The sequence below is a fragment of the Muricoccus vinaceus genome (genome assembly GCF_042433125.1).
Taxonomy (GTDB): Bacteria; Pseudomonadota; Alphaproteobacteria; order Acetobacterales; family Acetobacteraceae; genus Roseomonas; species Roseomonas vinacea.
Genome location: NZ_JBHLVZ010000069.1, coordinates 171,623 through 223,381 on the forward strand (window position 1 = coordinate 171,623; position 51,759 = coordinate 223,381).

Below are 51,759 nucleotides of genomic sequence, written 5' to 3' on the forward strand. Positions count from 1 at the left end.
TCGCTCTCGGTGGTGCAGAGCATGATGCGCGGTTCGTCAGGGCCGAACTCCTCCCGCGCGTGGCGGAGGAAGGTGATGCCGTCCATGACCGGCATGTTCCAGTCCAGCAGCACAAGCGTGGGCAGCGCGGCGCGGCAGGCCTCCAGCGCCTGCTGACCATCCTCGGCCTCGCGCACGGCGAAGCCCAATGCCTCCAGCATCCGCCGCGCGGCACGCCGCACCGTGCGGCTGTCATCCACCACCAGACAGTCCGGCATCTCCCGTCCTCCTCAGCCGATATCCAGGACGCGCTCGACGTCCAGCATGATCAGCAGGCGCCCTGGGGCCTCCCCGCCGTCCGGAACATTCTGGTGCACGCCGGCGCAGACACCCTGCCACAGCGGATCCAGGGTCGGCGGATTGGGGGCCAGGCCGGATTCGGGCAGAGCCAGCACGTCACCGACCGAATCGGCCAGCAGTGCGTAGAGCTCGCCGCCGCCTTCCACCACCACGCTCATCGGGGGCGGGCCGGCCGGATTGCGCGGCGGCAGGCCCAGCCGGCGCCGCAGGTCCACCGCGGTCACGATGCGCCCGCGCAGGTTCAGCCCGCCCGCGACCTCGGGTGGCGCCAGCGGGATAGGCGTGATGGCCTGCGGCCCGAGGATGTCCCGCACCCCCAGGACCGGCACGCCGCAGAGTTGCCCTGCGACGGTGAGGGTGAGAATGGCGGCGTCGGCTGCGGCGGGCACTGGGGCGCGGCGGTGGGCCAGGGCGGCTTCCATGTTCAGCTCCTGCTGGATGGGATGGTGCGGTTCAGCGCCGGCCGGCCGGCATCTCGGCCAGACAGCCGCGCAGCGCCCCGAGCAGGGCGTCGCGGTCGAACTTCGGCACGTGGTCCGCGAAGCCCGCCTCGCGGCTGCGGGCCACCGCCGCCGCATCGGTGTGCGAGGTCAGCGCGATCATCGGCGTGTCGTGCCAGGCGCCGCCGTCGCGCACGGCCCGTGCCAGGCCCAGCCCGTCCAGCTCCGGCATCTCGATGTCCGAGACGATGGCGTCGAAGCTTTCCCCGGCCTCGCGCAGCTTCAGCGCCTGCGTGCCGCTCGCCGCCGCCGTCACCTCGAAGCCGGCGGCGCCGAGGGCGGGGACCAGCATGTTGCGGAAGAAGGCGCTGTCCTCCACCACCAGGATGCGCGGGCGGCTGGTCGAGGCGGGGCGCTGAGGCCCGAACCAGTCCTCACCGGCCTGCCGCAGCCACCAGGCGCAGTCCACCACCTCCGTCGCGCGGCCCGCGATCACGGCGGTGCCGAGGAAGCCGGGCCGCTCCTGTCCATTCTCGATCTTCAGCGTTTCCTCGACCACGTCGAGGATCTCGTCCACGGCCAGGCCCATCGCGCGGCCGCTGTCGTTGAACACCAGCACGGCCTGCCGCCCGCCGGGCTCGGGCGGCACCCAGCCTTCGGTCATCGGCACCAGCGGCATCAGCGCGCCGCGGTACTGCACCACGGGCAGGCCGTGCGACATCTCGATCCGCTCCGCCGGCAGGTCCTCCAGCCGGGCGATGAGGCCCAGCGGCACCGCGCGCGGCGCGCCACCACCCGCGCGGAACAGCAGCAGCGACAGGCGCTCGGCCGAGGTCGCGGCGGCGACGGAAGCGCCGCGCCGGTCCTCCTGCATCGCCTCCGCACCCACGCCCGTGGCGCGGGCGATGCCGTTCGGGTCCAGGATCATGATCACCGACCCGTCGCCGAGGATGGTGTTGCCGCTGAACATCGTGACGTGGCGAAGGATCGGCGCCACCGGCTTCACCACGATCTCCTCCGTGTCGAAGACGCGGTCCACGATGATGCCGAACAGGTTCTGCCCGACCTGTGTCACCACCACGAAGCCGCCGCGCTCCGCCGAGGCCTTGGTCTCCTCGGCCGGACGATCGTCCAGGCGCAGCAGGCGCGACAGCGAAACCAGCGGCAGCAACCGGTCGCGCAGCCGCAGCACGGGCGCGTCCTTGATGTGCATCACCCCGTCGCCGGCCCGCACCAGCTCCACCACGCCGATCTGCGGGATGGCGAAGCGTTCGCCGCCCGCCTCGACGATCAGGGCGGAGACGATGGCGAGCGTCAGCGGGATCTTGATGAGGAAGGTGGTGCCGCGCCCCTCGCGGGAGCGGAGGTCGATGGTGCCGCCGATCTTCTCCACGTTGGTCTTCACCACGTCCATGCCGACGCCGCGGCCGGATACGGAGGTGACGCTGGCGGCGGTGGAGAAGCCGGCGCGGAAGATGAAGCGCTGGATGTCGCGCTCCCCCATTCCCGCCAGCTCCTGCTCGGTGGCCAACCCTTGTGCCAGCACCTTGGCGCGGATCTTCTCCACGGGCAGGCCGCGGCCGTCGTCGCCCACCTCGATGATGATGTGCCCGCCCTCGTGATAGGCGTCGAGCATGATGCGGCCGGCCTCGGGCTTGCCGGCCTCGCGCCGCTCGGCCGGGCCCTCGAGCCCGTGGTCGCCGGAGTTGCGGACCATGTGGGTCAGCGGGTCGCGGATCATCTCCAGCACCTGCCGGTCGAGCTCCGTGTCGGCGCCGCGCATCTCCAGCTCGATCCGCTTGCCCAGCTCGCGCGACAGGTCGCGCACGAGGCGGGGCAGGCCCTTCCAGGCATTGCCGATCGGCTGCATGCGGGTCTTCATCACCCCTTCCTGCAGCTCGGAGGTGATGTGCGACAGGCGCTGCAAGGGGCCGGTCAGCGCCGTGTCGTTGCGCGCGCGGGAGAGCTGGAGGAGCTGGTTGCGCGTCAGCACGAGCTCGCTCACCAGGGTCATCAGGCTTTCCAGCACGTCCACGTTCACGCGCAGCGTCTGGGCCACGCCGATGCCCTCGGCGGCCGGGGCGGGGGGCTCGGCGGCACCCGGCCTGGCTTCGGCGGCCTTCGTCCCCTCCCCCTTCGTGCCGGCCGGCCTCAGTTCAACCGCCCTCGCTTCCTGCTCGGCTTCGGGCGGACTGTCCGGCCCTGGCTCCGGCTCGCCCGGGACAGCCTCCTCCGCGGCACCGGCGCCGCTGGGCCGGCGCTCGGCGGCGGGGGGGCCTTCGGGGATCGCAGGCGCGTCCTCGGCCGCCGCCTGGCCGGCGAACACCGCGTCCAGCTCGGCGATGATGGCACTGTCGTCACCCGGCGGCTCGGTGCCGGATGCCTCCAGCCCCGCCATGATCTCACGCACGCGGTCCACCACCCGCAGGATCAGCGATACCCCGCCCGAGGTGACGGGCAGCGAGCCGTCCCGGTAGCGGCCCAGCACGTTTTCCCCGGCATGGGCCACCCGCTCCAACCGGCCGAGGCCGAGAAAGCCGCAGGTTCCCTTGATGGTGTGGATGAGGCGAAAGATCTCCCCGATCGTGCGGGGGTCGTCCGGGTGCCGTTCCAGGCGCAGCAGCGCTGTGTCGAGCCCGGCCAGCCCCTCGCCCGTCTCGGTCAGGAAATCGGCGATCAAATCGTCCATGGGAATCCCGCAAGCCATCTGCGGGGAACAGGATGCGGGGCGGGGCCAAAGATTCGGTAAAGCCCCGCCGCTTCTCATGGCTGGTGCGGGGATGCGCCGGCGCGCCTGGACATGCTGCCGTGAGGGGTGAGCGTCAGGGGCGCCGCCGCGCCGTCCCGGCCCATGGCCAGGGCCACCTCCATGCCCGCCGTTTCCGCCAGGTGCATCAGGAACGGCGCCATCACGTCGCGCGGGCCGCTCACCGCCTGCCCGGCCAGGGCGGCGGTCAGGGCGACGGGCCAGGCGGCGTTGCGCCCTTCCGGCCAAAGCGCCAGCCCTGAGCCGTCGCCCGCCAGATGCACCGCGCCGCCGCGCGGCAGGGCCTCGCTGCCCAGCATCACCGCGGCCAGCGCGAGCTGCGCCACCGGCGCGGGCAGCGGTTCCTCGGGCAGGCCCGACAGGTCCGCCGACACCCGCCCGCTCGAAAGGCTGCCGTCGAGAAGCTCCGCAAGCCCGCTCCGCCCCAGCGGCCCCGCCCCCGCCCCCGCCACAGCGCGCCAGAGCCGCAGCCGGAGCCGCATGGCGGCCGCTCCGTCCCGCGCGACGGACAGCGCCTCCACAGGCTCCACCTCCGCGAGGTCGAGGGCGCCGGACAGGGCACCCAGCGGGCCGCCGACATCGTGGCAAATGCGCGCGCAAAGATCCTGCGCGATGGACAGCACGTTCATCCGTGCGCTCCTGAAGGGAAGGCCCTTTTTGCCACCTGCGGCCTTGATGGCTAGTAAAGCGGGCGGAGGGGAAGGTCGGATTCCATCCTCGGCGAGGGCGATGGGTGGCATGGTCTCATGAACAGCATCTTCGAGCCCGGCCAGTATGTGCGCCACCCCGGCCGCCCCGAATGGGGCATGGGGCAGGTGCAGTCCGTGGTGGGCGACCGCGTGACGGTGAACTTCGAGAATGCGGGGAAGCTGCTGATCAACACCGCCCAGGTCGTGCTCGACATCATCGACGGCTCTGCGCCTTGACGCGCCCTGGCCAGCGGCCAGCCCCGGGCTGCCCGCGGTGCTGAGCGGGCCCGGCGGCATCCTCGCCGCGGCGGTGCTCACCCCCTCCTTCCTGCTCGCGGCCTTCGCCGTGGCGGTGGCGGGGGTGATGCGGGGCTATTCCGGCTTCGGCACGGCGATCCTGCTGGCGCCAATCCTTTCAACCCTCTGGGGACCCCGGGCCGGCGTGCCGGTGCTGCTGCTGATCGAACTGATCGTCTCGATCCAGCTCCTGCCGCGCTCCCTGCACGAAGCGGACCGGCGCATGGTGCTGCCGATCGGGCTTGCCGCGGTTCTGGCCACGCCGCTGGGCGCCTCGGTGCTGCTCTATGCCGATGGGCTCGTGCTGCGCCGGGCGATCGGGGCGCTGGTGCTGGTGTTCGGGCTCCTTCTCCTGTCCCCCTGGCGCTACCGGGGGCCGCGGCCCCTGCCGCTGAACCTCGCGGTCGGGGCGCTGGGCGGGCTGCTCAAGGGGGCCACGGGCATGTCGGGGCCACCCATCATCCTCTACTTCCTTTCCGGTCCGGAGGAGGCGCGGCGCCACCGGGCCAACCTCATCCTGTTCTTCGGGCTGATCGCGATCGTGGCCGTGGTCCCGCCCCTGCTGGCCGGGCTGATCGATGCGACGGCGATGATCCGCACGGCCGTGCTGCTGCCGCTGATGGTGATGTGCGTCCGGCTGGGGGCGCGACTGTTCCACGTGATTCCCACCGCCTGGTACCGCCGCTGCGCCTTCGGCGCGCTGGTGCTGGCCGGCGGCATCGCGCTGGCCGCATAGGCCCCGCCCTTGCGGAGGGTGGGGGTGGGGAGCCAAGTTCCCCTTTCCACTCCTCTCCTTTCCCCCTGGGAGCGCCCCCCTCCATGCTCGATCCGTTCGGCCGGCGGATCTCCTATCTCCGCGTCTCGGTGACGGACCGCTGCGACCTTCGCTGCGTCTATTGCATGGCCGAGGACATGACCTTCCTGCCGAAGAAGGAGCTTCTCACCCTGGAGGAGCTGGAGCGGCTCTGTGGCGCCTTCATCGACCTGGGTGTCGAGCGCATCCGCCTGACGGGCGGGGAGCCGCTGGTGCGGCGCGGGGTGATGCAGCTGTTCCAGGGGCTGGGGCGGCGCATCGGCGGCGGCGGCGGCCTCCAGGAGCTGACGGTCACCACCAACGGCACGCAGCTGACCAAGATGGCGGACGACCTGTTCCGCGCGGGCGTGCGGCGGATCAACGTGTCCATGGACACGCTGGACCCCGCCGCCTTCGCCGCCGTGACGCGCTGGGGCAAGCTGGACCAGACGCTGGACGGCATCTTCGCCGCCAAGGCCGCCGGGCTGGACGTGAAGATCAACGCCGTGGCGCTCCGCGGCGTGAACGAGCACGAATACGACCGCATGATCGCCTGGTGCGGCGAGCACGGCTTCGACCTGACGCTGATCGAGACCATGCCCATGGGCGACATCTCCGGCGACCGCACGGACCAGTACCTGCCGCTTTCCGCCGTGCGGCGCCGCATCGCCGAGCGCTGGACCCTGCTGCCGAGCGAGCACCGCACGGGCGGCCCCGCCCGCTACGACACGGTGGCCGAAACCGGGCGGCGGCTCGGCTTCATCACGCCCATGACCCACAACTTCTGCGAATCCTGCAACCGCGTGCGCCTGACCTGCACGGGCACCCTGTACATGTGCCTGGGCCAGGAGGACGCGGCGGACCTGCGCGCGCCGCTGCGCGACCCCTCGGTGGGCGATGCGGGCTTGCGGGATGCGATCCTCTCGGCCATTGCCCGCAAGCCGAAGGGGCATGACTTCGTCATCGGGCGCGATGCCCGCCCCTCGGTCGGCCGGCACATGAGCGTGACGGGCGGTTAGCGCGACAGGAGTGATGCGGCGTGCTGAATTCGGAACTCGTCGCCCGGCTGGCGATCCCCGGTCTGCCGGAATGGAGCGGGCTCGTCATCCTGCTGCTGGCGCTGCTCTTCGTGCTGGCCTTCGTGATGATGCCGTTCAGCGTCTTCGGCACCAAGTCGCGGCTGGACGCGATCGAGGCGCAGCTGGACGAGGTGCAGCAGGAGATCCGAAGCCTGGCGCTGCGCCTGCCCGAGCCCGGGGGAATGCGCCGCCGGCCCATCGCCGCCGAGGACGCCTATGACGACTCGCCCCTCGCCCGCTCCGAGGCCTCCCTGCGGGGTGCGCAGGCGCGCGAGGCCCATCTGCGGGAGGAGCGCGCCCCGCGGATGACCCCGCCCATCCCGCCCCCGCCCGCCTGGCCCGAGCCGGGCCGCGAGGGCGGCCGGGAGGCCGGGCGCCGGGCCGAGCCGCGGCTGGGCCCGCCGCGCCGGTAAGCGGCTCAGTTGCCGGCCGCGTCCAGCAGCCGGTCCGCGGTCTCGATCAGCCTGTCCCGCCAGGCCAGTGGCTCCAGCCATCGCGGCGGGATCCCTTCCAGTCCGTAGAGCGCGCCGGCCAGCTGCCCGGTGACGGCGCCCACCGAATCGGCGTCCTCGCCCAGGTTGACGGCGCGCACGAGCGCCGCCTCGAAGCTGGTTGTGCCCTCGATCGCCCAGAGCGCGGCCTCCATCGTGTGCACCACGTAGCCGGAGGACCGGATGGCGGCCCTTGGCCGGCCGCGCCAGGTGCCGGCGGCGATGGCCGCGACCGCGGGCTCCCCCTGCCATGGGCGTGGGGCGAGCACGGCCTCCCTCCCCTTCCCCGCCAGCGCGTCCCGCAGCAGGTCCGCGAGCAGGGCGCAGCCTTCCAGGGCCTCGGGCGCGGCATGGGTGGTGCGGCCCTGTTCCACCGCGATCCGCCGCGCCTCCGCGCCGTCCCGCGCCGCCAGCACCGCCGGGGCGAGGCGCATGACCGAGCCGTTGCCGGCGGAGCGGGGATCGGTGGAGCCGGCGAAGGGGTTCCCGTCGAGGCGGAAGCGCGACAGGGCATCGCGCGTGGCGATGCCGATGTCGAAGCAGGTGCCGGTGCAGGACAGCGCGCCCTCCCGCCACCAGGCGACGAAGCGCTCCATGAGGTCGCGGGGATCGAGGGCGGGATGGGCGATCAGGCTCTCGGCGAGGGCGAGGGCCATGCTGGTGTCGTCGGTCCACTGGCCGGGCTCCAGGCCGAAGGGGCCGCCGCCGGTCATCTCGCCGTGGTGGGGATGCTGGTCGCGCCGGGAGAATTCCAGCGTGGTGCCCAGGGCATCGCCCACGGCGAGGCCGAGGAGCGCGCCGCGGGCGCGGTCCCGGCGGGCGGGGGCGGCCATCAGCCCGCCTCGATCCCCGCGCTGCGCACGATCTGCTCCATGGCCGCGCGCTGGGCGGCGACATAGGCGGTGAAGGCCTCGGGATCGGTGCCCAGGGGAATGGCGCCGAGCGCGTCCAGGCGCTGCTTCACCGTCTCGTCCGCCAGCGCCGCGCGGGCGGCCTCGAACAGGCGCTGCACCACGGGGCGCGGCGTGCGGGCGGGAGCGTAGAGGCCGTTCCACTCGTTCAGCTCGTAGCCGGGGAAGCCCTGCTCGGCGATGGTCGGGACGTCCGGCAGCGGCGGGATGCGGGTGCTGGTGGTGACGCCCAGCGCGCGCAGCCGGCCGTCCCGCACGAGCTGGAGGGAGGAGGAGACGGTGCCGAACACAAAGGCGGTGCTGCCGCTCATCATGTCCTGCAGCGCCGCGGTGCCGCCGCGGTAGGGAACGTGCTGGATGTCGAGCCCGGCGCGCTGGAGGAAGAGGGCGGCCGCCAGATGCGCCGCCGTGGCATTGCCCGAGGAGCCGTAGGACAGGTTGGGCTGGCCCTTCGCCCAGGCGACGAACTCGGCGACCGTGCGGGCCGGAACCTTGGCGGGGTCCACCACCAGGAGCTGGGGCAGCACCACGACCTGGCTGATGGGCGCGAAGGCGGTGGCGTAGTCGAAGGGCATGCCGCGGAGAACGAAGGGGTTCACCACATGGGCGAGGGCATCGACCATGATGGTGTGGCCGTCCGGCGCGGAGCGGGCGAGTTCGCCGGCGCCGAGGCTGCCGCCCGCGCCGGGGCGGTTCTCCACCACGACCGGCTGGCCCAGCGCGGCGCCCATGGGCACCGCGAGAAGGCGGGCCGTGGTGTCCACGCCACCGCCGGGGGTGTAGGGCGCGAGCAGGCGGATCGGGCGGCTGGGCCAGGGCGCCTGGGCCTGGGCGGGGCCGGCGTGCAGCGCCGGCAGGGCGAGCGAGGCGCCGCCGAGGGCGAGCGAGGCGCCGCCGAGGCTCAGGGCAGCGCGGCGCGTGGTGTTCGGCATGGTGGTTCCTCCGTTTTCCCCTTCTAGCGGGAATCGGCGGGCCGCGCGCGGGGGCCGCCCATCGAAGCCGGCGGCGGCATGGCCTATCCTGCGCCCATGCCGCCCCGCCGCCCCTCCGCCCCCGATGACCTGTTCGGCGCCGCCGACCCGCCGCCGGAGGCGCGGGCCGAGGGGCCTCGGCCGCTGGCGGACCGGCTGCGGCCGCGGACGCTGGCGGATGTCGTCGGGCAGGAGCAGCTGCTGGGGCCGCAGGGATCGCTCAGCCGGATGCTCGGGCGGGGGGCGCTGGCCTCCCTGATCCTGTGGGGGCCGCCGGGGGTGGGGAAGACCACCATCGCCCGGCTGCTGGCGGAGGCGGCGGGGCTGCGCTTCGCCTCGCTGTCCGCGGTGTTCTCCGGGGTGGCCGACCTCAAGCGGGCCTTCGACGAGGCGCGGATGCGGCGGGCGAGCGGGCAGGTGACGCTGTTGTTCGTGGACGAGATCCATCGCTTCAACCGGGCCCAGCAGGACGGCTTCCTGCCGGTGGTGGAGGACGGGACCGTGGTGCTGGTGGGGGCGACCACCGAGAATCCCTCCTTCGCGCTGAACGGGGCGCTGCTGTCGCGCTGCCAGGTGATGGTGCTCAAGCGGCTGGACGACGCGGCGCTGGAGCTGCTGCTGGAGCGGGCCGAGGCGGAGGGCGGGCGCCCGCTGCCGCTGGACGAGGCCGCACGGGCCACGCTGCGCGCCATGGCGGATGGCGACGGGCGGTATCTGCTGAACATGGCGGAGCAGTTGCAGGCGCTGCCGGCGGGGACGCGGGCGCTGGACGTGGCGGGGCTGTCCTCGCTGCTGGCGCGCCGCGCCGCGCTCTACGACAAGGACCGGGAGGAGCACTACAACCTCATCTCGGCCCTGCATAAGTCGCTGCGGGGATCCGACCCCGACGCGGCGCTGTATTGGTTCGCGCGGATGATCAAGGGCGGCGAGGACGCGCGCTACATCGCGCGGCGGCTGCTGCGCTTCGCCTCCGAGGATGTGGGCGCGGCGGACCCGGCCTCGCTGACCCTGGCGCTGGCGGCCTGGGAAACCTATGAGCGGCTGGGCAGCCCGGAGGGGGAGCTGGCGCTGGCGCAGCTGGTGCTGCACCTGGCGGCGGCGCCCAAGTCCAACGCAGCCTATGTGGCCTGGAAGGCGGCACAGGCGGCGGCGGGGGAGACGGGGAGCCTGATGCCGCCCGCCAACATCCTGAACGCGCCGACGACGCTGATGAAGAGCCTCGGCTACGGGCGCGACTATGCCTATGACCACGACACGGAGGAGGGTTTCTCCGGCGCCAACTACTTCCCCGACGGGATGGAGCGGCTGCGGCTTTACCGGCCGACGGAGCGGGGGGCGGAGGCGCGGGTGGCGCGGCACCTGGAGCGGCTGGCGGCCCTCAGGGAGGAGAAGCGGTGAACCCGCTCTCGGCGGTGCCACTGCTCTGCGTGGCGGCGGGGGGCGCGGTGGGCTCTGTTCTGCGCCACCTCGTGGGGGTCTTGGCGCTGCGGCACCTCGGCGCGGATTTTCCCTGGGGGACGCTGGCGGTGAACGTGGCGGGGAGCCTGGTGATCGGGATCGTGGGCGGCGCGGTGGCGGCGGGCGCGGCGCTGGCGCCGGAGATGCGGCTGTTCCTGGTGACGGGCGTCCTGGGCGGGTTCACGACCTTTTCGGCCTTCTCGCTGGACACGGGGGCGCTGTTCGGGCGCTCGCCGGCGCTGGCGGCGGCCTATCTCGGCGTGACGATCGCGGGGGGGCTGGGGGCTTTCGCGGTGGGCTGGTTCACGGGGCAGAGGGTGGCATGAGCGGGACGGTGCGGCGGCAGGCGCCGGCGGCGGCGCGGAACCGGGGACCGATCCTGGCGGTGCTGCGGGACTGGCTGCCGGCGGAGGGGCTGGTGCTGGAGGTGGCGAGCGGCTCGGGCGAGCACGCCGTGCATTTCGCGGAGGCGTTGCCCGGGCTGGTGTTCCAGCCGAGCGATCCGGATGCGGGGGCGCTGGCGAGCATCGACGCCTGGGCGGAGGAGGCGGCGAACATCCGCGGGGCCGTGCGGCTGGACGCGGCCTCCGCCGACTGGCCGGTGGGGGCGGTGGATGCGGTGGTCTGCATCAACATGATCCACATCGCGCCCTGGGCGGCGGCCGAGGGGCTGGTGCGCGGCGCGGCGGCGCGGCTGCCATCGGGCGGGCCGCTGGTGCTTTACGGGCCTTACCGGGTGGGCGGCGCGCACACGGCGCCGAGCAACGCGGCCTTTGACGCCGACCTGCGGGCGCGCGACCCGGCCTGGGGCGTGCGGGACCTGGAGGCGGTGGCGGCGCTGGCCGGGGATGCGGGCTTCGGGGCGCCGGAGGTGCGGGCGATGCCGGCGAACAACCTGATGCTGCGGTTCCGCCGGGCGTAGGTCAGCTTCGCGAGGGCTTCTTGCCGTGCGAGGCGTCGGGGGTGCCGCGGAAGAGGGACATGTGGGTGTGGGTGGCGACCCAGGGCTCGCCGGTGGCGCCGCGCGCGAAGGTGACGGTGGCGCGGCCCAGGCGGTCGAAGGGGGTGCCGTCCTCGCGGTAGCCGGTGGAGTCCCAGACGGCCATGCCGGTGGCGTGCAGGCGGTCGGGCGAGACCACGGCCTGCACGCCGTCGAGCCGCCAGGTGAAGCCGTCGATGGTGGGCCAGACGCGGCGCCACTGGTTGGCCTCGGCCTGGTCGCGGCCGTGGAGGAAGTCGCTGTGGGTGCCGAAGGCGATGAAGTCCTCGGCGAAGAGGCGGCGGGCGGGGGCGAAGTCCACGGCGCGGACGTGGTCGGCCAGCTCGCGGAACCAGTCGCGGATCAGGGCGATGTCCTGGGGATCGACGGGGGTGGCGGCCTTCACGGGCATGCGGGCGGTTCTCTCCTGGGGCCCACCGTTTGAGGACGGGGACGGGGCGTCGCGCAAGGGGCGGGTTCAGGGCGCATGGACCTCGTGGAGGAGGACGCGCTCCCGGCGGTTGCGGGCGGGTGCGTGGTCCAGGCGCTCGCCGGCGGGGTGCATGCCGAGGGCGCGCATGACCGCGAGGGAGGCGTGGTTGTCGGGCTGGGCGGCGGCCTCCACCGTGGCGACGCCCAGGCGGGCGAAGGCGACAGGAAGGAGGGCGGTGGCGGCCTCGCGGATGAAGCCTTGGCCCTGGTGGGGCTCGGCGCACCACCAGCCCATGGTGGCGCGGGCGGGGTCGGCGCGCTTGCGGAGGGCGTGGACCCATCCGACCAGGGTGGCGTCCGCGCTGCGGAGGACGGTGCAGGCGAGGCCGAGGGAGCGCCATTCGGCGATGCGGGCCTCCATGCGGGCCGCGGTCCAGGGAAGGGGCCAGGCGGCGAGGCGCGCGGAGATGGCGGGGGTCATCAGGGCGGCGAGCGGGGCGGCGTCGTCGCGGGTGGCGGGGCGCAGGGTGAGGCGCGGGGTCTGGATGGGCGGGAAGCGATGGGCCGACACAGGGGTTTATTTTCCTTTGCTTCGGCGTGAATTCCTTACTATCTTACCATCTTACCCCGGGTGGAGGGCGTTCGATGCTGCCGAGAACCGCGAAGCTGACGAGCAAGAACCAGTTGACCCTGCCCAGGCGCGTGGTGGAGGCGCTGGGCTGGCCGACGCATTTCCGGGTGCAGGTGGTGCAGGGGGCGCTGGTGCTCTGGCCGGGGCGGGTGGTGACGGCGGACCAGGTGCCGGCGAGCGGCGATGCGGGGGAGCGTGGCATGGGGAGCCGGGCAAAGTAAAGGTATATTTGCCTAAAGAGGCTGTGCGGCCTTGACGCACTGGGATCGATCACGGCGGGCGTGACGCGCGGGCACGCCCCGGCGCACCATCGGCGAGGCCTGGACGGAGCCCGCGCGAGGGCGCCCCGCGGCCGGGCCGCGTGCCCACCGTTTTTGGGCGCGGCGCGTTTCTTGGTATGGGCTGAGCCGATGACCATCGCACTGCGCACCGTTTCCCCCGACGAGGCCGACCTCCGGCTAGACCGCTGGTTCCGCCGGCACCATCCCAACCTGACGCAGGGGGCGCTGCAGAAGATGCTGCGGACCGGGCAGGTGCGGGTGGACGGAAAGCGGGCGGAAACGGGGACGCGGCTGCAGCCCGGGCAGGAGATCCGGGTGCCGCCGATGCCGGAGGCGCCCTCCCCCGAGCCGGCGCGGCCCGCCGTTTTCGAGCGGGACGCGGGGATGCTGGAGCGGGCGGTGATCTATCGCGACGATTCGGTGATCGCGATCGACAAGCCGCACGGGCTGCCCGTGCAGGGCGGGCCCAGCATCGCGCGGCACCTGGACGGGATGCTGGACGCGCTGCGCTTCGGGCACGAGGAGCGGCCGCGGCTGGTGCACCGGCTGGACAAGGATACCTCGGGGGTCCTGCTGCTGGCGCGGAGCGGGCTGGCGGCCGCGAAGCTGGCGGCGGCCTTCCGCGGGCGGGACGCGCACAAGACCTACTGGGCGCTGGTGGTGGGGCGGCCGCACCCGCTGGCCGGGCGGATCAACATGGCGCTGGCGCGGCAGGGCGGGCCGCGGGGGGAGCGGACGGGACCCGCGGAGGAGGGCGAGGACGGGGCGGTGGCGATCACCGACTTCCGGGTGGTGGACAATGCGCGCAAGCATGTGTCCTGGCTGGAGATGAACCCGCTGACGGGGCGGACGCACCAGTTGCGCGTGCATGCCGCGGCGGCGCTGAAGTGCCCGATCCTGGGGGACGGGAAGTACGGGGGCGCGGCGGCGCATCTGGAGGGGATGTCGGGGCTGCTGCACCTGCACGCGCGGACGATCGAGCTGCCGCACCCGGAGGGGGGGACGCTGTCGGTTTCGGCGCCCTTGCCGCCGCATATGAACGAGAGCTTCGCGTTTCTCGGCTTCGACCGGCCCAAGACGCCGCAGGCGAAGCGGGTTCGCTGACGTTCTCAGCGCGGTTGCTTCTGCTGGAGAGTGATGCATGACCCTGCCCGCGCGCGCCCGAGGTTCCCGGCGGTGGCGGCCCTGGCTGATCGGGCTCGGCGTGCTCGCGGTCGGGGTGCCCGTGGCGGGCTATGCGGGGCTGCTGCTGCTGGTGCGGTCGGACGCGATCCGGCCGCGGGTGGAGGCGGCGGTGCGGGCGGCCACGGGGCGGGCGTTCAGCCTGACCGGCCCGGTGGGGGTGAAGCTTTCCCTGGTGCCGACGATCACGCTGGACGGGCCGGTTCTGGCCAATGCGCCCGGCGGTTCCAGGCCGGAGATGCTGCGGGCGCGGCGGGTGGAGGCGGAGGTGGCGCTGATGCCGCTCCTGTCCCGCCGGGTGGAGCTGCGGCGCCTGGTGCTGGTGGAGCCCGACCTTCTGCTGGAGGTGGATGCGGCCGGGCGCGGGAACTGGCAGTTCGACCGCGCGCCGCGGCCGGACGCGGCGCCCGGGCCGGCGGCGGCGCCGTCGCGGCCCTTCGGGCTGGATGTGGAGGCGGTGGCGGTCGAGGGCGGGCGGGTCACCTGGCGTTCCGGGGGACGCGAGGAGGTCGTGGGGGTGCCGCGGCTGGTGCTGCGGGGCTCCGGGCAGGGGATTTTGGCCGAGGGGCGGGTGGCCGCGCGCGGGGTGGAGGCCACGGTGAACGGCTCCACCGGGCCGCTGGCGGCGCTGCTGGGCGAGGCCCCTTCGGGGGAATGGCCCTTCCGGCTGGGAATATCGGCGCCGGGCGTGAACGCGGAGGCGAACGGGGGGCTGGCCCTGCCCTTCCGCGCCGGAGGATGGCGGGCGCGGGTGGCGGTGACGGCGGACCAGGCCGCGCGGCTGGCGCCGGCCCTGCCGGGGGTGGCGCTGCCGGAGGCGCGGGGGCTGTCGCTGGTGGCGGAGGCCGAGGGGCCGGCGGGGCTGCGGTCGCTGCACGCCTCGGTGGCGGAGGCGGCGGTGCCGCTGGCGGGGCGGGTTCTGGCGCTGGGTGCGGTGCAGGTTTCGGCGGATTCGCCGGAGGCGCCGGTGACGCTGTCGGGCACGGCGCGGATCGGGGACCTGCCGCTGGCGGTGAGCGGGCGGGGCGGGGCCCTGGGAGCGGCCATGGCGGGGCAGGCGCTGCCCCTGGCGGTGACGCTGGAGGGAGAGGGCGTCCAGGCGGCCTTGCAGGGCGGGCTCGCGGCCGGCTGGGCGCTCGCGGGGACGGACTGGGCGGCATCGCTGCGGGTGCCCGACGTGGCGGCGCTGGGCGCGCGCGCCGGGCTGGCGGGGTTGCCGGGGCTGCACGATGCCTCGCTGGAGGGGCGGGCGCGGGTGCTGGCGGAGGGGGTGGATGTGACGGAGGCGGTGCTGGCCTCCCGCGAGGCGGCGGGACGGGGGACGGTGGCGTGGCGCGGCGGGGCGCCGCCGCAGGCGGTGGTCCGGGTGGCGATGGAGCGGGTGGACGCGGATGCGCTGCGGGCGGGGCGCGGGGCGGCGGCGCCCTCCCCTGCCCCGGCGGCGGCTGCGCCGGCTCCCGATGCGCCGGCCGCGCCTGCCCCGGCGGCTCCGGCCGCCGCGCCCGCCCCGGCCGGGGCGGCGCGGGCGAACGGGCGGGTGATCCCGGACGTGCCCCTGGATGTTTCGGCGGTCCGCGATGCGGCCCTGGCGCTGGACGTGGAGGCGACGGTGGCGGCGCTTCGCTCGGGCGGGGCGGACTGGCGGGACGTATCGACGCGCACGGTGTTGGGCGGGCGGAAGCTGGTGGTGGAGCGCTTCGCGGCGGTGACTCCCGGCGGGGTGGTTTCCGGCAAGGGGTCGGTGGAGGCGGACGGGACGGTGCCGCGGCTTTCGCTGGATCTGCGCAGCGGCGAGGGCGGGGTTGATCCGGGGCCGCTGCTGCGGGCGCTCGGCGGGCATTCGCCGGTGGAGGGGCCGGGGGCGCTGGACGTATCGCTTCGCGGCGAGGGGGCGGGGACGCGCGCCGTGGCGGCGAGCCTTTCGGGGCATCTGGGGCTGGCCATGACGGGTGGGCGGATCGAGCCGGGGCTGCTGGCGGGCGCGGCCTCGGCGCTGCGGGGCGTGGTGCCGGCGGATGCGGTGGGCGGGGCGGCGGAGATCCGCTGCCTGGCGCTGCGCTTCGATGTGGCGGGCGGGGTGGCGCAATCGCGGGCGCTGCTGCTGGACACGCGGGTGGCGAGCACCACCGGGGCGGGGGCGGCCAATCTGGGGGACGAGACGCTGGCCTTCCGGCTGCGGCCGGTGGTGCGGGTGGGCGATGTTTCGCTGACCACGCCGCTGGGGGTGACAGGGCGGTTCGGGGCGCCGCGCTTCTCCGTGGACCCGAACGCGGCGGCGGCCGCGGCGGCGGGGGTGCTGGGGGGCCTGGCCCGGCGGTCCGACGATGCGGACACGGCGGCGCTGGGGGCCCTGGCGGAGGGGTTGCTGGGCGGGCGCGGCGGGCAGCCCGCGGGGGCGGATTGCGCGGCGCAGCTGGCGGTGGCGCGGGGGGAGGCCCCGGCGGCGGGGCAGGCGCCCGCGGCGCCGGCCCCGGCGGCACGGCCGCGGGAGCCCCGGGTGCAGGATCTGCTGCGGGGGCTGCTGGGGCGGTAGGGGATGGGCCGGGCAGGAATCGAACCCGCAACCAAGCCGTTATGAGCGGCCAGCTCTAACCGTTGAGCTACCGGCCCGTCCGTTGCGCTCTCTAGATCAGGTGCGGGTTCCGAGGAAGGTGCGGATCGCGGCTTCGGCCTTGTTCATGGAGGCGACGCCTTCCAGGTGGCCGAGGCCGCCCTCCAGCTCGAACACCGTGACGGGGCGGCCCGCCTTGCGCAGCGATTCGCCGAGGTCGCGGCCGTAGGAGATGGGGAAGATGTGGTCGCCGGGCGCGGGGAGGACGAGCCAGGAGGCCTTGCTGCGGGCGAGCGCGGCCTCGGTGCCCGGGTATTCGTTGAGGAAGAGCTGGTTGGCGCGGGTGAGATACAGGAAGGCGTTGGCGTCGGCGGTCTTGGCGCGGGCGGTGGCGGTTTCGTCGAGGAACTTCTCCACCGCGAAGCTGTCGCCGATGCGGCGGGCGGGGTCCTGGCCCTCGGCGGGGCGGCGGGCGAACTGGGCGAGGGAGCCGCGGTCGCGCGCCTGGAGGGAGACGATCTTCAGGGCCTCGGCGAGGCCGCGGAGGGGCGGCTCGCGGCCGGCGCCGTAGTAGTCGCCGTTGCGCCAGTTGGGGTCGGTGCGGATGGGGACCTCCCAGATCTCCATCCAGCCGAGCAGAAAGGCGTCGAAGTCGCCGGTGGCGACGGCGGGCATGACGCGGTCGATCATCTCCGGATAGGCGCAGGCCCATTCGATGGCCTGGAGCGCGCCCATGGAGGGGCCGGCGACGAGGGCCAGGCGCTTCACGCCGAGGCTGTCGAGCAGCCTCTTCTGGACCTCGATGAAGTCGCGCATGGAGACCACCGGAAAGGTCATGCCGAAGGGGCGGCCGGTGGAGGGGTCGATGGTGGCGGGGCCGGTGCTGGTGGTGGTGGCGTCGTTGAGGTTGAGGTTCACCAGCGTGTCGCTGGACACCACGAAGAAGCGGTTGGTGTCGATCGCCTTGCCGGGGCCGACGATGTTGTCCCAGTAGCCGGCGGGGCCGTTGGGCGCGAAGCGGCCGAAGGCGTGGGAGTTGGCGGAGAAGAAGTGGGTGATGAGCACGGCGTTGTCGCCGGCGGCGTTCAGCGTGCCCGCGGTCTGGTAGCCGATGCGGGCGTTGGGGACGGTGCCGCCGCCGCGGGTGCGGTACTCGCCGGCCTCGAAGACCTGCTTGCGGACGATCAGGGGCTCGGCGGCGGGGCTCGGGGCGGCGCCTTGGGCCTGGGCGGCGCGGGGGGCGAGCAGCGCGGGGGTGGCGAGGGAGGCCGCCAGCACGGAGGATGCCAGGAGGGCGCGGCGGGCGATCTGCGGCTCGGACATCGTTTCGGCTTTCCCCGTTTCGTTGGCGCCATGCTGGCCGGGCTTGGCGGGGCCGGCAAGCCGGTGAATTGCCGGTTTGGGGCTTCGCTGCTAGGAGCGCCGCGACACTTCGCCGCATTCCGCGGCGATGCGCGCCCGCCGGGCCGGCGGCGATGCGCCCGCCGCGCGAGTGGCGACGCGCCCGCCGCCGGGCCGGCGGGGCGCGCCATGAAAGCCAGGACCGCAGCCCCATGAACCCCAGCCTGATCCCGACCGGCAAGGCGCCGCCGATGGACATCAACGTGGTCATCGAGATCCCCGAGGGGTCCTCGGTGAAGTACGAGCTGGACAAGGAGAGCGGGGCGGTGGTGGTGGACCGCTTCCTGTTCACGCCCATGGCCTATCCGGCGGCCTATGGCTTCATTCCCGGCACCATCGCCGATGACGGCGACCCGACGGACGCGCTGGTGCTGATCCCGGCGCCGGTGGTGCCGGGCTGCGTGATCCGCTGCCGGCCGATCGGCGTGCTGCTGATGGAGGACGAGGCGGGGCAGGACGAGAAGCTCGTCTGCGTGCCGCACGACAAGATCCATCCGTTCTTCTCGGACATCCAGTCCTGCGACGACCTGCCCAAGATCACGCGCCAGCAGATCGAGCACTTCTTTGCCCGCTACAAGGACCTGGAGCCGGGCAAGTGGGTGAAGATCACCGGCTGGGGCTCGGCGGAGAAGGCGGCGGAGCTGATCCAGCAGGGCATGGCGGCCGCAGCCGCGGCCAAGTAGGGCCTTCGTGGGGGCGCCCGGTCCGGTCCGGCTTCCCCCGGGGATCGGGCCGGGGCGGCCGTTCCGCTGGGGATGGGCGGGGCGCCTCGCGCTGCTGGCGGTGACGCTGGCGGCCTGGGCGCCTTTTCTTTCCGTGCTGGCGACGGCGGTGGTGGCGGATGCGCTGGGGTGCCGGGTGGACGAGGGATCGGTGCATCCCTGCGCCGGGCCCTTCGGGACCGAGCTGGGCTCGCTGCTTTACTCCATGGGGGTGATGGGGTGGCTGATGCTGGCCACCGCGCCCTTCATGCTGCTCACGGGCCTGGCCTGGACGGTGATCCTGGTGCGCTGGGGCTGGCGGCGGATGCGGGGATGACGCGGCGGGCCGCGAGGATGGCGGAGACCACCACCGTGGCGCCGAGCAGGCCGGCGGCGGCAAAGCCGAAGCGGTTGCGGGCGAGGCCCCCGGCGGCGGCGCCGGCGCCCTGGCCGAGGGAGACGAGGGAGCCGTTGAGGGCGAGCGCCAGGGCGGTGGCCGGGCCGGCCAGGGCGGCGAGGCGGGATTGCAGGATCGGCACCACGGCGAAGAGGGCGGCGGCGCTCAGCAGGATGGTGCCGGCCAGGAGCCAGGCGGAGCGGGTTCCGCCCCAGCCCGCGAGAAGCCCGGCATAGGCGAGCTGGCAGAGCAGGAGAAGGACGAGGGCGGCGGCCAGGGCGGCGCGGCCGCCGGGCGAGTCGGCGGCGCGGCCCCCGAAGGCGAGGCCGAGCAGGGAGCCCGCGCCGATGCAGGCCTGGAAGGGCCCGACGGCGGCGCCCGAAAGGCCCGTGACCTGGTTCACCAGCGGGCCGGTGAAGGCGACCACGCAGAAGGCGCCGGCGAAGGCCAGGAAGTTGGTGGCGAAGGCGGCCTGGACGGGCGGGATGCGGAGGAGCGCCCTGGCGCTGGGGGCCGGGCCGGGGACCGGCGGCACCTTCGGCATGACGGCGGCCAGGGCGGCGAGGGCCAGGGCGGTGACGGCGGCGCTGAGGGCGAAGCAGGCGCGCCAGCCATAGGCGCCCCCGGCGAGGGAGCCGAGGGGAAGGCCGAGCATGAAGGCCAGCGTCAGGCCCCCCAGCACCAGCGCCAGGGCACGGCCGCGCTTCTCCGGGGACACGAGCTGCGCGGCGGTGGCCCCGCCCACCGCGCCGACCAGCGCGGCGCCGGTGCCGGTGACGACCCGGAGCGCGACCAGGGTGCCAAAGTCCGGGGCCAGCATGCAGGCGAGGTTGCCGAGCAGCAGGACCGCGAGGCCGGTGGCGAGGACGCCGCGTCGCTCCCGCCCCGCGAGCAGGACGGCGAAGACCGGGGAGCCGAGGGCGAAGGTGACGGCGGAGGCCGTGATGGCCAGCCCCGCCGTGCCCACGGCGATGCCGAGGTCGGCGGCCATCTCGGCGAGCAGGCCGCCGAACACGAAGCCCTGGGTGCCGACCGCGAAGTTGACCAGAAGAAGGGCGTAGATCGCGGGCGGCATCAGGGCACGCGCCGGGCGGGGGCACGGGCCGGGGTCGGGCGCGGTTTTCGGCGGGGCTGCATGGGGGCATGCGCGCCGATGCCGGGGCCGGCGTCAACCATCGGGCCGGGGCGGCGAGGCCCCTGCCCCGCCGCCCCGGCCCTTCAGCCGATCCCGGCGAGGAGTTCGACGACCCGGTTGGGGTCGGGAATCTCCACGTCGTGCGGCACGGGGAGTTCGACGTAGCGCCAGCCCTGCTTGGCTTTCGCGCGCTGGCGGCTGGGCTCGATCGAGGCGAGCGCGGGGCTGGTGTAGGCGACATAGGTGACGGGGAGGCCGGCGCCGGCCGGCTTCGCGAGGCGCATCGGGCTCTCGTAGGTGCCGATGGGGTGGGGGCGCAGGCGGCGCATGAACCAGTCCTTGTTGGGGCTGGCGGGAATGGGGAAGCCTTCCGGCCCCGGAACCGGGAGGGCGACGCCGCCGCCCTGTTCCTGGGCGACCTTGCGGCGGCCGTCCGCCATTCCCGCCGGGAGGATGTCGAAGACCTTCTCGCCGTTCTCCGGGATCAGGGCATCGAGATAGACGATGTGGCGGATGCGGTCGGTGAGGCGGTCGGCGACGCCGGTGACGGCGACGCCGCCATAGGAGTGGCCGACGAGGATGATGTCGCGGAGTTCGTCGGTTTCGATGACGTTGGCGACGTCCTCGATGTGGGTGTCCACCGTGATCTGGCGGGAGAGGAGGTGGCTGCGCTCGCCGAGGCCGGTCTGGGTGGGGGTGCGGACCTCGTGGCCCATGCGGCGGAGGCCGGCGGCGACGTCGCGCCAGATCCAGCCGCCGCCATAGGCGCCGTGGACGAGCACATAGGTTTTCTGGGCTGGCGCGGCGGTTTGGGCTTGAGCGAGCGTTGCCGTGGCGGGCGCGGCGGCCAGCGCGCCGATCATGGACCTGCGGTTCACGGGCGATTTCCTCCGGTTTTGTTGGATGGAAGGCTAGGGAGGCTTGGAAAGGGGGTCAACGGCGTGGCGGAGGGCGGGCGTTGCCGCGCGGCCACGGAAAGGCGCCCCGGGGTGGCAAGGAGGACACAAGCCTGTCAGCCCCCCGGCGCGAAGGGGACAGCGGCGTTGGGGAAACCGTAAGCTGGAATGCGCGACGGTTCGGTGCCGCCGTGCGACCGGAGGGCGGATCGGGGGAGGGCTTGATGAAAGCCGCGGACTTGGAGGCTGCGCTGGCATGGGACCGGCTGTCGCCGGACCAGCGCACGCGGTGGGGCCGGAGCGTGGTTGCGGCCCGCATCATCGACATGAGCGAGGCGCAGGGGCTGACGGGCCCGGCGCGCGACAACTTCGCCATGCGGGAATGGATGTCGGCCTACAGCCTGGCCGATGAGCGGGCGAAGCGGGACAAGGAGGTCCAGGCCCTGTCGCAGTCGCTCTGGGTGCATTTCATCGCGGTGGCCACGCGCGGGTTCAGCGTGGTGGAGGAGTTCGCGCGGGAGCACTGAGGCTCCGGCTCCCCCTGCCCTTCTAGAAGGCGCGCTGGGGAAGGCGCAGGCCGAGGTCGGTGGGGACCGGCCATTCCTCGCGCACGCGGCGGACCACGCGGAAGCCGGCGGCGATGTAGTTGGGCAGGGCGCGCGGGTGGTCGGCCGTGCAGGTGTTGACCGTGAGCACGGAGCAGGGGCCGGCCCAGGCGGCATCGATGGCGTGGCGCAGGAAGGCGCGGCCGAGGCCCTGGCCGATGGCGTGGGGCATCAGGCCGAAATAGGACAGGTTGGTGGTGCCGTCCCAGCGTCGCTCGGTTTCGTGGAAGCCCGCGGGCTCGCCGTTGCGGTAGAGCACCTGGATGGTGGTTGCGGGGTCGCGCAGGATGGCCGCGATCCGGGCATCGGGCAGGGTGCGGCGGAGCCACCAGCAATGGTCGCGGCCGACGCGGTCGTAGAGATAGCGGTAGAAGCCGACGGTGCAGTCCGGCACCGGCAGCACGACGGCACCGGGCGGCAGCGCCGCCGGCGGGTCGGCCGGCGGGCGCTCCATGCGGAGAAAGGTGACCTCGACCTGCACGGGGGTCGTGGGCGTTCCGTGAGGCATTCCCGGGATCTTAGTTGTCCAGGAAGGAGCGCAGCTTGCGGCTGCGGGTGGGGTGCTTGAGCTTGCGCAGCGCCTTGGCCTCGATCTGACGGATGCGCTCGCGGGTGACGTTGAACTGCTGTCCCACTTCCTCGAGCGTGTGGTCGGTGTTCATGCCGATGCCGAAGCGCATCCGGAGCACCCGTTCCTCGCGCGGGGTGAGGGAGGAGAGCACGCGGGTGGTGGCCTCGCGCAGGTTGGACTGGATGGCCGCGTCCAGCGGGATGATGGCGGCCTTGTCCTCGATGAAGTCGCCGAGATGGCTGTCCTCCTCGTCGCCGATCGGCGTTTCGAGGGAGATCGGCTCCTTGGCGATCTTGAGAACCTTGCGGACCTTCTCGAGCGGCATGCCGAGCTTTTCGGCGAGTTCCTCCGGCTGGGGCTCGCGGCCGATCTCGTGCAGCATCTGGCGGCTGGTCCGCACCAGCTTGTTGATCGTCTCGATCATGTGGACGGGGATGCGGATGGTGCGCGCCTGGTCGGCGATGGAGCGCGTGATGGCCTGGCGGATCCACCAGGTGGCGTAGGTGGAGAACTTGTAGCCGCGGCGGTACTCGAACTTATCGACCGCCTTCATCAGGCCGATGTTGCCTTCCTGGATCAGGTCCAGGAACTGCAGGCCGCGGTTGGTGTACTTCTTGGCGATGGAGATCACGAGGCGGAGGTTGGCCTCGATCATTTCCTTCTTCGCCTGGGTCATGTCGCGCTCGCCGCGCGAGACGGTGGCGTAGACGCGCTTGTACTCGCCGACGGGAAGGCCGGTGAGGGAGGCGACCTTGCCGATCTCGTTGCGGATGTTCTCGGCGGGTTCGCGCGAGTGGGCCAGGAAGGCCTGCCAGCCCTTGCCCTTCAGCTTGGCGATGCGGTCGAACCAGGCGGGGTCCATCTCGGCGCCCTGCCAGTTCTCCAGGAACTCGGCGCGCTTGACCTTGTGGCTTTCGGCGAGGCGCAGGACCTGGCCCTCAAGGCCGACAAGGCGGCGGTAGAGGCCCTTGATCTGGTCGACCAGCTCCTCGATCCGGTTGTTGTGCAGGTGGACCTTCTGCACGAGGGCCACGATCTCGAGGCGCTGCTTCTCGTAGGACTTCTCCGAGCGGCCGGCGAGCTCGCCCCCGGAGGTGTAGGTGTCCATCCGCTTGTTGGACATCTTCTCGAGGCGGCCGTAGCCGGCCTCGATCGCCTCGAAGGCGGCGAGCGCCTCGGGCTTCAGCTTCTCCTCGAGCGCGGAAAGGGAGAGGCCGACACCCTCGCCCTCCTCGCCTTCCTCGAACTCCTCGGCCTCGGGCGGGGGGCCGTCGGGCATGTCGGCGTTGTTGGTGGCCTCGAGGTCGATGACGTCGCGCAGCAGCATCTTGCCGCTGAGGACGGCCTCGTGCCAGCCGACGATGGCGCGGAAGGTCAGCGGGCTCTCGCAGAGGCCGCCGATCATCATGTCGCGGCCGGCCTCGATCCGCTTGGCGATGGCGATCTCGCCCTCGCGCGAGAGCAGCTCCACGCTGCCCATCTCGCGGAGGTACATGCGGACGGGGTCGTCGGTGCGGCCGAGGGACTCCTCGTCCACGTTGCCGCCCGATTCCTCGTCGTCCGCCTTCTTCTCGGGGTCTTCCTCGGCCCCTTCCTCGCCCTCGGCCTTGGCGGGGGCCTTCTTTTCGGTGTCCTCGTCGGCGGATTCCTCGGCCTCGACGAGGTTGATGCCCATCTCCGAGAGGAGCGCCATGGTGTCTTCGATCTGCTCGGAGGTGAAATGCTCCTGCGGCAGGGCGGCGTTCAGCTCGTCATAGGTGACGTAGCCACGCTCCTTGCCCTTCGCGAGCATCTTCTTGACCGAGGCCACGAGGCTGTCGAGCATCGCGCCCTCGACCGCTTCGTCGCGGTGCTCCGTCGTCTCCGTGCCGTTCGCCACCTTGGTCGCCATGCTCTTCTCCCGCCACGGGTTGGCCCGTCGGCAGGCGGATGCGGCCGCCGCCGGGGACCGAAAAAGGTCTCTACACTATGGAGAGGCGCTTTCGGCGCCCTCCTCCAGCCCGGTCTCTCCGCGGCGGAGGGCGGAGAGGGCCTGGGAGAGGCGGATCACGCGCGACTGTGCGGCGGCGTCGTTCGCCGTCACGAGGTCGCGTTTCGCCGTTTCCAGATCCTCGATCAGCGCGCCCTCGCCGCGAAGGAAGCCGAAGAAGTGCCACCAGCCATCGAGGGTCTCCGCGGGCTGGGCATCGGGGCTCGCCTCCCGCGGGAGGCCGGTCGCGCCCATGACCCAGGCCCGGGCCTCCTCCAGGCCGGTCGAGTTCAAGTGGTCAAGCAAATCGGCGGAGTCAAGCGAGGGGATGGTGACATCTGACACATCCGTGAGGGCGCGGCCTGCATGCCAGGCCAGGAGGGCCGCCTGCAGGGCAGAGGGGGGGCCGTGGGGAAGCTCGACCAGGGCGAAGGCTTCCTCCACCTCATCCAGCAGCCATGGATGGGCCAGGGTGATGGCCAGCAGGCAGCGCACCTGCTGCAGGCGGGTGTTGCCGGCCTCGGGCGCGGCGCGGGGGGGAAGGCGGGGCGCGGGCTTGAAGGGGGTGCCGCCCTTGCGGGACCCGGGCGTGAAAGCCGGGCGGGGCGGGCGCTGGGGACGGGCGGTCTCGAAGAAGCGGTTGAGGAGGGCGCCGCGGTATTCGGAGGCGAGCGACTTGTCGGCGATGCGGCCGGCGGCGGCGGCGAGGTCGTTGCGGAAGGCGGCGCGGCCCTCGGGGGTGCCGAGGGGGCGGCCCTCGGCCATGAGGTCGTAGAGGGCGGAGGACAGGGGCTTGGCCGCGGCGAGCACGGCCTCGAAGGCGGCGGGGCCTTTCGCGGCGATGAGGTCGTCGGGGTCCTGGCCCTGGGGCAGGGTCGCGAAGTGCAGCGTGCGCTCGGGCGAGACGAGGGGGAGGACCATCTCGCTGGTGCGGGCGGCGGCGCGGAGGCCGGCGGCGTCGCCATCGAGGCAGAGGACGGGTTCGGGCGTGACGCGCCAGATCTCGTCCATCTGCTCGGGGGTCAGGGCGGTGCCGAGGGGGGCGACGGCGCCCTCGAAGCCGGCCTGGTGGAGGGCGATGACGTCCATGTAGCCCTCGGCGATCACGAGGCGGGCGCGGCCGCGGAAGACGGCCTCGCGCGCCATGTCCAGGCCGTAGAGGGTGCGGCGCTTGGAGAAGACGTCGGTTTCCGGGCCGTTCAGGTATTTGGGCTGGCCGTCGCCTAAGGTTCGGCCGCCGAAGGAGACGATGCGGCCGCGGCGGTCGCGGATGGGGAAGATGACGCGGTTGAAGAAGAAGTCGTTGAAGGCCCCTTCCCTGCCCTCGGCGGGCTTGGTGAGGCCGGCCTCGGCGAGCTGGCGGGGCTCGATGCCGAGCGGCTTGAGCTCGGCGGCCAGGGCGCCGCGGCCGCTGCCGGACCAGCCGAGGGCGAAGCGGGCGATGGTGTCGTCGGAAAGGCCGCGCTTCCTCAGATAGTCCAGCGCGGGGCGGCCCTCGGGGGTGTGGAGGCGGCGCTGCATGGCTTCGGCGGCGGCCTGGAGGACGTCGTGGAGGTCCCGGGCGCGGGCTTCCTTCGCGACCTGGCGGGGGGACTCCTTCGGGATTTCCAGGCCGGCCTCGCCGGCGAGGCGCTCGATGGCCTCGCGGAAGGCCAGGCCCTCGGTGGCCATGGTGAAGCCGATGGCGTCGCCGTGCTGGCCGCAGCCGAAGCAGTGGTAGTGGTCGTCGTAGACGTAGAAGGAGGGGGTCTTCTCGTTGTGGAAGGGGCAGCAGCCCTTCCACTGGCGGCCGTTGCGGGCGAGGCGGACGCGGCGGCCGATCAGGGGGGCCAGCGGGGTGCGGGCGCGGAGCTCGTCGAGGAAGTTGGGCGGAAGGGGCATCGGCCCCTTCCTTGTATCCCCTCCGGCTACATCATCCCAGCGTCAGCCGAGCGCGGCCTTCACCATCGGGCCGGCCTTGGCCATGTCCAGCACGGCGGCGTGCTTCGCCTTCAGGGCGGCCATGACCTTGCCCATGTCCTTGACGGAGGTGGCGCCGGTTTCGGCCACGGCCTCCTTCACGGCGGCCTGCATGGCGGCGTCGTCCATCTGCTGGGGCAGGAAGGACTCGATCACGGCGATCTCGGCCTCCTCCTTGGCGGCGAGCTCGGGGCGGTTGCCCTGGCGGTACATCTCCACCGATTCGCGGCGGGACTTCACCATGCCGCGGAGCAGGGAGGTGATGGCCTCGTCCGGGATGGCATCCACGCCGGTCGGGCGCGCCGCGATGTCGGCGTCCTTGAGCTTGGCCATGACCATGCGGATGGTGGAGGTGCGGGCGGCGTCCCCGGCGCGCATGGACGCCTTCATTTCCTCGGTGAAGCGGGCGCGCAGGCTCATGGGGGGTCTCCGTGGTGGTGGGGGGCGGGGTTTAGAGGGGAATGGGGTGGGCGTCTGCCCGGCCGCGCATGGGAAGTGATTTACCAGAAGCCTGGGAAACCCCCTTCCATTGGGAAGTGGTTTCCCACATATCGGGTGCATGCGGACCGTCGAGCAAGTTTTGACCCTGATGGGCGGCGCCAGCGCGGCGGCGGCCCATTGCGGGGTGGGCACGGAAGCCATCCGGAAGTGGCGGCAGGCGCGGGCCATCCCACCCCGGCACTGGCCATCGGTGCTGGCGGCGACGGGGCTTGCGCTGGACGACCTGCCGCGCGCCGATGCCGACCCCACGACACCTTCCGTCCAGGAGCCGTCCATGACCCCTGCCCCCGATCGCCAGGCCACCGCTTCCGCGCAGGCCGATCGCGCGCCGCCGGGGGCGACGGCCTGCCTGGTGCTGGGCAATGGGGCGGTGTTCTGGGGGTACGGCTTCGGCGCCACGGGCAAGCGCGTGGGCGAGGTGTGCTTCAACACGGGCATGACCGGGTATCAGGAGACGCTGACCGATCCGTCCTATGCCGGGCAGATCATCACCTTCACCTTTCCGCATATCGGCAATGTCGGCGCCAATGTGGAGGACGTGGAGGCGACCACCGCGGCGGCGCTGGGGCTGGTGGTGAAGGCCGACCTGACGGAGCCCTCCAACTACCGGGCGACGCGGCACCTGGACGACTGGCTGAAGAGCCACGGGATGCCCGGGATTTCCGGCGTGGACACGCGGGCGCTGACGGTGATGATCCGTGACGGCGGGCCGCCGAACGGGGTGATCTGCCACGCGCCGGACGGGGTGTTCGACCTTCCCGCGCTGCGGGCGGAGGCGGCGGGCTGGCCGGGGCTGGAGGGGATGGACCTCGCGAAGGAGGTGTCCTGCCGGCAGTCCTATTCCTGGGACGAGAGCCTCTGGGCCTGGGGCCAGGGCTACGGGAAGCAGACCGCGCCCAAGCACAAGGTGGTGGCCGTGGATTACGGCGCCAAGCGCAACATCCTGCGCTGCCTGGCGGATGCGGGCTGCGAGGTGGTGGTGGTGCCCGCCGACGCGACGGCGGAGGAGATCCTGCGGCACGGGCCGGACGGGGTGTTCCTGAGCAACGGGCCGGGCGACCCGGCGGCGACGGGCGCCTATGCGGTGCCGGCGATCCGGGGCGTGCTGGAGGCCGGGAAGCCGGTGTTCGGGATCTGCCTGGGGCATCAGCTGCTGGCGCTGGCGCTGGGCGCGAAGACCTACAAGCTGGAGCGCGGGCATCGCGGCGCGAACCAGCCGGTGAAGGACCTCGCCACGGGGCGGGTGGAGATCACCTCGCAGAACCATGGCTTCGCGGTGGACGACAAGTCGCTGCCCGAGGGCGTGACGGTGACGCATGTGAGCCTGTTCGACGGGTCGAACGAGGGGATCGCCTGCGAGGCGAAGCGGGCCTTTTCCGTGCAGTACCATCCGGAGGCCTCGCCCGGGCCGAGCGACAGCCACCACCTGTTCCATCGCTTCACCGGGATGATGGCGGCGGGCTGATCGTGCCGTCGCTGTCCTCCCTGCTGGCCTTCGCGGCGCTCTCGGTCGGGCTGGCGGTCACGCCGGGGCCGAACCTGTTCTATCTGGTGTCGCGCACGCTGACCCAGGGGGCGCGGGCGGGGATGGTTTCGCTGGCCGGGTGCCAGGCGGGCAGCCTGGCGATCATGCTGGGCGCGGCGGCGGGGGTGACGGCGGCGCTGCTGACGGTTCCCTATGCCTATGACGTCACGCGGCTGGGCGGCGCGGCCTATCTGGGCTGGCTGGCCTGGCAGAGCCTGCGGCCGGACGGGGCGCCGCTGTTCGCGCCGCGGCCGATCCCGCCGGAGGGCGGGGTGCGGCTGTTCTCGCTCGGCTTCGCGACGGCGGCGCTGAACCCGAAGGTGGCGCTGTTTTACGTGGCGGTGCTCCCGGCCTTCATGGACCCGGAGCGGGGCAGCCTTTTCGCGCAGGGCGTGGTGCTGGGCGCGGTGCAGATCGGCATCTGCACGCTGTTCGACGTGGGGATGGTGGTGGGCGCGGGCGCGGTGTCGCGCTTCCTGGCGACGCGGCCGGGCTGGCTCGCGGTGCAGCGCTGGGTGCTGGGCGGCGCGCTCGGGCTGCTCGCGGCGACGCTGGCGACGGAGGGCCGGACATGATCCGGCTGCTGTTCCTGGCGCTGCCGCTCTCGCTGCTGGCCTGGTGGACGCTGGTGCGGGTGGGGCAGCCGCGCGACCGTGCCTGGACGGGCGGGGTGGCGATCTCGTTCCTCGCGCTGGGGGGCGTGGTGTTCTTCTCGGGCGAGGGGTTCGAGACCGGGCGCGCGGTGGCGGCGGCGCTCTGGGCCGGGGTGCACCTGCTGCTGTTCCTGATCGGCCGCCCCTTCCTGGGTCGCCGGCGGTGAGCGAGCACGGCCTCAACCTGGATCCGCTGTTCTACAGCGCCGGCGTGTCGCTGGGCGTGCTCGTTATCGGCACGCCGCTCGTCCACCGCGCGCTGCGGGCGCTGCCGCGCACGGCCCGCGCCTTCATGGGCGGGCTTGCCTGCATCGGCGCCGCGGGTCTCGGCGCCCTTCTCCTGAGCTTCACCGCCTATCGCCTCGACGAGATGGTGCTGCTCGCCGTCACCTTTTCCGCCGTGCTCCAGGGCGCGGCCGCCGTCATCCTTTCCTTGCTGCCCCGGAGGGCCTGAGCCATGCCGAAGCGCACCGACATCAAGTCCATCATGATCATCGGCGCCGGGCCGATCATCATCGGGCAGGCCTGCGAGTTCGACTATTCGGGCGCCCAGGCCTGCAAGGCGCTGCGCGCCGAGGGGTACCGGGTGATCCTGGTGAACTCCAACCCGGCGACGATCATGACCGACCCGGAGCTGGCGGACGCGACCTATATCGAGCCGATCACGCCCGAGATGGTGGAGAAGATCATCGCCAAGGAGCGGCCGGACGCGATCCTGCCGACCATGGGCGGGCAGACGGCGCTCAACACCGCGCTGAAGCTCGATGCCTCCGGCGCGCTGGCGAAGTATGGCTGCGAGCTGATCGGGGCCAAGGCGGAGGTGATCGACAAGGCCGAGGACCGGCTGAAGTTCCGTGACGCGATGACGAAGATCGGCATCGAGAGCCCGCGCTCCCACATCGCGCACAGCATGGCCGAGGCCTGGGAGGGGCTGGACCAGGTGAAGCTGCCCTGCGTGATCCGGCCGAGCTTCACGCTGGGCGGCACGGGCGGCGGCATCGCCTACAACCGCGAGGAGTTCGAGCAGATCGTGGCCTCGGGGCTGGATGCCTCCATGACCACGGAGGTGCTGATCGAGGAGAGCGTGCTGGGCTGGAAGGAGTTCGAGATGGAGGTGGTCCGCGACAGCGCCGACAACTGCATCATCGTCTGCTCCATCGAGAACCTGGACCCGATGGGCGTGCACACCGGCGATTCCGTGACCATCGCGCCGGCGCTGACGCTGACGGACAAGGAATACCAGCGGATGCGCGATGCCTCCATTGCGTGCCTGCGGGAGATCGGCGTGGACACCGGCGGGTCGAACGTGCAGTTCGGGATCAACCCGGCGGACGGGCGCATGGTGGTGATCGAGATGAACCCGCGGGTGTCGCGGTCCTCGGCGCTGGCGTCCAAGGCCACGGGGTTCCCGATCGCCAAGGTCGCGGCGAAGCTGGCCGTTGGCTACACGCTGGACGAGCTGGCGAACGACATCACGGGGACCACGCCGGCGGCCTTCGAGCCGACGATCGACTACGTGGTGGTGAAGATCCCGCGCTTCACCTTCGAGAAGTTCCCGGGCACGCCGAACACGCTGACCACCGCGATGAAGTCGGTGGGCGAGGCGATGGCGATCGGGCGGTCCTTTCCGGAGGCGTTGCAGAAGGGGCTGCGGAGCCTGGAGACGGGGTTCTCGGGGCTGGACGAGATCCCGGTGCCGGGGGACGGGTCGCGGGAGGCCTATATCGCGGCGCTGGCTTCCCCGACGCCGGACCGGGTGCTGACGGTGGCGCAGGCCTTCCGTGCGGGGCTGGACGTGGAGACGATCCACGCGGCCTGCAAGTTCGATCCCTGGTTCCTGCGCGAGGTGGAGAAGATCGTGGCGGCCGAGGCCGGGGTGATCCGGGACGGGCTGCCGGCGGAGGCGGACGGGATGCGCAGGCTCAAGGCGCTGGGCTTCTCGGACAAGCGGCTGGCCAAGCTGGCCGGACTGCACGAGCCGGAGGTGGAGGTGCTGCGCACGGGGCTGGGGGTGCGGGCCGTGTACAAGCGGATCGACACCTGCGCGGCGGAGTTCGCCTCGGGCACGCCCTATATGTACTCGACCTACGAGGGCGGGTTCGGGGCGCCGGTTTGCGAGAGCGATCCGACGGACCGGACCAAGGTGGTGATCCTGGGCGGCGGGCCGAACCGGATCGGGCAGGGCATCGAGTTCGACTATTGCTGCGTGCACGCGGCCTATGCGCTGCGCGAGGCAGGCTTCGAGACAATCATGGTCAACTGCAACCCGGAGACGGTTTCCACCGACTACGACACCTCCGACCGGCTGTATTTCGAGCCGCTGACGGAGGAGGACGTGGTGGCGCTGATCCGCAAGGAGCAGGAGCGGGGCACGCTGCTGGGCTGCATCGTGCAGTATGGCGGGCAGACGCCGCTGAAGCTGAGCCAGGCGCTGGACCGGGCGGGCATCCCCATCCTGGGCACCAGCGCGGAGGCGATCGACATCGCCGAGGACCGCGAGCGGTTCCAGCAGATGCTGAAGGGGCTGGGGCTGAAGCAGCCGCAGAACGGGATCGCGCGGAACCTGGACGAGGCGGTCCAGGAGGCCGAGCGGATCGGGTATCCCGTGGTGGTCAGGCCTTCCTACGTGCTGGGCGGGCGGGCGATGGAGATCGCGCACAACCACGAGCAGCTGCTGCGCTTCGGCAAGGAGGCGGTGAAGGTTTCGGGCGAGAACCCGATCCTGATCGACCAGTACCTGCAGGACGCGATCGAGGTGGACGTGGACTGCATCGCCGACAGCGCGGGCGAGGTTTATGTCGCGGGGGTGATGGAGCACATCGAGGAGGCGGGGATCCATTCGGGGGATAGCGCCTGCTCGCTGCCGCCCTATTCGCTGCCGCCGGCGATCATCACCGAGCTGAAGGCCGAGACGGAGGCCATGGCGCGGGCGCTGAAGGTGCGCGGGCTGATGAACGTGCAGTACGCGGTCAAAGACGGGGAGATCTTCGTCCTCGAGGTCAACCCGCGCGCGTCCCGCACAGTGCCCTTCGTGGCCAAGGCGACCGGCATTCCCGTGGCCAAGATCGGGGCGCGGGTGATGGCGGGGGCGAAGCTGGCGGAGTTCCGGCTGGACGACACCACCATCTCGCGCCACGTGGCGGTGAAGGAGGCGGTGTTCCCCTTCAACCGCTTCCCCGGCGTGGACGTGCTGCTCGGGCCGGAGATGAAGTCCACGGGCGAGGTGATGGGGCTGGACCTGTCCTTCGAGCGGGCCTTCCTCAAGAGCCAGATGGGCGCCGGGGTGAAGCTGCCGGAGGCGGGCACGGCCTTTGTCTCGGTCAAGGATTCCGACAAGGCGCACGCGGTGTCGCTGGCGCGGCGGCTATCCGAGATGGGCTTCGACCTTCTGGCGACCCGGGGCACGGCGTCCCGGCTGCGCGAGGCCGGGCTCGCGGTGCGGGTGGTGAACAAGGTGCTGGAGGGGCGGCCGCACTGCGTGGACGCCATCAAGTCTGGCGACATCCAGCTGGTGATCAACACCACCCATGGAGGGCGCTCGGTCAGCGACAGCTTCGACATCCGGCGCGGGGCCCTGACGCAGGGGGTGCCGCACTACACCACCGTGGCCGGGGCGCGCGCGGCGGTGCACGCCATCGCGGCGCTCCGGGCGGGAACCCTTGATGTGGCGCCGTTGCAGGCGTATTTTCGGCCTTCGTTCTCGTAACGGGCCGGTCCCTCCGGAAGGGGGGTGGTCTGGGAAGGATGGGGCGGGAGCCGGCGACTTCCTTGAATGGAGGGCCGGCGCCCGCCCCAAAGCGTTTTACCCCGCCGCGCATTCCCGGCCGTTCCGGCCCGGTGCGCGGCGGTGTTCATCCTGGCCATCCGGCGTCCCATGGACGGGCGGCGGGTGGCTTTTGTGAGTCCGTGTCGCAATTGGGGGGATTACCGCCCGTGCAGAAGTTCCCGATGACCGCCGAGGGGCTCGCGCGCCTCGAGGATGAGCTCCGTGTGTTGCGCGCCGAGGAGCGGCCGGCGGTGATCCGCGCGATCGCCGAGGCGCGGGCGCATGGCGACCTGTCCGAGAACGCCGAGTACCACGCGGCCCGCGAGAAGCAGTCCTTCATCGAGGGGCGGATCGCGGACCTGGAATCCGTCATCCCCTCGGTGGAGGTGATCGACGTGTCGCGGTTGTCCGGGGACCAGGTGCGGTTCGGGGCGCGCGTGACGATCGTCGACGAGGAAACGGAGGACGAGAAGACCTACCGGATCATCGGCGCCTACGAGGCGGACATGAAGAACGGGTCGATCTCCATTTCCTCGCCGCTGGCCAAGGCGCTGATCGGGCGCAAGGTGGGCGACAGCGTCGAGGTGCCGGCGCCGGGCGGGGCGCGCTCCGTCGAGATCACCGCCGTTTCCTACGGCTGAGGGGGCGCGCGTGGCCCTGGCGCGGGCGGTGTCGCCTTCCGCGGTGGTGAAGGACGGGGCGGGCGCGATCCCGCCGGGTCCGATGGCGCCCGGGGGGTTGGTGCCGGGCGCGGTGACGCTGGCCGACGTGCGGGCGGCGGCGGAGCGGATCCGGGGGGCGGTGCTGCGCACGCCGCTGGTGGAGCCGCAGGCGATCCGCCGGATCGCGGGCGCCGAGGTGCTGCTGAAGCTGGACAACCTCCAGGCGACGGGGGCCTTCAAGGAGCGCGGGGCGGCGAACCGGCTGGCGCTGCTTTCGGCGCGCGAGCGGGCGGCGGGGGTGATCGCCATGTCCGCGGGCAACCATGCCCAGGCGGTGGCGCGCCATGCCGCTCTGCGCGGGGTTTCGGCCACCATCGTGATGCCGCGCTTCACCCCGGCCACCAAGGTGGTGCGAACCGAGGGCTGGGGCGCCAACGTGGTGCTGCATGGGGAAACGCTGGCCGAGGCGGCGGCCCATGCCTATGAGCGGGCCGCGCGGGACGGGCTGGTTTTCGTGCATCCCTATGACGACCCGGCGGTGATCGCGGGCCAGGGGACCATGGCGCTGGAGATCCTGGAGGATGCGGGGGAGCTGGACGCGGTGATCCTGCCGGTGGGCGGGGGCGGGCTGCTGGCGGGCTGCGTGGCCGCCATCGCGGAGGCGCGGCCGGGGCTCACGGTCTATGGGGTGGAGGTCGAGGGCTATCCGGCCATGGCGCAGCGCCTGGCGGGCAGGCCTGTTTCCGTGGGCGGGCCGACGGTGTGCGAGGGCATCGCGGTGCGCGACGTGGGCGAGCTGCCCTTCGCCATGCTGCGCGACATGGGCATCGAGGTGCTGGTGGTGCCGGAGGCGGTGGTGGAGCAGTCCATCGCCGTGCTGGCCGAGAACGCCAAGGTGACCGCCGAGGGGGCCGGGGCGGCGGGGCTGGCGGCGGTGCTGGGCTTTCCCGCGCTGTTCGCGGGCAAGCGGGTGGCGACGGCGGTTTGCGGGGGAAACATCGACCCGCGGATCCTGGCCAACGTGCTGCTGCGGAACCTGCTGCGGGACGGGCGCTTCCTCCGGCTGCACCTGGAGATCCCGGACCGGCCGGGCGTGCTGGCGGATATTTCCACGCGGGTGGCGGCGGCGGGCGGCAACGTGATCGAGGTGAGCCACCAGCGGCTGTTCGCCGCGCCCTCCGTGCAGACGGCGGAGCTGGAGCTGATGGTGGAGGTTCGGGATTCCGTGCAGGGGGCCGCGATCGTGGCGGCGCTGGAGGCCGGGGACTACGTGGTGCGGCGGGGGTGAGGCGGCGCCGCTAGCCCTCCACGGGCACGCCGGCCTCGTCCTTGGAGGTGCGGATGGTCTGGAGGGTGCGGACCAGGCTGACGGTGGGAGCGCCGGTGAGGCGGTTGGTGAGTTCGTTCTCGTGCGCGGGGCTGCGGGCGACCAGGCGCAGCAGGAAGTCGCCGCCGCCGCGGATCATGTGGCACTCGCGTACCTCCGGCCATTCGCGGACCAACGCCTCGAAGGCTTCCAGCACGGGGAGCTTCTGGCTTTCCAGGCCGACCACGGCGAAGAAGGTGATCTCCCAGCCCAGCGAGGCCGGCTCCACATCGGCGTGGTAGCCGCGGATGACGCCGGTTTCCTCCAGCCGGCGGACGCGGCGCAGGCAGGGCGGGGCGGAGAGGCCGACCCGGGCGGCCAGGGCCACGTTGGTCATGCGGCCGTCGGCCTGCAGTTCCCGGAGGATGTCGCGGTCGGTGGCGTCGAGGCTGGCGGGGCCGAGGTCTTTCAAGGGCGCATCTTCTTCTCGGGCCGTTCCGTCTCGGGCCGCTTCGTCCCGGGGCCAACCGCTTGCCTGGGGGCCCCTGGGGGCCGAATCGGCTGCGGGTGTGGCCTGGACGCTTCAGGGCGTCGGACTATCCCCCGTGTAGGGGGCGGGCTTCAAGGGCGGGGTGGTGCAACGGGGGGCTCGCACCGATATGGTGCGGCCGCGACTCTGCATTGCATCCGGGACATTGACGTGGCCGAGACCCACCGTACGCGACTGCTCATCCTTGGCGCCGGGCCGGCCGGCTACACCGCGGCCATCTACGCGGCGCGCGCTGGGCTGGAGCCGATCCTGGTTGCCGGGCTCCAGCCTGGCGGCCAGCTGACCATCACCACCGACGTGGAGAACTACCCGGGCTTCGCGGCCGCCGTTCAGGGCCCATGGCTGATGGATCAGATGCGGGCGCAGGCCGAGCACGTCGGCACGCGGATCATCGGCGACGTGGTGACGGAGGTGGCGCTGGGGGCGCGGCCGTTCCGGGCGGTGGGGGATTCGGGGGACACCTACGAGGCCTCGGCGCTGGTGATCGCCACGGGGGCGCAGGCGCGCTGGCTGGGCATCCCCGGGGAGAAGGAGCTTTCCGGCTTCGGCGTCTCGGCCTGCGCGACCTGCGACGGGTTCTTTTTCCGGGGCAAGGAGGTGGCGGTCATCGGCGGGGGCAATTCGGCGGTGGAGGAGGCGCTGTATCTGGCGGGGCTGGCTTCCAAGGTGACGCTGATCCACCGGCGGGACAGCCTGCGGGCCGAGCGCATCATGCAGGAGCGGCTGTTCAACCATCCCAGGATCTCGGTGATGTGGAACACGACCGTGGAGGCGGCGCTGGCGACGGAGGACCGCTTCCCGGCGCTGCGGGCGCTGAGGCTGCGGGACCTGGTGGGGGGCGGGCATTTCGAGATGCCCGTGCACGGGATGTTCGTGGCGATCGGGCATGACCCGGCGACGGCGCTGTTCCGCGGGCAGATCGAGACGGATGGGGATGGCTACATCGTGACGGAGAAGGGTTCGGCGCGGACCAGCGTGGCCGGGGTTTTCGCGGCGGGCGACGTGCAGGACCGGATCTACCGCCAAGCGGTGACGGCGGCGGGGAGCGGGTGCATGGCGGCGCTGGATGCGGAGAAGTGGCTGGCGCACATGCCGGACGACGCGCCCTCCCCGGCCGCCTATGACGCGGTGGATGCCTGATGCCGCTGGATTGGGACAAGCTGCGCGTGTTCCACGCGGTGGCGGAGGCGGGGTCCTTCACCCATGCGGGGGACACGCTGAACCTCAGCCAGTCGGCGGTGTCGCGGCAGATCCAGGCGCTGGAGGAAAGCCTGGCGGTGCCGCTGTTCCACCGGCACGCGCGCGGGCTGATCCTGACGGAGCAGGGCGAGACGCTGAACAAGACGGTGCGGGAGGTCTTCGCCAAGCTGGCCATGACCGAGGCGCTGCTGACCGAGAGCCGGGAGCGGGCCGCGGGGCGGCTGAAGGTGACGACCACGACGGGCTTCGGCTCCACCTGGCTGGCGCCGCGGCTGGAGAAGTTCCTGAAGATGCATCCGGAGGTGACGGTCACGCTGCTGCTGGACGACACCGAGCTGGACCTGGCGATGCGGGAGGCGGACCTTGCGATCCGCATGCACCCGCCCCGGCAGCCCGACCTGATCCAGCGGCACATCGCGACCTTCGGCTGGAAGGTGGTGGGCTCTCCGGATTACCTGCGTGGAGCGGGGATGCCGGCGCGGGCCGAGGACCTGGATGCGCATCGCCTGATCATCTACGGCGACTACCGGCCGCCGGTGGACGACATCAACTGGCTGGCCGAGGCCGGGCGGCGGCCGGGATCGCCGCGGCGGGCCGTGGTGGAGGTGAACTCGCTCACGGCCATGCTGCGGGCGGTGCGCTCCGGGCTCGGGCTGGCGGCGTTGCCGGACTACATGGGCGAGGACCTGGCGGAGCTGGTGCCGGTGCTACCGGAGCTGAAGACGCCGAAGATCGAGGCTTTCTTCGTGTATCCGGAGGAAATGCGGAATTCGAAGCGGGTGGCGGTGTTCCGGGACTTCCTGGTCGCGGAACTGGCTGGGATGTGAGAGGTCGCCATGCGTATGATGCATGGCCGCTGGATGGTCTTGGCGCAGCCCGCATGGTCCGGCCGGGCCTAGCGTTCCTTTTGTCCGTGACTGATTCGGACGGGGTCCTCCGGGATCCCGCGTCTCCCAGACGTGAAGCCTCCCTGTTTGACTTGGCCGCTGGTCCTGGTGGACCGGCGGCTTTTTTTTGTTCGGGCGGGTTGTCTGTTTTCCCCGCGCGGTTCCCCTGGGAAGCTGGCGAAGGACGTGGTGCGGAACGGGGACGGAGGGGCATGCTGAACCGCTTCCCGGAAGCTTTGGCGGTGGCCTGGATTGGGCTGGTGGCGGTGGGCGGAGCGGCCACGGCGCGGGAAGTGCCGGCGCGATCCATCCGGCAGCCTTTCGCGTGGACGCAACGAGCGGCATGGGCTGATCGATGCCTGCATGGCGAATGGGGGCACGTTGCCACCCGGAGGCGGAGTTTTCGCGGCCGACTTTCCGCGGGTTGCTGCGTTCATGGGGCGGAAGGTGGCAGGGGCCTGTTTTCCCTGCTGGCCTCGTGGGCATGGCTGGGCGTTGCGCTTACGGGCTTTCTTTTTTGCCCTGGCAATGCCACCTGACGCCCATTCCGCGACGCGGCCTTTCCGGCACGGTGAACCGGTCGATCCCCGCGGCGGGATCCCACAGCAGAGAGCGATGATGCGAACCCTCAAGGGCACAGAGTTCAGCGACCGCAGCAAGAATTCGACGGAAGCCAAGAAGGCGCTGCTGGAGCGCTTCAAGGCGCGGCCGGCGGCCGACGACCCCACGGTGCTCGCCCGGCAGGAGGAGCGCCGGCAGATCATCGAGGCGCGCGAGGTGCGCGAGGCCGAGCGCCGGCGCCTGAAGGAAGAAGAGAAGGCGCGCCAGGAGGCCGAGCGCCTGCGCCTGATCGCCGAGGAGGAGGCCCGCCAGGCGGAGCTGGCCCGGCAGGCGGCCGAGGCGGCGGAGCAGGCCCGGCTGGCGCTGATCGAGGCGAAGGCCGAGCGCGACCGGCGCTACGCGGCGCGCAAGGCGCGGACGCGGGGGCGGTAGCCCCCTTCCCTTCCGGTGTTCGGGTGCGATGCGCCGCTGGTTCCATGGGGACCGGCGGCGTTTTGTTGTTTCGGCTCCTATTCCGGCTTCACGTTAGCGGCGCGGATGACCTCGGCCCAGCGGGCGATGTCCTCGCGCAGGAAGCTGGCCATGTCCTCGGCGGAGCGGGTGTGGACGGTCATGCCGACCTCCGTGGTGCGGGCGCGGACGGGTTCGCGGGCCATGGCGGCCAGGGTGAGCTCGCGCAGGCGGGCCAGGGCCGGTGCCGGGATGGCGGCGGGGGCGAAGAGGGCGAACCAGGCATCGGCCTCGACGCCGGGGACGCCGGCCTCGGCCAGGGTGGGCAGGTCCGGGAGGTGGGGGGAGCGGTTCGGGGAGGCGACGGCGAGGCCGCGCAGCCTGCCGGACTGGACCTGGGTGAGAACCGTGGGCGTGGTGGCGAAGGCGAGCTGGACGTGGCCGCCGAGCAGGTCGTTCAGCATGGGCGAGGCGCCGCGATAGGGGACGTGCACGAGGTCGGCGCCGGTTTTCGCGCGGAAGAGTTCCAGCGTGAGGTGCGAGGCCGAACCCTGGCCGGTGGAGGCGCAGGCGAGCTTGCCGGGCTGGGCGCGGGCGAGGGCCAGGAGTTCGGCGACCGTGCCGGCGGGCACGTCCGGGCGGGCGACCAGGATGTGCTGGAGGTCGGCCAGGCCGGCGATGGGGGTGAAGTCCCGCACGGGGTCGTAGCCGCCGCCATCGGGCAGGAGGGAGATGTTGGTGGCGTGGGTCTGGTTGGAGGCGAGCATGATGGCGGTGCCGTCGGCCGGGCCGGTGGCGACGCGGCGGGTGCCGATGGAGCCGCCGCCGCCGCCGATGTTCTCGACCACCACCGGAGAGGCCAGGTCCCTGGCGAGTTCGGCCGCGACGAGGCGGGCGAGGACGTCGGTGGGGCCGCCGGCGGGATAGGGGACCACGAGGGAGACCGGGCGCGCGGGGCTCCAGGGAGCGGGCGCGGGCTGGGCGCGGGCGGCCGGCGGCAGCGCCGCGCCGGTTGCGGCGAGAAGCGCGGGAAGGGCCAGCGCGCGGCGGCGGGTGGTGCGGGTGCTCATGCGGGAGGTCCGTTGCCTTGTTTGCGGCCCGCGCCGGGTGTCGCGCGGGCGCGGCGGTTGGCGGAGCGATGGCATGGATCGGCGCCCGGGGGAACGGGCTGACGGAGGGGGTGGCGCGGGGCAGGATGCGCGCCGGTTGCGCTGCGGGCCGGCCCGCGGGTGCGAGGGAGGGTGTGGGATGATCTTCGAGGGGTTTGCGCTGGAGACCCGGGAGGCGAACGGGGTGACGCTGCGGCTGCGGCGCGGGGGCGAGGGCCCGCCGCTGCTGCTGCTGCACGGCAATCCGCAGACCCATGCCATGTGGCACCGGGTGGCGCCTGTGCTGGCGCGCCGGTTCACGGTGGTCTGCCCGGACCTGCGGGGCTACGGGTTCAGCGGGAAGCCGGCCATGGCGGCCGACAGCGCGAACTTCTCCAAGCGGGCGATGGCGGCGGACATGGCGGCGCTGATGGAGGGGCTGGGGCACCGGCGCTTCGGGGTGGTGGCGCATGACCGGGGCGCGCGGGTGGCGCACCGGCTGGCGCTGGACCATGCGGCCATGGTGGAGCGCCTCTGCGTGATGGACATCGTGCCGACGCTCGCGCATTTCGAGCGCACCGACATGGCCTTCGCGCTGGGGTACTGGCACTGGTTCTTCCTGGCGCAGAAGCATCCCCTGCCCGAGCGGATGATCCGGCGGGACGTGGAGGACTGGTTCCGCCTGCAGACCTCGCGCGAGCCCAAGGATGACGGCTTCTTCCACCCGGAGGCGCGGGCCGACTACCTGGCGGCGCTGCGGCTGGAGGGGACGGTGGAGTCGATCTGCGAGGATTACCGGGCGGCGGCGGGGATCGACCTGGAGCACGACCGGACCTCGCGCACGACGGGGGAGCGGGTCCGCTGCCCCATGCTGGTGCTGTGGGGAGCGAAGGGGAAGATCGGGCGGTGGTACGAGCCGATCCGGCTTTGGCGCGACTTCGCGGATGGGACGATCGAGGGCGGCGCGGTGAACAGCGGGCACTATCTGGCGGAAGAGGCGCCGGAGGAGGTGCTGGCGGCGCTGGAGGGTTTCCTGGGACGCTGAGGGGGGCGGGCGGGGCTGGCCCGCCGGTTCGGCCGCATCCCCGGTGGCGGAGGCGGCCGGACGTCCGGCAAGGGCAGGGTCAGACCGTGAACTGTTCGGCCAGGATACGCTCTGGGAGGCCCTGGTCGGGGTCGAAGAGCATGGTGAGGCGGTGGCTGGTGGTTTCGCAGATCTCCACGCGGCGGACGTCGCGCACCTCCGTGTAGTCGGCCACGGCGGCGACCGGACGCTTCTCGGCCTCCAGGATCTCGAAGGCGACGGAGGCGTTGCCGGGCAGGAGGGCGCCGCGCCAGCGGCGTGGGCGGAAGGCGGAGATGGGGGTCATCGCCAGGAGGTTGGTGCCGAGCGGGATGATCGGCCCGTGGGCCGACAGGTTGTAGGCGGTGCTGCCGGCAGGGGTGGAGACGAGGATGCCGTCGCAGATCAGCTCCGGCAGGCGGACCTTGCCGTCCACGATGATGCGGATCTTGGCGGCCTGGCGGGTTTCGCGGAGAAGCGAGACCTCGTTGATGGCGAGGGCTTCCGCCACCGCGCCCTCGGCGTCGGTGGTGCGCATGCGGAGCGGCTGGAGGGAGGCGGCCTGGGCGGCGCGGAGGCGCTCGTGCAGGCCGTCCTCGCGGTAGGGGTTCATCAGGAAGCCGACGCTGCCGCGGTTCATGCCATAGACCGGGAGGTTGCGGCCGAGGAAGCGGTGCAGGGTTTCCAGCATGGCGCCGTCCCCGCCGAGGGCCACGACCACCGCGGCCTGCTCGATGGGGGCGTCGCCGTAGAGGGCGGCGAGGCGGGCATGGGCGGCGGCGGCCTCGGCCGTGGAGGCGGCGTTGAAGGCGATGCGGCCGGACAGGTCCTCGGGCAGCTCGCGGACGGCGTCGGGGTCGGCGCCGCCGAGAAGGGCGGCGGTCATGTGGCGAGAGGCAGGCGGCGGTGCTCCAGCACGGGCATGTCGGCGCGGATGCGGGCGGTGAGCGCTGGGTCGATCCGGGCGGTGGCCCAGCCCGTGCCGTCGGAGCAGCGGGCCACGACCTGGCCCCAGGGATCGCAGACCAGGGAATGCCCGAAGGTGTGGCGGGGCCCGCGTGGCTCCATGTGCTGGCCCCAGGTGGCGGGGGCCGCGATCCAGCACTGGGTCTCGATGGCGCGGGCGCGGATCAGGACCTCCCAGTGGTCCTTGCCGGTCTGGAGCGTGAAGGCGGCGGGCAGGAAGATGAGTTCGGCGCCGGCCTGGCGGAGGGAAAGGAAGAGCTCGGGGAAGCGGACGTCGTAGCAGATGGCGAGACCGCACTGGGTGTCGCCGGCCCTGGCCGTGACCACGGCGCTGCCGGCATCGTAGGTGCTGCTCTCGCGGTAGCCGGTGCCGTCGGGAGCAGTGATGTCGAAGAGGTGGAGCTTGCTGTAGCGGGCGACCTCGCGGCCATCCGGCGCGAAGAGGAGGCTGGTGTTGCGCAGGCGGTCGCCCACGCGCTCGCCGATGCTGCCGCCGTGGACGTGGATGCGGTTGGCCACCGCCATGGCGCGGAGGGCCTCGTAGGCCTCGCCGCCGGGGGCGTTTGAGCCGGGCTCGGGAAGGAGCTCGGCGGCGGCGAGCTTGGTGGCGCGGTCGCCGCCGAGGCAGGTCCAGATCTCCGGCAGCGCGACGATGTCCGGGCGGTCGGCCTCGATGGCGGCGGCGCAGAGCCGCTGCGCCTGGGCGATGTTGGCGGCCTTGTCGGCGCCGGGGTTCATCTGCACGACGGTGACGCGCATTCGGGGCTCCGGGGTTCTTCGCGCATCAAGCGCGCGGGGGCGGGCGGGGGCAAGGGTGGGGGGGAGCGGCGGGGCAATCTTGACGCGGCAGGCGCGCGCGGCCTCCATCCCCGGCCGAGCTTGCATTCAGGCCCTTGGGGAGAGCAGTCCATGTTCCATCGTCGCGCCTTGCTGGGCGTTTCCGCGGTTCTTGCCACGCCGGGGCTGGTACGGGCCCAGGGCACATTCCCGACCCGGCCCATTCGGCTGATCGTGGCCTTCGCGGCCGGGGGAGCCGCTGACAGCGCGGCACGGGTGCTGGCGCCGAAGATGGGAGAGCGGTTGGGGCAGACCGTTGTGGTGGAGAACCGCACGGGAGGCAGCGGCTCCAACGGCGGCGCCACGGTCGCGCAGGCGGCGCCGGACGGGTACACCCTTCTCTGGGACGCGTCGTCGCACATCGTGAACCCGAGCCTGCTTCGCGGGCTTTCCTTCGACTACACCACGGCCTTCCTGCCGGTGACGCTGGCGACCACCTTTCCGCAGGTTCTGGCGGTGAAGGCGGAGAGCCCCGCGCGGACGCTGGCGGAGTTCGTGGCACTGGCCAAGGCCCGGCCGGGGGCGCTGAACATCGGCACCCAGGGCAACGCGACGGCGGGGCACCTGGCGCTGGCCCGGTTGCAGCGGCTGGCCGGCATCGAGTTGACCCATGCGCCCTACCGCGGCGGGGCGGATGCGGCGCGCGACCTGGCGGCGGGGGTGCTGGACGGCACCTTCATCACGGCTCTCTCGGCTGGGCCGATCGTGGACTCGGGCCGCGCGCGGATGCTGGCGGTGGCGACCGAGACCCGCCTGCCCTCGCGCGCCGATGTGCCGACCTTTGCCGAGGCTGGCCTACCCGGGCTGACGATCGCCGAGTGGTGCGCGTTGTTCGCGCCAGCGGGAACGCCGGGCGAGGTGGCGGAGCGGCTGCATGCCGCGGTGGCCGCAGCGCTGGCCGACGCGACCGTGCGGGCGCGGCTGGACCAGATCGTGGCGCTGCCGGTGGGGTCCTCTCCCACCGAATTCGGGCGTTTCGTGCGCGAAGGACGCGAAAGCATGGCGAGCCTCGTTCGCGAGGCCGGGATCCGGGCCGAGTAGGCCCGGTTCAAGCGGCACGATCGGGAGGACCGCCGCTTCCGGCACCGGCCTTGGCGGCAAGGCCGGCGACCAGGGCCACAACCAGCGCAACGGCGGCAACCCCGAGGAGTGCGACGGAGAAGCCGAACTGCAGCACCCTCGCGAGCAGGGCCAGCAGGGCGAAGAGCACGGCAAGTCCGATGGCCCAGCGCAACATGGCGATGATCCTTTCCCGATCCGCAGGGGGAACGGGCGGGTGGGGCGTGCGTTGCCGCGATGGCCGCCCCCTTCCCCCACCTATTCCGCGCGCAGGTTGGGGAGGTCGGGCTTCATGGCGAGCACCGCCTCGGCCATGGGCGCGGGCCAGGGCGACCGGCGGGTGGGGACGGTGAGGCTGGCGACGCCCTCGTCCACCAGGAGGAGGTAGAGGCGCTCGGTCTGGGTGTCGTAGCCCATGAAGAGGCCTTCCTGCGGGCAGTCGCCGCCGTCGCAGGTCCAGCCGAAGATGTACCGGTCGTCGGCGCTGTGGAGGCCGCCGGGTTCGGCGGCGCGGAGGTGGCGCAGCACATAGGTCTGGCGGCCGCGCGTGACGGAGCGGAGGATGACCACCACGTCCGGATGGGCAGCCAGGGCCGAGACGGGCTGACCGACGAGGTTCAGGGCGGAGGGGGCGCGGTCCACCTGGGCGCGGGCCGGAGCGGCCATGAGGAGCGCCAAAAGAAGAAGGGCGAGTGGTCTCCCACCCGCCCTCCCACGCTCCTGACGGAGAGGCGTGGTCACGCCTCGGCCGTCTCTTCCTCCGCGACCTCGGGCCGCGGGCCGCTGTCGAGGCCCTTGGCGGCGACGTCGCGCTCGATCAGCTCGATCACCGCCATCTGCGCGGCATCGCCGTAGCGGATGCCGGCGCGGAGCACGCGGGTGTAGCCGCCGGTGCGCGCCGCGTAGCGCGGGGCCAGCGTGTCGAACAGCTTGCGGACCACCAGCGGGTCGCGGATCTGCGCGGCCGCCTGGCGGCGGGCGTTCAGGTCGCCGCGCTTGCCCAGGGTGATGATGCGCTCCACGTAGGGGCGCAGCTCCTTTGCCTTGGGCAGCGTGGTGGTGATCTGCTCGTGCTTGAGCAGGCTGGTCGCCATGTTCCGGAACATGGAGATCCGGTGGCTGGAGGTGACGTTGAGCTTCCGCCCGGCCATTCCGTGACGCATTGTCTCTACCCTTCCCGGACGGCCGTCAGAACGGCTCGTCCACCTTCCGCGCCAGATCTTCGATGTTCTCGGGCGGCCAGCCCGCGACGTTCATGCCGAGCTGCAGACCCATGGAGGTGAGAACCTCCTTGATCTCGTTCAGCGACTTGCGGCCGAAATTCGGCGTGCGCAGCATTTCCTGCTCGGACTTCTGAACGAGGTCGCCGATGTAGACGATGTTGTCGTTCTTCAGGCAGTTGGCCGAGCGGACGGAGAGCTCCAGCTCGTCAACCTTGCGGAGCAGGTTGCGGTTGAACGGCAGGTCGTCCTCGACCTCGGCGGCCCGCGCCTCGCGCGGCTCGTCGAAGTTGATGAAGAGCTGCAGCTGGTCCTGCAGGATGCGGGCGGCGAGGGCCACCGCGTCATCCGGCGAAACCGTGCCGTCCGTCTCCACCGTCAGCACCAGCTTGTCGTAGTCCGTGCGCTGGCCGACGCGGGTCGGCTCCACGCGATAGGCCACGCGGCGGACGGGCGAGTAGATGGCGTCCACAGGGATCAGGCCGATCGGCGCGTCCTCGGGGCGGTTCTCGGAGGCGGGGACATAGCCCTTGCCGGTCGCGACCGTCAGCTCGGCGTTCAGCTTGGCGCCGTCGTCGAGGGTGCAGATCACGAGATCCGGGTTGGCGACCTCGATGTCGCCGGTGACCTGGATCTGGCCGGCCGTCACCTCGCCCGGGCCGGTCGCGGTCAGGGAAAGGCGCTTGGAGCCCTCGCCCTGCATGCGGATGGCCAGGCGCTTGATGTTCAGGACGATGTCCGTGACGTCCTCGCGGACGCCGGGAAGGCTGCTGAATTCATGCAGCGCGCCCTCGATCTGCACGGCCGTCACCGCTGCCCCCTGAAGGGAGGACAGCAGGATACGGCGCAGCGCGTTGCCGAGCGTCATGCCGAAGCCGCGCTCCAGCGGCTCCGCCACGATGGTCGCGGTGCGGGCGGGGTCGTTGCCACCCTCCACGTCCAGACGCTCGGGCTTGATCAGGGAACGCCAGTTGCGATCCATCGCGCCACTCATGGTGGTGATACCCTCCCCCTCAGACCCGGCGCCGCTTGCGGGGGCGGCAGCCGTTGTGCGGGATCGGCGTCACGTCCTTGATGGCCGTCACGTAGAAGCCGACGGCCTGCAGGGCGCGGAGCGCGCTCTCGCGGCCCGAACCGGGGCCGGAGACCATGATCTCCAGCGTCTCCATGCCGTGCTCGCGGGCCTTCTTGCCCGCGTCCTCGGCGGCGACCTGGGCGGCATAGGGCGTGGACTTGCGGCTGCCCTTGAAGCCCTGCGAGCCAGAGGACGACCAGGCGATCGCGTTGCCCTGGCTGTCGGTGATCGTGACGATCGTGTTGTTGAAGGAGGCGAGCACGTGGGCCACGCCGGAAGAGATGTTCTTCCGTTCCTTCTTGCGCGGGCGGGACCCGGCGTTCGGCTGACGCGCCATCTTACTTCGTCACCTTCTTCTTGCCGGCGATCGCGACGGCCTTGCCCTTGCGGGTGCGGGCGTTCGTGTGCGTGCGCTGGCCGCGCACCGGCAGGCCGCGGCGATGGCGGAGGCCGCGGTAGCAGGCCATGTCCATGAGGCGCTTGATGTTCATCGCGACCTCGCGGCGGAGGTCACCCTCGACGCGGTAGTCGGTGTCCAGCATCGCGCGCAGGCGAAGCAGCTCGTCCTCGGAGAGCTGGTTCACCCGGCGCTCCTCGGGGATGCCGAGCTTCGTGCAGATGTCGGCCGCGTTCTTGGGGCCGATACCGTAGATGTAGCGCAGCGAAATCAGCACGCGCTTGTTGTCGGGGATGTTCACGCCGGCGATACGCGCCACGGTGCTCTCCTGGAGCGTTCGCTCCGTTCGGGCCGGTCGGCGAGGCCGCCCGGCGAGGTGATCCTGACCATGCCGCGGCGGCGGCAGGGCCAATCGATGGAAGACGGGAACCGTCCGTGCAAGCGGGATCGCGGCTGGGTGGGGCCCGCCGCGAAGAGGGGCGATTTAGTCGGACAGGCTCTGCGAGTCAAGCCGGGAGTCGCCGTCGCGGCCGCCGGGTGCCTCAGGACGCATCAAGGATGGCCTGAAGCTGCTGGGCGACGGTCGCCATGTCGGCCATGCCGTCCACGTGGCGGAGCTTGCCGTGCGCCGCGTAGTAGGGGAGCAGGGGCGCGGTCTGGCGGTGATAGGCGTCCAGGCGCGCGGCCACCGTTTCGGCTTTGTCGTCCGCGCGGCGGATGAAGTCGTGGCTGCCGCAGACGTCGCAGATGCCCGGCTGCTGGGTCGGCTTGAAACGATCGTGGTAACCGGTTCCGCAGGAGGAGCAGGTGAAGCGGCCCGCGATGCGCTCCACCAGGGCGGCGTCGTCCACCTGCAGCTCGATGACGTGGTTCAGGGCAAGCCCCATCTCGGCCAGCATCACGTCCAGCGCCTCAGCCTGTGGAACCGTGCGGGGAAAGCCATCCAGGATGAACCCGCTGGCGCAGTCGGGCTTCTGCACCCGGAGCGCCAGCATGGCGGTGATGATGGCATCCGGCACGAGGTCGCCACGCTCCATGATGGCGCGGGCCTGGTTGCCGATCTCGGAGCCGGACTTCACCTCGGCGCGGAGCATGTCGCCCGTGGAGATCTGGGCGATGCCGTATCGGTCCTGGAGGGTCTTGGCCTGGGTGCCCTTGCCGGCACCCGGCGGTCCGAGAAGGATCAGGTTCATCGCCGCGTGTTTCCTCCGCGCGGGGTGACGGGTGCGGGGCCGCCGCGCCCGGCGACGCGGGACTTGCGAATCAGCCCCTCGTACTGGTGCGCGAAGAGATGGGACTGCACCTGGGCCACGGTGTCCATGGTCACGGAGACGATGATCAGCAGGCTGGTGCCTCCGAAATAGAAGGGCACGCCATACTGGCTGATCAGGAATTCCGGGATCAGGCAGACGATGCAGAGGTAGATGGCGCCAACCAGGGTGAGGCGGCTCAGCACGCGGTCGAAGTACTCGGCGGTGGAGGCGCCGGGGCGGATGCCCGGGACGAAGCCGCCGTACTTCTTCAGGTTGTCCGCCGTCTCCTGCGGGTTGAAGACCACCGCGGTGTAGAAGAAGGCGAAGAAGATGATCAGCGCCACGTAAAGCGCCATGTAGAGGGGCTGGCCGTGCGCCAGGAGGGCCGCCATGCGGGTGACCCAGGTGTCCTCCCCCTGGGTGGCCGCGAAGCCGGAGAAGGTGGCGGGCAGCAGCAGGAGCGAGGAGGCGAAGATCGGAGGAATCACGCCGGCCGTGTTCAGCTTGAGCGGCAGGTGGGTGGAGTCGCCGCCGAACATGCGGTTGCCGACCTGGCGCTTCGGGTACTGCACGGGAATCTTGCGCTGGGCGCGCTCGATGAACACCACGAAGGCGATCACGGCCAGCGCCATCAGCAGGAAGAAAAGGATGAAGAACGGGCTGAGGGCACCCGTGCGACCCAGTTCGAGGGTGGAGACCAGGGCGTGGGGCAGGTTGGCGACGATGCCCGCGAAGATGATCAGCGAGATGCCGTTGCCGACGCCCCGGGCGGTGATCTGCTCGCCGAGCCACATCAGGAACATGGTGCCGCCCACCAGGGTGGTCACGCAGGAGACGCGGAAGAAGAGGCCGGGGTCGAGCACGGCCGCGCCGAAGTTGCCGCGCATGCCCTCCAGGCCGACCGCGAGGCCATAGGCCTGGAAGAAGGCGATGAGGACCGTGAGGTAGCGCGTGTACTGATTGAGCTTCTTGCGGCCGGACTCACCCTCCTTCTTGAGGGCTTCCCAGGCCGGGATGGCGGCCGACATCAGCTGCACGATGATGGAGGCGGAGATGTAGGGCATGATGTTCAGGGCGAAAACGGTCATGCGACCGAGCGCGCCGCCCGTGAACATGTCGAACATGCCGAGGATGCCGCCGCCGTGCTGGTTCAGGATCTCGGCCATGACGGCCGCGTCCACGCCGGGCACGGGGATGTAGGTGCCCAGCCGGTAGACCAGCAGGGCGCCCAGGGTGAACCAGAGCCTGCTCTTCAGCTCGGTCGCGCGGGACAGCACGCCGAGGTTGAGATTGGCCGCGAGCTGCTCGGCTGCGGACGCCATGGGAATGCCCTCTCTCACGACTGCGGCGCCGGGGGATTTTACCCGCGGCGCCGCAGCACAGTCCAATGGTTCAGGTAGCGGCCGCAACCACCGCGATCAAGCCGCGGGGGCTTCCTCGGACGCCGTCTCGCGCACGGTGACGGTGCCGCCGGCCGCCTGAACCGCCGCGATGGCGGAGGCCGAGGCCCCGGCGACGGAGATGGTCACGGGGCGGCTGATCGTGCCCTTGGCGAGCAGGCGGACGCCGGCCTTCTTGGCCAGGCGGACCAGGCCGGCCTTGACCAGGGCAGCCTCGTCGATCGTCTCACCGGCCGGGAGGGTGCCGGATTCCAGCGCCTTCTCGATCGAGCCGACGTTGATCACGGCGTATTCCACCCGGAACAGGTTGTGGAACCCGCGCTTGGGCAGGCGGCGGTACAGCGGGAGCTGACCACCCTCGAAGCCGTTGAGCGAGACGCCCGTGCGGGCCTTCTGGCCCTTGACGCCCCGGCCGGAGGTCTTGCCCTTGCCGGAGCCGATGCCGCGGCCGACGCGCTTGAACTTCGGGCGGGCGCCCTCGTTGTCGCGCAGCTCGTTGAGCTTCAATGGGAGCTTCATGGTTCAGCCCACCTTGATCAGGTGCGCGACCTTGCGGATCATCCCACGCACGGCGGGGGTGTCCTCGAGCTCACGCGACCGGTTCATCTTGTTCAGGCCGAGGCCGATCAGCGTCTCGCGCTGGCCGGGCTTGCGGCCGATCGGCGACCCGGTCTGGGTCACCTTCACGGTCTGCTTCGTGGTGTCAGACATTGGCGGCCTCCGCCGTCGTCTCCACCGCGCCGCCGCGGGGCGGGTTGGGGAGCAGGTCGGCCACCTTCTTGCCGCGGCGCGCGGCCACCGCCCGGGGGGAGGTGCAGCGGGCCAGGCCGGCGAAGGTCGCCTTGACCATGTTGTGCGGGTTCGTGGTGCCCGTGCACTTCGCGACGACGTCGCCCATGCCCAGGACCTCGAAGACGGCGCGCATCGGGCCACCGGCGATGATGCCCGTGCCGGCCGGGGCCGCGCGCAGGATCACGCGCCCGGCGCCGAACTCGCCGATCACGTCGTGGTGAAGGGTGCGGCCCTCGCGCATCGGCACGCGGATCAGGCCGCGCTTGGCCCGCTCCGTCGCCTTGCGGATCGCCTCGGGAACCTCGCGCGCCTTGCCGGCGCCCCAGCCCACGCGGCCCTTCTCGTCACCGACCACGACCAGGGCGGCGAAGGAGAACCGACGGCCACCCTTCACCACCTTGGCGACGCGGTTGATGGTGACGAGCTTGTCCTTGAACTCGTCGTTGTCGCGATCGCCGCCACGGTTGTCGCGGTTGTCGTCGCGGCGCCCACGGCCCCGGCGGCGGTCGGCGTCGCCGCCACCCTCTCCGCCCGGACGCGGCGCGTTGGAACGCGGTGCGTATGCCATTCTATCGGCTCCTCAGAACGACAGCCCGCCCTCACGGGCGCCGTCCGCCAGGGCCTTGACCCGGCCATGATAGATGTAGGGACCGCGGTCGAAGACCACCTCGGTCACGCCGGCGGCGAGCGCGCGCTCGGCCACCAGCTTGCCGATGACCGTCGCGGCATCGAGGTCGGCCCCGGTGCGGGCGCCATCGCGCACGGTCTTCTCCAGGGTGGACGCGGCGGCGAGCGTGCGGCCCGCCTTGTCGTCGATCACCTGGGCGTAGATGTGGCGGCCCGAGCGGTGGATGGACAGGCGAACGCGCCCGGCCCCCTTGAGCTTGATCTGGTAGCGCGTGCGCGCGCGGCGCCGCTGCGTCAGTGCGAGCTTGTTCGGCATTACTTCTTCTTACCCTCCTTCCGGAGGATCGTCTCGTTGTCGTACTTGATGCCCTTGCCCTTGTAGGGCTCGGGACCGCGGTACGCCCGGATCTCCGCCGCAACCTGACCGACGCGCTGCTTGTCGGCACCCTCGACCTTGATGGCCGTGGGGCGCTCGGTCGTGATCTTGATGCCCTCGGGGATCGCGTAGCGGATCTCGTGGCTGTAGCCGAGGTTCAGCACCAGCTCCTTGCCCTGGACGGCGGCGCGATAACCCGTGCCGGTGATCTCCATCGACTTGGTGAAGCCGGTGGAAACGCCCGTGACCATGCTGTTGATGAGGGAGCGCGTCGTGCCCCACATCGTGCGCGCCGCGCGGTCATCGCCGCGGGGCGCCACGGCGACTTCGCCGTTCTCGATGGTGATGTCCACCTTCTCCGTGACCGGAAGGCGCAGCTCGCCGAGCTTGCCCTTCGCCACGACGGTGCGGTCCTCGAGCGTGATGGTCACGCCCGAGGGAACCTTCACCGGATACTTACCGACGCGAGACATGTTCCCTGCCCTCCGTCAGAACACGCGGCAGAGGACTTCGCCGCCAACATTGGCAGCGCGGGCCTCGAGGTCGCTCATCACGCCGCGGGGCGTGGAGAGGATGGAAATGCCGAGGCCGTTGTAGATCCGCGGCAGCTCCTTGATCTTGGAGTAGACCCGGCGGCCCGGCTTGGACACGCGGGTGATCTCCTTGATGGCGGGCTCGCCCTCGGCGTACTTCAGCTCGATCTCCAGCACCTTGATGCCGGGACGGAGTTCCTCGCCGCGATAGCCGCGGATGTAGCCCTCGCGCTTCAGGACGTCGAGGACGTCCGAGCGCAGGCGGGAAGCAGGCGACATGACGCGCGACTGGCGCGCGCGCAGGCCATTACGGATGCGGGTGAGCATGTCACCCAACGGATCGGAAAGCTGCATGTGTGCTCTCCTCCCTTACCACGAGGCCTTGGTGAGGCCAGGAATCTGACCGCTGGACGCGAGCTCCCGCAGCATGTTCCGGCTGAGCTGGAACTTGCGGTAGTTGCCACGCGGGCGGCCGGTGAGCGCACAGCGCAGGCGCACGCGGACCTTGGCCCCGTTGCGCGGCAGCTGCGCCAGCTTGAGGGTCGCTTCGAAGCGATCCTCCACCGGCAGCTCGCGGTCCATCACCACCTTCTTCAGGGCGGCGCGCTTGCCCGCATGCGCCTTGGAAAGGCGCTTGCGCATGTTGTTCTTCTCGACTGACGAAGTCTTGGCCATTCGATCAGTTATCCTCCGGAACCTGTCCGGCCACGACGCGGTGCGCCGTGCCGGCGGTTTTCCAAGATCAGTTGACGAAGGGAAGCTTGAAGCCCTTGAGCAGGGCCTTGGCTTCCTTGTCCGTCTTCGCCGTGGTGACGAAGACGATATCCATGCCGCGGACGGCCTCGACCTTGTCGTAGGCGATCTCGGGGAAGATGATCTGCTCCTTCAGGCCCATGGCGTAGTTGCCACGGCCGTCGAAGCCCTTGCCCGAAATGCCGCGGAAGTCGCGGACGCGCGGCAGCGCGATGGTGACCAGCCGGTCCAGGAACTCGTACATCCGGGCGCGCCGCAGCGTCACCTTGGTGCCGATCGCCTGGCCCTCGCGGATCTTGAAGCCCGCGATCGCCTTCTTGGCCTTGGTCTTGAC

Annotated in this window: 60 protein-coding genes and 1 tRNA gene (2 of these 61 only partly in view); 25 read left to right on the forward strand and 36 right to left on the reverse strand. The window is 72.0% G+C overall.

Annotated features, from left to right (window positions below):
* The 4 genes from ACFFIC_RS19795 to ACFFIC_RS19810 all read right to left on the reverse strand — a co-directional run.
* Positions 1-257: the 5' portion of a response regulator gene (locus ACFFIC_RS19795; protein ID WP_377053530.1), read on the reverse strand. The gene continues 124 nt to the left of window position 1, outside the view; only the first 257 of its 381 coding nucleotides appear in the window; it begins with the start codon at positions 255-257; its stop codon lies off the left edge, out of view.
* Between the two features lie 12 nt (positions 258-269).
* On the reverse strand, positions 270-761 hold the full coding sequence (locus tag ACFFIC_RS19800) for a chemotaxis protein CheW (protein WP_377053532.1): 492 nt from the start codon (positions 759-761) through the stop codon (positions 270-272).
* A gap of 31 nt (positions 762-792) precedes the next feature.
* Positions 793-3,468 carry a hybrid sensor histidine kinase/response regulator gene (locus ACFFIC_RS19805; protein WP_377053534.1) on the reverse strand — a complete coding sequence of 892 codons (2,676 nt, stop codon included), beginning with the start codon at positions 3,466-3,468 and terminating at the stop codon, positions 793-795.
* Positions 3,469-3,542: 74 nt separating this feature from the next.
* On the reverse strand, positions 3,543-4,175 hold the full coding sequence (locus ACFFIC_RS19810) for a histidine phosphotransferase family protein (protein WP_377053536.1): 633 nt from the start codon (positions 4,173-4,175) through the stop codon (positions 3,543-3,545).
* A gap of 117 nt (positions 4,176-4,292) precedes the next feature.
* On the opposite strand from ACFFIC_RS19810, the gene ACFFIC_RS19815 reads away from it, so the two are divergent.
* The 4 genes from ACFFIC_RS19815 to ACFFIC_RS19830 all read left to right on the forward strand — a co-directional run bounded on the left by ACFFIC_RS19815 (position 4,293) and on the right by ACFFIC_RS19830 (position 6,817).
* A complete protein-coding gene (locus tag ACFFIC_RS19815; protein ID WP_377053538.1) occupies positions 4,293-4,472 on the forward strand; it encodes a DUF3553 domain-containing protein in 180 nt (59 codons plus the stop codon).
* Between the two features lie 37 nt (positions 4,473-4,509).
* Entirely contained in the window at positions 4,510-5,268 is a 759-nt protein-coding gene (locus ACFFIC_RS19820) for a sulfite exporter TauE/SafE family protein (protein WP_377053540.1), read from the forward strand.
* An 83-nt stretch (positions 5,269-5,351) separates the two neighbouring features.
* On the forward strand, positions 5,352-6,344 hold the full coding sequence (gene moaA / locus ACFFIC_RS19825; protein WP_377053542.1) for a GTP 3',8-cyclase MoaA: 993 nt from the start codon (positions 5,352-5,354) through the stop codon (positions 6,342-6,344).
* A gap of 20 nt (positions 6,345-6,364) precedes the next feature.
* Positions 6,365-6,817: a hypothetical protein gene (locus tag ACFFIC_RS19830; protein WP_377053544.1), complete on the forward strand. Its 453-nt coding sequence runs from the start codon at positions 6,365-6,367 to the stop codon at positions 6,815-6,817.
* A 5-nt stretch (positions 6,818-6,822) separates the two neighbouring features.
* Here ACFFIC_RS19830 and ACFFIC_RS19835 read toward each other — a convergent pair whose 3' ends face one another.
* Entirely contained in the window at positions 6,823-7,728 is a 906-nt protein-coding gene (locus tag ACFFIC_RS19835) for an ADP-ribosylglycohydrolase family protein (RefSeq protein ID WP_377053545.1), read from the reverse strand.
* Positions 7,728-8,738, reverse strand: coding sequence for a Bug family tripartite tricarboxylate transporter substrate binding protein (locus ACFFIC_RS19840; RefSeq protein ID WP_377053547.1), 1,011 nt, complete (start codon positions 8,736-8,738; stop codon positions 7,728-7,730). The genes ACFFIC_RS19835 and ACFFIC_RS19840 overlap by 1 nt, the downstream gene beginning before the upstream one ends.
* 96 nt (positions 8,739-8,834) lie before the next feature.
* On the opposite strand from ACFFIC_RS19840, the gene ACFFIC_RS19845 reads away from it, so the two are divergent.
* The 3 genes from ACFFIC_RS19845 to ACFFIC_RS19855 are packed head-to-tail and all read left to right on the forward strand — an operon-like array spanning position 8,835 to position 11,157.
* Entirely contained in the window at positions 8,835-10,175 is a 1,341-nt protein-coding gene (locus ACFFIC_RS19845; RefSeq protein ID WP_377053667.1) for a replication-associated recombination protein A, read from the forward strand.
* On the forward strand, positions 10,172-10,561 hold the full coding sequence (gene crcB / locus ACFFIC_RS19850; RefSeq protein WP_377053549.1) for a fluoride efflux transporter CrcB: 390 nt from the start codon (positions 10,172-10,174) through the stop codon (positions 10,559-10,561). The genes ACFFIC_RS19845 and crcB overlap by 4 nt, the downstream gene beginning before the upstream one ends.
* Positions 10,558-11,157: a DUF938 domain-containing protein gene (locus tag ACFFIC_RS19855; RefSeq protein ID WP_377053551.1), complete on the forward strand. Its 600-nt coding sequence runs from the start codon at positions 10,558-10,560 to the stop codon at positions 11,155-11,157. The genes crcB and ACFFIC_RS19855 overlap by 4 nt, the downstream gene beginning before the upstream one ends.
* 1 nt (position 11,158) lies before the next feature.
* On the opposite strand, the gene ACFFIC_RS19860 is transcribed toward ACFFIC_RS19855, so the two are convergent.
* Together ACFFIC_RS19860 and ACFFIC_RS19865 are read right to left on the reverse strand one after the other, a co-directional pair.
* A complete protein-coding gene (locus ACFFIC_RS19860) occupies positions 11,159-11,626 on the reverse strand; it encodes a YybH family protein (RefSeq protein WP_377053553.1) in 468 nt (155 codons plus the stop codon).
* Positions 11,627-11,692: 66 nt separating this feature from the next.
* A complete protein-coding gene (locus tag ACFFIC_RS19865; protein WP_377053555.1) occupies positions 11,693-12,217 on the reverse strand; it encodes a GNAT family N-acetyltransferase in 525 nt (174 codons plus the stop codon).
* A gap of 74 nt (positions 12,218-12,291) precedes the next feature.
* Between ACFFIC_RS19865 and ACFFIC_RS19870 the strand changes: the two genes are divergently transcribed.
* The 3 genes from ACFFIC_RS19870 (at position 12,292) to ACFFIC_RS19880 (ending at position 16,273) form a co-directional block, all read left to right on the forward strand.
* Complete coding sequence (locus ACFFIC_RS19870; protein ID WP_377053557.1) at positions 12,292-12,498, forward strand: hypothetical protein; 207 nt, start codon at positions 12,292-12,294, stop codon at positions 12,496-12,498.
* 189 nt (positions 12,499-12,687) lie between these two features.
* A complete protein-coding gene (locus ACFFIC_RS19875) occupies positions 12,688-13,662 on the forward strand; it encodes an RluA family pseudouridine synthase (protein ID WP_377053559.1) in 975 nt (324 codons plus the stop codon).
* Positions 13,663-13,699: 37 nt separating this feature from the next.
* Positions 13,700-16,273, forward strand: a complete 2,574-nt coding sequence (locus tag ACFFIC_RS19880; protein WP_377053561.1) for an AsmA family protein — start codon at positions 13,700-13,702, stop codon at positions 16,271-16,273.
* Positions 16,274-16,277: 4 nt separating this feature from the next.
* On the opposite strand, the gene ACFFIC_RS19885 is transcribed toward ACFFIC_RS19880, so the two are convergent.
* Together ACFFIC_RS19885 and ACFFIC_RS19890 are read right to left on the reverse strand one after the other, a co-directional pair.
* Positions 16,278-16,350 (reverse strand) — tRNA-Ile (locus ACFFIC_RS19885).
* Between the two features lie 19 nt (positions 16,351-16,369).
* Complete coding sequence (locus tag ACFFIC_RS19890; RefSeq protein WP_377053563.1) at positions 16,370-17,614, reverse strand: E22 family MetX-like putative esterase; 1,245 nt, start codon at positions 17,612-17,614, stop codon at positions 16,370-16,372.
* Positions 17,615-17,844: 230 nt separating this feature from the next.
* On the opposite strand from ACFFIC_RS19890, the gene ppa reads away from it, so the two are divergent.
* A complete protein-coding gene (gene ppa, locus ACFFIC_RS19895) occupies positions 17,845-18,375 on the forward strand; it encodes an inorganic diphosphatase (RefSeq protein ID WP_377053565.1) in 531 nt (176 codons plus the stop codon).
* A 7-nt stretch (positions 18,376-18,382) separates the two neighbouring features.
* Entirely contained in the window at positions 18,383-18,730 is a 348-nt protein-coding gene (locus ACFFIC_RS19900) for a hypothetical protein (protein ID WP_377053567.1), read from the forward strand.
* Here ACFFIC_RS19900 and ACFFIC_RS19905 read toward each other — a convergent pair.
* Both ACFFIC_RS19905 and ACFFIC_RS19910 read right to left on the reverse strand, forming a co-directional pair.
* Entirely contained in the window at positions 18,669-19,865 is a 1,197-nt protein-coding gene (locus ACFFIC_RS19905) for an MFS transporter (protein ID WP_377053569.1), read from the reverse strand. The genes ACFFIC_RS19900 and ACFFIC_RS19905 overlap by 62 nt on opposite strands.
* 143 nt (positions 19,866-20,008) lie before the next feature.
* On the reverse strand, positions 20,009-20,803 hold the full coding sequence (locus tag ACFFIC_RS19910) for an alpha/beta hydrolase (protein WP_377053571.1): 795 nt from the start codon (positions 20,801-20,803) through the stop codon (positions 20,009-20,011).
* Between the two features lie 242 nt (positions 20,804-21,045).
* Here ACFFIC_RS19910 and ACFFIC_RS19915 point away from each other — a divergent pair, with 242 nt between their 5' ends.
* The gene (locus ACFFIC_RS19915; protein WP_377053573.1) at positions 21,046-21,348 is read left to right on the forward strand and encodes a hypothetical protein; all 303 of its coding nucleotides are present in this window, start codon (positions 21,046-21,048) and stop codon (positions 21,346-21,348) included.
* A gap of 22 nt (positions 21,349-21,370) precedes the next feature.
* Here ACFFIC_RS19915 and ACFFIC_RS19920 read toward each other — a convergent pair whose 3' ends face one another.
* From ACFFIC_RS19920 to ACFFIC_RS19935, 4 genes are all read right to left on the reverse strand, one after another.
* The gene (locus tag ACFFIC_RS19920) at positions 21,371-21,934 is read right to left on the reverse strand and encodes a GNAT family N-acetyltransferase (protein ID WP_377053575.1); all 564 of its coding nucleotides are present in this window, start codon (positions 21,932-21,934) and stop codon (positions 21,371-21,373) included.
* A gap of 10 nt (positions 21,935-21,944) precedes the next feature.
* A complete protein-coding gene (gene rpoD, locus ACFFIC_RS19925; protein ID WP_377053577.1) occupies positions 21,945-23,888 on the reverse strand; it encodes an RNA polymerase sigma factor RpoD in 1,944 nt (647 codons plus the stop codon).
* Positions 23,889-23,963: 75 nt separating this feature from the next.
* Positions 23,964-25,847: a DNA primase gene (gene dnaG / locus ACFFIC_RS19930; protein ID WP_377053579.1), complete on the reverse strand. Its 1,884-nt coding sequence runs from the start codon at positions 25,845-25,847 to the stop codon at positions 23,964-23,966.
* Positions 25,848-25,889: 42 nt separating this feature from the next.
* Entirely contained in the window at positions 25,890-26,345 is a 456-nt protein-coding gene (locus ACFFIC_RS19935) for a GatB/YqeY domain-containing protein (protein WP_377053581.1), read from the reverse strand.
* 139 nt (positions 26,346-26,484) lie between these two features.
* Here ACFFIC_RS19935 and carA point away from each other — a divergent pair, with 139 nt between their 5' ends.
* From carA to ACFFIC_RS19970, 7 genes are all read left to right on the forward strand, one after another.
* Positions 26,485-27,891, forward strand: a complete 1,407-nt coding sequence (carA, locus tag ACFFIC_RS19940) for a glutamine-hydrolyzing carbamoyl-phosphate synthase small subunit (protein ID WP_377053583.1) — start codon at positions 26,485-26,487, stop codon at positions 27,889-27,891.
* A gap of 2 nt (positions 27,892-27,893) precedes the next feature.
* Positions 27,894-28,526, forward strand: a complete 633-nt coding sequence (locus tag ACFFIC_RS19945) for a LysE family translocator (RefSeq protein ID WP_377053585.1) — start codon at positions 27,894-27,896, stop codon at positions 28,524-28,526.
* Entirely contained in the window at positions 28,523-28,771 is a 249-nt protein-coding gene (locus tag ACFFIC_RS19950) for a hypothetical protein (protein WP_377053587.1), read from the forward strand. The genes ACFFIC_RS19945 and ACFFIC_RS19950 overlap by 4 nt, the downstream gene beginning before the upstream one ends.
* Positions 28,768-29,058: a hypothetical protein gene (locus ACFFIC_RS19955; protein ID WP_377053589.1), complete on the forward strand. Its 291-nt coding sequence runs from the start codon at positions 28,768-28,770 to the stop codon at positions 29,056-29,058. Before ACFFIC_RS19950 ends, ACFFIC_RS19955 begins: the two co-directional genes overlap by 4 nt.
* A 3-nt stretch (positions 29,059-29,061) precedes the next feature.
* On the forward strand, positions 29,062-32,310 hold the full coding sequence (gene carB / locus ACFFIC_RS19960; protein WP_377053591.1) for a carbamoyl-phosphate synthase large subunit: 3,249 nt from the start codon (positions 29,062-29,064) through the stop codon (positions 32,308-32,310).
* Positions 32,311-32,537: 227 nt separating this feature from the next.
* Complete coding sequence (gene greA, locus ACFFIC_RS19965; RefSeq protein WP_377053593.1) at positions 32,538-33,011, forward strand: transcription elongation factor GreA; 474 nt, start codon at positions 32,538-32,540, stop codon at positions 33,009-33,011.
* An 82-nt stretch (positions 33,012-33,093) separates the two neighbouring features.
* Positions 33,094-34,320 carry a threonine ammonia-lyase gene (locus tag ACFFIC_RS19970; protein ID WP_377053669.1) on the forward strand — a complete coding sequence of 409 codons (1,227 nt, stop codon included), beginning with the start codon at positions 33,094-33,096 and terminating at the stop codon, positions 34,318-34,320.
* Between the two features lie 10 nt (positions 34,321-34,330).
* Here ACFFIC_RS19970 and ACFFIC_RS19975 read toward each other — a convergent pair whose 3' ends face one another.
* Positions 34,331-34,810, reverse strand: a complete 480-nt coding sequence (locus tag ACFFIC_RS19975; RefSeq protein ID WP_377053595.1) for an Lrp/AsnC family transcriptional regulator — start codon at positions 34,808-34,810, stop codon at positions 34,331-34,333.
* Between the two features lie 228 nt (positions 34,811-35,038).
* Between ACFFIC_RS19975 and trxB the strand changes: the two genes are divergently transcribed.
* The 3 genes from trxB (at position 35,039) to ACFFIC_RS19990 (ending at position 37,968) form a co-directional block, all read left to right on the forward strand.
* On the forward strand, positions 35,039-36,028 hold the full coding sequence (gene trxB, locus ACFFIC_RS19980; protein ID WP_377053597.1) for a thioredoxin-disulfide reductase: 990 nt from the start codon (positions 35,039-35,041) through the stop codon (positions 36,026-36,028).
* Complete coding sequence (locus ACFFIC_RS19985) at positions 36,028-36,915, forward strand: LysR family transcriptional regulator (RefSeq protein ID WP_377053599.1); 888 nt, start codon at positions 36,028-36,030, stop codon at positions 36,913-36,915. Before trxB ends, ACFFIC_RS19985 begins: the two co-directional genes overlap by 1 nt.
* Positions 36,916-37,590: 675 nt before the next feature.
* Entirely contained in the window at positions 37,591-37,968 is a 378-nt protein-coding gene (locus tag ACFFIC_RS19990; RefSeq protein WP_377053601.1) for a DUF6481 family protein, read from the forward strand.
* Positions 37,969-38,045: 77 nt separating this feature from the next.
* Here the strand turns inward: ACFFIC_RS19990 and ACFFIC_RS19995 are convergent, their stop codons facing one another.
* The gene (locus tag ACFFIC_RS19995; protein ID WP_377053603.1) at positions 38,046-39,056 is read right to left on the reverse strand and encodes a Bug family tripartite tricarboxylate transporter substrate binding protein; all 1,011 of its coding nucleotides are present in this window, start codon (positions 39,054-39,056) and stop codon (positions 38,046-38,048) included.
* A gap of 178 nt (positions 39,057-39,234) precedes the next feature.
* On the opposite strand from ACFFIC_RS19995, the gene ACFFIC_RS20000 reads away from it, so the two are divergent.
* Positions 39,235-40,119, forward strand: a complete 885-nt coding sequence (locus tag ACFFIC_RS20000) for an alpha/beta fold hydrolase (RefSeq protein ID WP_377053605.1) — start codon at positions 39,235-39,237, stop codon at positions 40,117-40,119.
* Between the two features lie 79 nt (positions 40,120-40,198).
* Here the strand turns inward: ACFFIC_RS20000 and ACFFIC_RS20005 are convergent, their stop codons facing one another.
* Both ACFFIC_RS20005 and ACFFIC_RS20010 read right to left on the reverse strand, forming a co-directional pair.
* Complete coding sequence (locus ACFFIC_RS20005; RefSeq protein WP_377053607.1) at positions 40,199-41,023, reverse strand: NAD kinase; 825 nt, start codon at positions 41,021-41,023, stop codon at positions 40,199-40,201.
* Positions 41,020-41,862, reverse strand: coding sequence for a carbon-nitrogen hydrolase family protein (locus ACFFIC_RS20010; RefSeq protein WP_377053609.1), 843 nt, complete (start codon positions 41,860-41,862; stop codon positions 41,020-41,022). The genes ACFFIC_RS20005 and ACFFIC_RS20010 overlap by 4 nt, the downstream gene beginning before the upstream one ends.
* A 150-nt stretch (positions 41,863-42,012) precedes the next feature.
* Here ACFFIC_RS20010 and ACFFIC_RS20015 point away from each other — a divergent pair, with 150 nt between their 5' ends.
* Positions 42,013-42,981 (forward strand): Bug family tripartite tricarboxylate transporter substrate binding protein, encoded by a 969-nt coding sequence (locus ACFFIC_RS20015; protein ID WP_377053611.1) that lies wholly within the window; start codon positions 42,013-42,015, stop codon positions 42,979-42,981.
* Positions 42,982-42,988: 7 nt separating this feature from the next.
* On the opposite strand, the gene ACFFIC_RS20020 is transcribed toward ACFFIC_RS20015, so the two are convergent.
* From ACFFIC_RS20020 to rplE, 16 genes are all read right to left on the reverse strand, one after another.
* Positions 42,989-43,177 carry a hypothetical protein gene (locus tag ACFFIC_RS20020; protein ID WP_377053613.1) on the reverse strand — a complete coding sequence of 63 codons (189 nt, stop codon included), beginning with the start codon at positions 43,175-43,177 and terminating at the stop codon, positions 42,989-42,991.
* A gap of 80 nt (positions 43,178-43,257) precedes the next feature.
* On the reverse strand, positions 43,258-43,665 hold the full coding sequence (locus ACFFIC_RS20025) for a hypothetical protein (protein WP_377053615.1): 408 nt from the start codon (positions 43,663-43,665) through the stop codon (positions 43,258-43,260).
* Between the two features lie 71 nt (positions 43,666-43,736).
* Positions 43,737-44,162, reverse strand: coding sequence for a 50S ribosomal protein L17 (rplQ, locus tag ACFFIC_RS20030; protein ID WP_140885963.1), 426 nt, complete (start codon positions 44,160-44,162; stop codon positions 43,737-43,739).
* Positions 44,163-44,187: 25 nt separating this feature from the next.
* A complete protein-coding gene (locus tag ACFFIC_RS20035; protein WP_377053617.1) occupies positions 44,188-45,201 on the reverse strand; it encodes a DNA-directed RNA polymerase subunit alpha in 1,014 nt (337 codons plus the stop codon).
* 31 nt (positions 45,202-45,232) lie between these two features.
* Positions 45,233-45,631 carry a 30S ribosomal protein S11 gene (rpsK, locus tag ACFFIC_RS20040; RefSeq protein WP_043835425.1) on the reverse strand — a complete coding sequence of 133 codons (399 nt, stop codon included), beginning with the start codon at positions 45,629-45,631 and terminating at the stop codon, positions 45,233-45,235.
* 1 nt (position 45,632) lies between these two features.
* Positions 45,633-46,010, reverse strand: coding sequence for a 30S ribosomal protein S13 (gene rpsM, locus ACFFIC_RS20045; protein ID WP_377053620.1), 378 nt, complete (start codon positions 46,008-46,010; stop codon positions 45,633-45,635).
* A 223-nt stretch (positions 46,011-46,233) separates the two neighbouring features.
* A complete protein-coding gene (locus ACFFIC_RS20050) occupies positions 46,234-46,884 on the reverse strand; it encodes an adenylate kinase (RefSeq protein WP_377053622.1) in 651 nt (216 codons plus the stop codon).
* Positions 46,881-48,266 (reverse strand): preprotein translocase subunit SecY, encoded by a 1,386-nt coding sequence (gene secY / locus ACFFIC_RS20055; protein WP_377053624.1) that lies wholly within the window; start codon positions 48,264-48,266, stop codon positions 46,881-46,883. Before secY ends, ACFFIC_RS20050 begins: the two co-directional genes overlap by 4 nt.
* A 96-nt stretch (positions 48,267-48,362) precedes the next feature.
* Entirely contained in the window at positions 48,363-48,851 is a 489-nt protein-coding gene (rplO, locus tag ACFFIC_RS20060) for a 50S ribosomal protein L15 (protein ID WP_377053671.1), read from the reverse strand.
* Positions 48,852-48,866: 15 nt separating this feature from the next.
* A complete protein-coding gene (rpmD, locus tag ACFFIC_RS20065) occupies positions 48,867-49,055 on the reverse strand; it encodes a 50S ribosomal protein L30 (RefSeq protein ID WP_377053626.1) in 189 nt (62 codons plus the stop codon).
* A complete protein-coding gene (gene rpsE / locus ACFFIC_RS20070) occupies positions 49,048-49,704 on the reverse strand; it encodes a 30S ribosomal protein S5 (RefSeq protein ID WP_377053628.1) in 657 nt (218 codons plus the stop codon). The genes rpmD and rpsE overlap by 8 nt, the downstream gene beginning before the upstream one ends.
* Positions 49,705-49,716: 12 nt before the next feature.
* Positions 49,717-50,079: a 50S ribosomal protein L18 gene (rplR, locus tag ACFFIC_RS20075; RefSeq protein WP_377053630.1), complete on the reverse strand. Its 363-nt coding sequence runs from the start codon at positions 50,077-50,079 to the stop codon at positions 49,717-49,719.
* Complete coding sequence (rplF, locus tag ACFFIC_RS20080) at positions 50,079-50,612, reverse strand: 50S ribosomal protein L6 (protein ID WP_377053632.1); 534 nt, start codon at positions 50,610-50,612, stop codon at positions 50,079-50,081. Before rplF ends, rplR begins: the two co-directional genes overlap by 1 nt.
* A 15-nt stretch (positions 50,613-50,627) precedes the next feature.
* Complete coding sequence (gene rpsH / locus ACFFIC_RS20085; protein WP_377053634.1) at positions 50,628-51,026, reverse strand: 30S ribosomal protein S8; 399 nt, start codon at positions 51,024-51,026, stop codon at positions 50,628-50,630.
* A gap of 15 nt (positions 51,027-51,041) precedes the next feature.
* Positions 51,042-51,347: a 30S ribosomal protein S14 gene (gene rpsN, locus ACFFIC_RS20090; RefSeq protein ID WP_140885972.1), complete on the reverse strand. Its 306-nt coding sequence runs from the start codon at positions 51,345-51,347 to the stop codon at positions 51,042-51,044.
* A 67-nt stretch (positions 51,348-51,414) separates the two neighbouring features.
* On the reverse strand, positions 51,415-51,759 hold the 3' portion of the coding sequence (gene rplE, locus ACFFIC_RS20095; protein WP_377053636.1) for a 50S ribosomal protein L5. It continues 252 nt past the right edge of the window; only the last 345 of its 597 coding nucleotides appear in the window; the start codon falls outside the window, past its right edge — the gene reads right to left on this strand; the stop codon is at positions 51,415-51,417.

Bases quoted from the DNA above. Each gene is read 5' to 3' on its own strand.
- ACFFIC_RS19800 (WP_377053532.1), bottom strand. From the start codon at position 761: ATGGAAGCCGCCCTGGCCCACCGCCGCGCCCCAGTGCCCGCCGCAGCC.
- ACFFIC_RS19805 (WP_377053534.1), bottom strand. From the start codon at position 3,468: ATGGACGATTTGATCGCCGATTTCCTGACCGAGACGGGCGAGGGGCTG.
- ACFFIC_RS19810 (WP_377053536.1), bottom strand. From the start codon at position 4,175: ATGAACGTGCTGTCCATCGCGCAGGATCTTTGCGCGCGCATTTGCCAC.
- ACFFIC_RS19815 (WP_377053538.1), top strand. From the start codon at position 4,293: ATGAACAGCATCTTCGAGCCCGGCCAGTATGTGCGCCACCCCGGCCGC.
- moaA (WP_377053542.1), top strand. From the start codon at position 5,352: ATGCTCGATCCGTTCGGCCGGCGGATCTCCTATCTCCGCGTCTCGGTG.
- ACFFIC_RS19835 (WP_377053545.1), bottom strand. From the start codon at position 7,728: ATGGCCGCCCCCGCCCGCCGGGACCGCGCCCGCGGCGCGCTCCTCGGC.
- ACFFIC_RS19840 (WP_377053547.1), bottom strand. From the start codon at position 8,738: ATGCCGAACACCACGCGCCGCGCTGCCCTGAGCCTCGGCGGCGCCTCG.
- ACFFIC_RS19845 (WP_377053667.1), top strand. From the start codon at position 8,835: ATGCCGCCCCGCCGCCCCTCCGCCCCCGATGACCTGTTCGGCGCCGCC.
- ACFFIC_RS19855 (WP_377053551.1), top strand. From the start codon at position 10,558: ATGAGCGGGACGGTGCGGCGGCAGGCGCCGGCGGCGGCGCGGAACCGG.
- ACFFIC_RS19860 (WP_377053553.1), bottom strand. From the start codon at position 11,626: ATGCCCGTGAAGGCCGCCACCCCCGTCGATCCCCAGGACATCGCCCTG.
- ACFFIC_RS19870 (WP_377053557.1), top strand. From the start codon at position 12,292: ATGCTGCCGAGAACCGCGAAGCTGACGAGCAAGAACCAGTTGACCCTG.
- ACFFIC_RS19875 (WP_377053559.1), top strand. From the start codon at position 12,688: ATGACCATCGCACTGCGCACCGTTTCCCCCGACGAGGCCGACCTCCGG.
- ACFFIC_RS19880 (WP_377053561.1), top strand. From the start codon at position 13,700: ATGACCCTGCCCGCGCGCGCCCGAGGTTCCCGGCGGTGGCGGCCCTGG.
- ACFFIC_RS19890 (WP_377053563.1), bottom strand. From the start codon at position 17,614: ATGTCCGAGCCGCAGATCGCCCGCCGCGCCCTCCTGGCATCCTCCGTG.
- ppa (WP_377053565.1), top strand. From the start codon at position 17,845: ATGAACCCCAGCCTGATCCCGACCGGCAAGGCGCCGCCGATGGACATC.
- ACFFIC_RS19905 (WP_377053569.1), bottom strand. From the start codon at position 19,865: ATGCCGCCCGCGATCTACGCCCTTCTTCTGGTCAACTTCGCGGTCGGC.
- ACFFIC_RS19915 (WP_377053573.1), top strand. From the start codon at position 21,046: ATGAAAGCCGCGGACTTGGAGGCTGCGCTGGCATGGGACCGGCTGTCG.
- ACFFIC_RS19920 (WP_377053575.1), bottom strand. From the start codon at position 21,934: ATGCCTCACGGAACGCCCACGACCCCCGTGCAGGTCGAGGTCACCTTT.
- rpoD (WP_377053577.1), bottom strand. From the start codon at position 23,888: ATGGCGACCAAGGTGGCGAACGGCACGGAGACGACGGAGCACCGCGAC.
- dnaG (WP_377053579.1), bottom strand. From the start codon at position 25,847: ATGCCCCTTCCGCCCAACTTCCTCGACGAGCTCCGCGCCCGCACCCCG.
- ACFFIC_RS19935 (WP_377053581.1), bottom strand. From the start codon at position 26,345: ATGAGCCTGCGCGCCCGCTTCACCGAGGAAATGAAGGCGTCCATGCGC.
- carA (WP_377053583.1), top strand. From the start codon at position 26,485: ATGCGGACCGTCGAGCAAGTTTTGACCCTGATGGGCGGCGCCAGCGCG.
- ACFFIC_RS19950 (WP_377053587.1), top strand. From the start codon at position 28,523: ATGATCCGGCTGCTGTTCCTGGCGCTGCCGCTCTCGCTGCTGGCCTGG.
- carB (WP_377053591.1), top strand. From the start codon at position 29,062: ATGCCGAAGCGCACCGACATCAAGTCCATCATGATCATCGGCGCCGGG.
- ACFFIC_RS19970 (WP_377053669.1), top strand. From the start codon at position 33,094: ATGGCGCCCGGGGGGTTGGTGCCGGGCGCGGTGACGCTGGCCGACGTG.
- ACFFIC_RS19985 (WP_377053599.1), top strand. From the start codon at position 36,028: ATGCCGCTGGATTGGGACAAGCTGCGCGTGTTCCACGCGGTGGCGGAG.
- ACFFIC_RS19990 (WP_377053601.1), top strand. From the start codon at position 37,591: ATGATGCGAACCCTCAAGGGCACAGAGTTCAGCGACCGCAGCAAGAAT.
- ACFFIC_RS19995 (WP_377053603.1), bottom strand. From the start codon at position 39,056: ATGAGCACCCGCACCACCCGCCGCCGCGCGCTGGCCCTTCCCGCGCTT.
- ACFFIC_RS20000 (WP_377053605.1), top strand. From the start codon at position 39,235: ATGATCTTCGAGGGGTTTGCGCTGGAGACCCGGGAGGCGAACGGGGTG.
- ACFFIC_RS20005 (WP_377053607.1), bottom strand. From the start codon at position 41,023: ATGACCGCCGCCCTTCTCGGCGGCGCCGACCCCGACGCCGTCCGCGAG.
- ACFFIC_RS20010 (WP_377053609.1), bottom strand. From the start codon at position 41,862: ATGCGCGTCACCGTCGTGCAGATGAACCCCGGCGCCGACAAGGCCGCC.
- ACFFIC_RS20015 (WP_377053611.1), top strand. From the start codon at position 42,013: ATGTTCCATCGTCGCGCCTTGCTGGGCGTTTCCGCGGTTCTTGCCACG.
- ACFFIC_RS20020 (WP_377053613.1), bottom strand. From the start codon at position 43,177: ATGTTGCGCTGGGCCATCGGACTTGCCGTGCTCTTCGCCCTGCTGGCC.
- ACFFIC_RS20025 (WP_377053615.1), bottom strand. From the start codon at position 43,665: ATGGCCGCTCCGGCCCGCGCCCAGGTGGACCGCGCCCCCTCCGCCCTG.
- rplQ (WP_140885963.1), bottom strand. From the start codon at position 44,162: ATGCGTCACGGAATGGCCGGGCGGAAGCTCAACGTCACCTCCAGCCAC.
- ACFFIC_RS20035 (WP_377053617.1), bottom strand. From the start codon at position 45,201: ATGGATCGCAACTGGCGTTCCCTGATCAAGCCCGAGCGTCTGGACGTG.
- rpsK (WP_043835425.1), bottom strand. From the start codon at position 45,631: ATGGCGCGTCAGCCGAACGCCGGGTCCCGCCCGCGCAAGAAGGAACGG.
- ACFFIC_RS20050 (WP_377053622.1), bottom strand. From the start codon at position 46,884: ATGAACCTGATCCTTCTCGGACCGCCGGGTGCCGGCAAGGGCACCCAG.
- secY (WP_377053624.1), bottom strand. From the start codon at position 48,266: ATGGCGTCCGCAGCCGAGCAGCTCGCGGCCAATCTCAACCTCGGCGTG.
- rpmD (WP_377053626.1), bottom strand. From the start codon at position 49,055: ATGTCTGACACCACGAAGCAGACCGTGAAGGTGACCCAGACCGGGTCG.
- rpsE (WP_377053628.1), bottom strand. From the start codon at position 49,704: ATGGCATACGCACCGCGTTCCAACGCGCCGCGTCCGGGCGGAGAGGGT.
- rplR (WP_377053630.1), bottom strand. From the start codon at position 50,079: ATGCCGAACAAGCTCGCACTGACGCAGCGGCGCCGCGCGCGCACGCGC.
- rplF (WP_377053632.1), bottom strand. From the start codon at position 50,612: ATGTCTCGCGTCGGTAAGTATCCGGTGAAGGTTCCCTCGGGCGTGACC.
- rpsH (WP_377053634.1), bottom strand. From the start codon at position 51,026: ATGCAGCTTTCCGATCCGTTGGGTGACATGCTCACCCGCATCCGTAAT.
- rpsN (WP_140885972.1), bottom strand. From the start codon at position 51,347: ATGGCCAAGACTTCGTCAGTCGAGAAGAACAACATGCGCAAGCGCCTT.